Genomic DNA, 57,501 nt, shown 5'->3' on the forward strand with positions numbered 1-57,501 from the left:
GAATACCGGCCTGTCACGCCGGGGGTCGCGGGTTCGAGTCCCGTCCACTCCGCCACTTATTAGAGAAGCCCTGCTAGAAATAGCAGGGCTTTTTTACATTTGAAGAAAAGTGTTTTCTCCTCAATTAATGATGGTATTAAACGCTCTCACTACTTCGATACATATTAGAAAGCCTAGTCTGACGACTAGGCTTTCGTCGTTTCCAGCACCTGAGTTTATTATTCGTCTTCGAGTTTTGTACAAGCGTTTTTCGTTGTACACGAACTCTGATATTTCGACACTTATTATCAAGCTTTGCTCTCTCTAACAGCACTTGATTACGTTAGTTGATATTTGTCGGCTATTTATTCGATGATTAACTTTTCCAGAACGTCTCGAGAGCTCTATTTCCTACTACTTTGAACTGGCTGATAAAAGCTGCCTCGTTTTTAATAACAAGATTTTTTTGGTCGGTAACTCTGCTATATCCCTTCTACTTAATAGATGGATCTACAGGCAGTTACGTGAACTCCCCGGTTATAACGGTTTATAGTTGGAACATTGATGGCTATTTAATTGTTAATTCAGTGTGACTTTAAGTGGGTATCTGTCTGCGGGTAAATATCTTTAAACGCCTTCTCTCAAGGTGATCTCCATTTACTCTTGAGCTTCTAGGTGTCACTTTTCTCTATGACTCATCTCGAACCTCTTATAAGGACTTGTTTATAAGAATGGTAAAACTACGTACAGACACAATTAAAGTTGTTCTCCGTCTGTTTGAGAAGCTCAGTTGAGCAATTTCATGGTTAGTTGGTTTGTTAGCATTGGGTGGGTAAGGGTTTGAGGCGTTTGGTTTATAGCTATTGTAGAAGTTATCTATGGATAAGTAACAGATACAAAAAAGCCGATGCTAGGCATCGGCTTCGTTTGAATCGCTTAGACTTAAGCGGGTTGAACTAGAGCGAGCGCTTTACGAGAAACCTCGTGAGCTGCTTTCGTTAAGTTTTGCTTCTCTAGTGCGTCAGATAGGTATCCGTAATCTGAAACATTTGAACGAAGTGCTAGGGCTTTCTCAAAGTGGCTTTGTGCTTCCGCCCACTTCTGCTCTCTTAAGTAGAACTGAGCCAGCGCGCTGTGTGCTTCTGCATTACTACTGTCTTTACTGATTACACGTTCTAGCATGACCACTACTGGGTGGTGATCGGCTAGGTTCAGCTCTGGAAGCAACATGTAGAGTTCATTTGACCCACTCTTTGCAATGTTCTCTTTGATCACAGTGAAGGCTTCTGAATCAGCTTTACGCGCGATAAGTTGCTTCACAAAGCAGGATACAAGGTGCGAACTTTGTTTCTGTTTTCTTGAAAGCTTGTTCCAATGGCTGATTAAACCTTCGCTACCTTGCTGTTGTGCCACATCATGAAGTAGCCCACATTGTGCTTTCTGTTCTAATTCACGTTGCTCATCAGCTGTTAGAAGTTTGTTCTTAACTAATTTAGGCGTTAACTCTAGTAATGGCTGCCATAACTTCAGTTGCAAGTAAGTGGCTTTTAACAGGCCAAGTACAGCAGTGTTATTAGGGTATGTGCCTTTTAGGGTGGAAAGTGTATCGAATGCAGCTTCGTAGTTTGACTCACTGATTTGCTGTTTAGCTTTTGTTAGCTCAACCGCCAGTAGAGAGTCGTCCTGTTGGCTAGCAAGCTCGATGTACTTATCACGCTCACTCGTATTACCTTGCTCGTGTGCCGCTTGAGAAGCGACTAAATAACAAAGTAGAGGCATGTCGTGATGGTTAGCCCAACGCGTTACTTTCTTCTCAGCGCCTTTCCAGTCACCTTCAAGCAGCTTGATGATGCCTTCATTGGTATAACGACGAGAGCGTTTCAGTTTACGAACACTGAACCAATTCCAAGTTGTCGAGCTTGCGTACATAAGCTTTTTAAATAGGTACTCTAAGCCGAATAGAGCCGCTAGAAGAGCGATGACGAAGATAACCAGTGTTGTCACGCTCATCTCAATGGTCTTATTCGCAATTGAGATCAGAACGTAGCCTTGTTGACCTGAGAACTGAGTACCAACAATTAACCCAGCACCTAGAACGAGAAAAAGAAAAATCCAACGAATCATTATTTTTCCTCCGTGGTCATAACGGTGACTTCACGACGTAGGCGCTCACGTATCACATCTGACAACTCATTTTGAGATTCAAGCTTTACAGGGTATTTCACAGAGATGTTCTGTTCACTTAGCTGTTTAATCGCTTTCTCAAATTCAATCACTGAGTTGTTATCTTGGTTTAGATACGCTTTCGACCACTCGCTAGCGGTATTAAGAGCTGCGCTATAGAGTTCACCTTGTTCTTTGTAGACGGCGCGAATTGCGGTTTCTAATTTTCCTTTGATGTTTTCACGCAGGTAGAAGTGCTGTTCTGGTGATAGTAGAGGGATAACTTCGCCATCACGACTGCGGAATGTGATGAAGTTTTCTGAGAAGTCTTTCATCGACGTCATCAGGTTGTTCTGCCAATCATTAATATCTTGCGATACCGCTTTTTTCTCAACAGCCGCAGCTTCTGGAAGAATCGCATTGGCAAGCGGCAGTGTATCGACTTGCTGTTGGAGACTTGTGATACGTAGAACTAAGCCGTCACGGTCGATCAGAGGAATGGTACGAAGCTTGGTAATGTCATTGGTCATTGATTGACGCAGTGACACTAAGCTCGGGTCATTCAGTGCTGCGATACGTTGATCGGCACTTTCCATTAACTTGGTTGCACTAACGGCATCATGCTCTAGGAACAGTTTACGTCCTGCTAGTTTCACAAGGTAATCGGCTTCGGCAAGTAACCAGTCATTCGGGCGGCGACCTTTCACGTCAGCGACTGCTAACTGCAGGCTTTGAATACTCTTCTGCTGTTGAGACTGTACGACCTGAGTTTTCTCCACCGCGTGTGAGGCTTCTTGGATAGTCTCTTGCTTGATGGTTTGTAGGTCTTTATTTACTGCAGATTGGGTATTTTGCAGTTGAGCTTGAAGAGCGGCGATTTGAGCCGAGTACTCAGCGCTCTTTTGCTGCATTTGAAATGCGATACCACCACTGAAGATAATTGAAATAGCGATCGCAATAGCGCCTAGTTTGACACCGCGCTTACCTTGCTTTTCTGCTTTCTCTATTTGCTCTTTATGCTCAGCTTGAGGCTGCTCATTTTTAGTGGTGTTTGAGGCAGAGGCATCAAGCTTCTGTTCAGGCTGTTTTGTCTCTGTAGAGTCAGCTTTTTCGTTTTCAACAACTACTGGCTGAGTGTCTTGTTTGTTTTCAGGTTCAATATGCTCATTATTTTTTTTGCTTGTCATGCTTATTTCCTGTTTCTAGCTAGGGCCGGAGAGCAGCCAGTAATATTTGGTTCGTAGCACTGTGAGTATTGGTCACGTTCGAAAAGCCGAGTTGTTGTGCTCGTTCTACAATGCGCTGGCTTGGGACAAATAGATGTCTTGTTGAAAGCCAAGCCAAATACTCATCAGGGGTAATTGAGCAGATATACTCCAATTGTTCCTGACTAGTGATGACAACTTTGGACGTTTTTTTGTTTATCCATGTTTGATAGGTATTGTGATCGCTAATAGGAATATATTCTCTACGGTAGGTCTCACAATAAGAGACTTGTGCACCTCGATTGAGTAGAGAATCTCTAATGAGCTCACGCCCACCATTACCACGTAGTATCAAAATGGACTTATTTTCTACGCCATTAAGTTCAGTAAGTTTAAGAAGATGTTCACTATCACTAACTTGAGGGTAGTTTACTTTTTGTTTACAGACTTTGCTTAAAACGTGCGCAGTTTTTTGACCAACGCCAAGATAAAGCGGCGAAGTGGGCCAAATGGATGAGGTTTTCGAAAGGATGTTTTGGGCAGCTGTCACGGCGTGGTGACTGACTGCAATAATGATATCGCTGTTGTTAAGCTGGGTGCTTAAATCCGCAGAGTTTGGATTATCAACGATACGAATCAGCGGATGATGGATTGCTTGAATACCTTCATCCGCTAGTTGTTGGCAAAGCGATTGTCCCTCTGAACCGGGACGAGTCACCAACACTGTCATGATTATTCTTGGTCAGCGTAGAGCTTGGTTAGGATTTCTCTTGCACCATCATCCAGCAATTGATTTGCCAGAGTCACGCCAAGTGCTTCTGCATCTTTGCGAGGGCCTGAGATCTCACCACGAACCATCTTAGAACCGTCAGGTTCACCAACTAATGCACGTAGCCAGATGTTGTCGCCATCTAATAGTGAATAGCTACCGATAGGCACCTGGCAACCACCTTCTAGAGTAAGGTTCATTGCACGCTCGCAAAGTACGCGATCAGCCGTGTCTTTGTGGTTCAGCGGCTCAAGAAGCTTGATTAGACGTTCATCATCTAGACGGCACTCAATACCAACAGCGCCTTGGCCAACAGCAGGTAGAGACTGTTCTGGTTCGATGAAACTACGAATACGCTCTTCTAGCTCTAGGCGCTTAAGGCCTGCAGCAGCCAGCACGATCGCATCGTATTGACCATCATCGAGTTTACCTAGACGAGTACCAACGTTGCCGCGCAGCTCTTTGATGATGAGGTCAGGGCGGTATTCTAACAATTGGCATTGGCGACGCAGGCTACATGTACCTACGACAGCACCTTGTGGGAGTTCGTCGATGTTGTTGTAAGTGTTTGATACGAAAGCGTCACGCGGATCTTCACGCTCACAAATCGTTACCAGACCTAGACCTTCGGGGAAGTCGACAGGTACATCTTTCATTGAGTGAACGGCTAGGTCAGCACGACCTTCTAGCATTGCTACTTCAAGTTCTTTAACGAACAGTCCTTTACCACCCACTTTAGCAAGCGGAGTGTCGAGGATGATGTCACCTTTGGTCACCATAGTTACCAACTCAACCTCTAAACCAGGGTGAGCAGCTTGCAGTGCATCCCTTACAAAGTATGCCTGCCAAAGGGCAAGAGGGCTTTTTCTGGTCGCGATACGGATTGGTGCTGAATTTGTCATGGTGTTTCCGATATAGGTTCTGTAATAGCCTAATCCTACCATTATGAGGCGAGAATTCTTACTGTTTGATCATTCCATACTTTGATAGCTGAGAGATTTTCATGAGTTCACCAAAATAGTGTGATTGGTATCTCATTTGAAACATGGGCTATTATTAGAAATAGTCAATAAAGAGGACACTACGGCGCCGTGAGTTTAACTTTCTGTCATCAAGGAATTGACCAGTATGACGGGTTCCTTTGCTTTACCATTAAGGGTGAAAGTGTTAAATTGATCACGTTTTGTTGCTCCTTTCGTTCAGTAACTAAACAGAACTGCACTTAACCTCAAACCAAGGACTTACCTTGCAGGCTTACACTCAAACTTTGATTCAACGATTAGACAATCTAAATCAGCAGCGCATTGATCGTGCGTTGGCGTTGATGAATGTGCAAGGCCAGCGAGTATTCAACCTTATTCCCGCACTGCTTCACTTCAATCACCCGATGATGCCTGGCTATTATGACCAACAAGTTCCTTTTGGAATTCGTAGCTTCACGCTTAATCAATTCCAAAAGCAATTTGTCTCTGATACCGAATTAACGTTGGGTGGCAAACTCACCGAGACTGATGAACCTGCAATCCTTGGTTTGTACACCATGGGCAGTACTTCTTCTATTGGTCAAAGCACTTCAAGTGATCTTGATATCTGGGTGTGTGTTTCCCCGGATATGGATGGCGCATCTCGCGATAGCCTAACCAACAAGTGTTTGCTGATTACCGATTGGGCTGAAACCTTAGGGGTTGAAGCGAACTTCTTCTTGATGGATGAAGAGCGTTTCCGTTCGAATCATTCAGAAGAGATGACCGGCGATAACTGTGGTTCTTCACAGCATTTATTACTGCTTGATGAGTTCTATCGCTCTGCGGTTCGTTTGGCTGGTCAACGTTTGTTGTGGCAAATCATTCCGCCAGAAATGGAAGAGTGTTACGACGAGTATGTTCAAGGTTTGTGTCAGGATGGCTATCTTGATTGCTCGCAGTGGATCGATTTCGGCAAGCTGAATCGCATTCCCGCTGAAGAGTACTTTGGTTCAAACCTGTGGCAGCTCTATAAGAGTATCGACTCCCCGTATAAATCGGTTTTGAAGGCGATCCTGTTAGAAGCCTATTCATGGGAATACCCAAACACCCAACTGCTGAGTATTGATACCAAGCGTCGCTTCTTCGCGGATGAACCGGATCTGTATGGCATGGATAGCTACTATCTGATGCTTGAAAAGGTAACGCGCTATCTAGAACGCATTAACGACCACACTCGGTTGGACTTGGTGAGACGCTGTTTCTATCTTAAGACCCACGAGAAGTTGTCACGAGATGCGGGCATTGGCTCTGTTGCGTGGCGTCGTGAAGCCTTAACCGAGATGACTAAGTCTTGGAATTGGGGACATGAAACCATTGCTGAGCTCGATAACCGCCGTAACTGGAAGGTTGAGCAGGTTAAAGTGGTGCACCATGCATTACTTGATGCCTTGATGCTGAGCTACCGTAATCTGATTCAATTTGCGCGTCGTAACGACATCACTTCGGCAATCAGCCCACAAGATATCAGTATCTTGGCACGTAAGCTTTATGCCGCGTTTGAGGTATTGCCAGGTAAAGTGACACTACTGAACCCGCAAATCTCTCCGGATCTGCATGAGCCAGATTTGAGCTTTATCGAGGTTCGTCAGGGTCAGTCGAATAAAGCCGGTTGGTACTTGTATAAGCAGCCTCTGGTTGCACACCGAATTCTTGGCCAGCCTTCTCTTGAACACCATGAGTACTTGAGTAAGTTGGTAGCATGGTCGTTTTTTAATGGTTTGATTACTGAGTCGACGCGTTTGCACTCTGTGGTACGTGACGCTCACATTGATATCGATAAGTTCTATCAAATGGTGAGCGACCTGCGTAATACGTTTTCTTTGCGTAAGCGTCGCCCAAGTATGCAAGCACTGGCGAGCCCGTGTGAGATAAGCCAATTGGCAATGTTCATCAACTTTGAAAATGACCCGACGTCTGAATTAAGTGGTCGTGCATTAAAAGTGGATCTTAAGAACGCCGATATCTTCAGCTTTGGTGAAGAAGGTAAGAGCTTAGTCGGCAGTGTTGACTTGGTTTATCGTAACTCTTGGCATGAAGTACGTACGCTTCATTTCCAAGGTGATACGGCAATGCTGGATGCGCTGAAGACGGTACTTGGCAAAATGCACCAAGATGCGCTGCCACCAGAGTCGGTTGATGTGTTCTGTTACAGCAAAAACCTGCGTGGTGTGATGCGTAACATGGTGTATCAACTGCTTGCTGAGTGTATCGATTTACGATTGAAACCGATTGAACCTGAGAAGCGCCGCCGCTTTAAGGCTATTCGTTTAGCGAATAAGATGTTTGGTCTGTTCTTCGAGCGTCGTGGTGTATCGGTACAGATGTTGGAAAACTCGGTTGATTTCTACCGTAGTATCTCAACCAACAAGCTGAAGGGCTCACCTTTATTGATGCTCGACAAAGAGCAAGAGTATCAGCTGCCAGAAGTGGTTGATGGTTTTGCGAGTGAGGGCTTAATTCAGTTCTTTTTCGAAGATACCGACAAGGGCTTCAATATTTATGTATTGGACGAGTCGAATCAAGTTGAGGTGTATCACCAATACAGCGGTGAAAAAGATGAGATGATCGCGAGCGTGAATTCTTTCTACACGTCGGTAAAAGATGAGTCGAAGATGTCGTCTAAGTTGATTAACTTTAATCTACCTCAGTACTACCAAATCGTTCATCCTGAAGAAGGCAATTCCTACGTTGTGCCTTATCGTAACGATGCAACTTTAGCTTCTCGGAGCTCAAAGATAGTTAACATCTAGTCTTACTAAGACTGATTGATATTAAAAAAGGAGTGATTGATTCACTCCTTTTTAGTTTTGCTTACAAATGATTAGACCCAATCGATCTCTTCACCTGCGTGCTTCACGCATTCTTCTTTAACCATCTCAAACAGCTCCATGCCCGTCTTTGAACATGTCCACTTGTCGTCAACTAGCTTGAAGTGAAAGCCACCAGATTTAGACGCTAACCAGATTTCTTTCATTGGTTCTTGGCGGTTAATGATGATTTGGCTGCGGTTCTCAAACTCCAGCGTCATCACGTTACCAGTCACTTCGTAATCAATATCTGCTTCTGATTCATCGATAGCTTCTTCGATGTTTTGCATCTGTATATCGACCAGCTGATGAAATTCAGTCTCGTTCATCCTTTCTATCCTATTGCTTTTCCTGAGTGTGGTGCGATTATAGGGGGCATTGAGTTAATAATCACGATATGCAAAATGAAAAAATTAATTACTGCTCTATTTATGATGTCCGTTATTGGACTTTCTGGTTGTGGTCAAACGGGTCCTTTGTACGATCCTGATGAAGTTCAGCAAACCGAACAATCACAATAAGTGAAAACACGCAGAAATCGTTATTTATAAGGGATAAGAACTTTGGATTACTTCAACTATCAGGAAGATGGCCAGCTTTGGGCTGAGGACGTCGCACTTTCACAACTAGCAGAGCAATATGGTACACCGCTGTATGTATATTCTCGTGCAACATTAGAACGCCACTGGAATGCGTTTGATTCATCGGTTGGTGAGCATCCGCACTTGGTGTGTTATGCCGTTAAAGCTAACTCGAACCTTGGCGTATTGAATACTTTGGCGCGTTTGGGCTCAGGTTTCGATATCGTTTCTGGCGGTGAGCTAGAGCGTGTGGTTGCTGCCGGTGGCGATCCAGCAAAAGTTGTATTCTCTGGTGTCGGCAAAACAGCCGCTGAAATGAAGCGTGCGCTTGAGTTGAACATTAAGTGTTTCAACGTAGAGTCTGAACCAGAACTAGAGCGACTGAATAAAGTAGCTGGTGAGCTTGGTGTTAAAGCGCCGATTTCACTGCGTATCAACCCAGACGTTGATGCCAACACTCACCCTTATATCTCTACTGGTCTGCGTGATAACAAGTTTGGTATTGCTTTCGACCGTGCTCCTGCTGTCTATGAGTTTGCAAAAACACTCGATAACTTGTCTATCCATGGTATTGATTGCCACATTGGTTCTCAGCTAACGGATATCGAACCTTTCATCGATGCAACCGATCGTCTGCTTGCGCTGATCGACCAGCTACGTGCTAACGGTATCAACATCAAACACCTTGATGTCGGTGGCGGCTTGGGTGTGGTTTATCGTGATGAATTACCGCCACAGCCTTCTGACTACGCGAAAGCTTTATTGGCTCGCCTAGACAATCATTCTGATCTAGAGCTGATTTTCGAGCCTGGAAGAGCGATTGCTGCTAACGCTGGTGTATTATTAACGAAAGTCGAGTTCCTCAAGCCAACAGAGCACAAGAACTTTGCCATCATCGATGCAGCAATGAACGACCTAATGCGCCCAGCACTTTACCAAGCTTGGCAGGATATTGTTCCTGTGAGCCCTCGTCAGGGTGAAGCCGTGACTTACGATTTGGTTGGCCCAATTTGTGAGACAGGCGATTTCCTAGGTAAAGATCGTGACCTTGTTCTTGAAGAAGGTGATCTGCTAGCAGTTCGTTCAGCGGGCGCTTATGGCTTCGCGATGTCATCTAACTACAACACTCGTTCGCGTGCGGCTGAAGTGATGGTGGATGGCGATAAAACTCACTTGGTTCGTCAGCGTGAAGAGCTTACGAGTCTGTGGGAACTTGAAAACATTCTTCCGGAGTAATTTTAAGCGTTATGCACTTCCACTTTTCTAAAATGCATGGTTTGGGCAATGATTTCATGGTCGTGGACTGCATTACTCAAAATATTTTCTTTTCTCCAGATTTGATCCGTCGTTTGGCGGATCGTCACACTGGCGTGGGCTTTGATCAGCTACTTGTGGTTGAGGCTCCCTATGATCCAGAAACTGATTTCCATTACCGCATATTTAATGCGGATGGCAGTGAAGTGGAGCAGTGTGGCAATGGTGCACGTTGTTTTGCACGATTCGTTCGCATGAAAGGCTTAACGAATAAGTACAGCATCAACGTCAGCACCAAGAAAGGTAAAATGGTTCTCAAGATTGAAGAGAATGACCTGATCACGGTGAACATGGGTATTCCTGAATTCGAACCCGGTAAGATTCCATTCAAGGCCAAGCAGGCAGAGAAGACGTATATCCTAAGAACGGATGTACACACCTTATTCTGTGGTGCGGTAAGCATGGGTAACCCACATGTGGTGACTGTGGTTGATGACGTCGATACGGCTGATGTGGACACCTTAGGCCCACTACTTGAATCACACGAACGTTTCCCTGAGCGTGTTAATGCTGGCTTTATGCAGGTCGTTAACCGTGAAGAAGTTCGCTTGCGTGTTTACGAGCGCGGTGCGGGTGAAACTCAGGCATGTGGCAGCGGAGCGTGTGGCGCAGTTGCAGTGGGTATCACTCAAGGCTTACTGGCTGAGAATGTGAAGGTTCGTCTACCAGGCGGTGACTTACACATTAGCTGGCAAGGCCCGGGTAAACCTCTGTTTATGACCGGCCCTGCAACGCATGTGTTTGATGGTCAACTTTCTTGCTAATAACAACCCAAAACAAATAGATTCATAAAAATAAAGGATAGGTTTTGTCTTACGTTGAAGCCGACGCACTCACCGCAGAAGTGGTCGCGGAATATTTACGTGATAACCCAGATTTTTTCCAAGACCGAAAAGATTTGGTTGATCGCCTTGCTATCAATAACGTTGAGCAGGGCGCTGTTTCTCTGGTTGAGGTTCAGCTTAAACGCCAGCGTCATCGAATCGAAGAGCTTGAAGAAGAGATCACTGGCTTGATGTCATTGGCGGCAAATAACGATAAAACCTTCTATGAGTTTATGGATCTGCAAGCGCAAGTGCTGAAATGCAGTGACTTTATGCAGGTGATAAAATCCGTTGAACAAAAAGCGTTAGATCTTGGGCTTAAGGCTCATGTTCGAATTCTTTCGCAATCTGGCTTTTATCAGTTGAGTGCTGAGGGTTACTCTAAGTTTTCGCTTAACCATTTCAATGGCAAAGATGCTTATCTTGGGCGCTTGAGAAAAGCCGACAGACACGATTTGTTTGGTGATTATCCAGTTCCAGAGCTAGGCTCTTATGTAGTACTACCGCTTGCTAAGCAGTCTCCATTGGGTTTGCTCGCCTTTTCTAGTGAAGATGGCGGACATTTCCAACCCCATATGGATACGCTCTTTTTACGCCATTTAGCACTTGTTGTCGCTCATTTGGCGGACACCTTACCTTGGCAGATAAATAATGAGCCTAGAGCCCAAAATACCTCTTCCTAACAGCCTGCAAAAGCCACTTTCTCGCTTCTATGAATATCTCAGAAGCGAGAAGGGACTCAGCCTACACACCCAACGTAATTACAAACAACAACTTGAAACCATGGCCGGTCATTTAGTCACGCTCGGGCTAAAGGATTGGGGTCAAGTCGATGCGGCGTGGGTAAGACAACTTGCTAGTAAAGGCATGCGTGAGGGAATGAAGGCGAGCAGCATTGCAACGCGCTTATCTTCACTGCGCAGCTTCTTTGATTTCCTTGTGTTGCGTGGCGAAATGACCGCCAATCCAGCCAAAGGGGTCTCTGCACCTCGCAAACAACGTCCTTTGCCTAAAAACCTCGATGTCGATGAAGTGGGTCAACTGCTTGATGTGAATGAGGACGATCCATTGTCGATTCGTGATCGAGCGATGATGGAGGTGATGTATGGTGCTGGATTACGACTCGCGGAACTGGTCGGCATCAATCTGAAAGATGTGTTGGGTCGACAAGGCGAAATCCGAGTGATTGGTAAAGGCGACAAAGAACGCAAAGCGCCTTTTTCTGGTTTAGCTAAAGAGTGGGTCGATAAATGGCTCAAAGTTCGTGGTGAATTGGCTTCTCCGGGTGAAAGCGCGCTGTTTGTCTCTAAGCTCGGGACTCGTATCTCTCACCGCAGCGTGCAAAAGCGCATGGAAGAGTGGGGTAAGAAGCAATCCGTCGCGAGTCATATTAGCCCGCATAAACTGCGTCACTCCTTTGCAACGCATGTGCTTGAATCGAGCCAGAATCTTCGTGCTGTTCAAGAGTTGCTTGGACATGAAAACATCTCGACGACCCAAGTGTATACCCATTTAGATTTCCAACACTTAGCACAAGCTTATGATCAGGCTCATCCGAGAGCTCGTAAGAAGAATAAAGATTAGATTAAAGGGTTTACTATGCGAATTTATCGAGGGTTAAAGCCCATCAAAGCTATGACCTTTGACTTGGATGACACCCTGTATGACAACTGGCCTGTGATCATGAAGGTTGAGAAAGAGATGGCACAGTGGCTTTATCAAAAGCACCCAATGTCGGCTTCTTTATCGCTTGAAGAGTGGCAGGGCATTAAACAGCAAGTCGCATCTGAAAACCCAGCTTTGAAACATGATGTCACCGTGTGGCGTGAAACTCAGATTAAGAGTGGTTTGCTGCAATTGGGTTACTCTTTGCTGCAAGCAGAACAAGCGGCTCGAGAGGGCATTGAGCATGCCTTATGGCTGCGCAATCAAGTCGACGTTCCTCAAGAAACACATCGAGTGATGACTGAGCTTAGCCAAAGTATTCCTCTGGTTGCGATTACCAATGGCAATGTCGACCCACACAAAATTGGCTTAGGGCAGTATTTTCAATTAATCCTTAAAGCCGGCCCTGATGGCAGAGCAAAACCCTATCCAGATATGTTTGAAAAAGCTCAGCAACACCTAGGTTGTGACGCTGAGAATATTCTTCATGTTGGCGATCACCTCAAAACGGATGTCTATGGAGCCAAGCAAAATGGCTTCCAAGCGTGCTGGTTTAATGACACTGGTTCCAATTTATACCGCTCCCCGAAGGCGAGTGTGCTCCCTGATGTTGAAATAGACCAACTTAGCGATCTTATGCGACTAATTTAATGGCTCGGTAAGCTTATTGTGTCGCATTTATGATAGTGAATTGTTACATTAGTCGCCTATAAAAGCCTGATTAGGCTAGGATAATTGGCGACTACTTTTTATCGATTCATTTCAGTCATAGCAGTGGTTGCGGGTTGTTACTTCACTCGATTTTGAACAAGGGTTGGCATGCAAACATTTACATTTCTCGCAAATACTGAGGCGTTATTTAGAGCTCAATTTGATCAGCGAGAATGGTGTGACAGCAAACAGTACCTTATTCAAATTTTCTCAGCACAATCTTCAGATCTGGCTCGTCAAATCGCGGGTGTTGCCCTCAATCGTTTAAATAATGCGACGCTAATTGGCCAGAGTGCTCGTCATGTTATCTGTGATAATTGCCTTGAAAGTGCATGCACCTTAGTCATCATCAGTGAGTTCAACGAAACCCATCTAACCTCTGCGGTCCAGCCTTTTTCCGGCAATCCAAATCAAGACAGCCAAGACTTAGCTTTTCAGCTGCGCCTTACAGAAGACACCAAAACGGTCATCAGCTTGTGCGATCAGGTTGAAGGGCGTGATTATCCTATTTATAGCGCTTTTGAAAATTTGCCTTACGCCTTGCCGATAGCTGGTGGACTGTGCCATGAGAATGAATTTGGCCGTTGGGTTATGTATAACGAGCAAACCTACCAACACGCCTGTGTTGCTGTGGCTCTGACTAACCCAAGATTGAAGGTTTGGTCGGACGCGTACTCTGAGTGGAACCCGATTGGGATGAAGCTACGAGTCACACACGCAATCGGAAATCGCTTATACGCATTGAACGACAAGCCGGCTATCGAAGTATTCAAACATTACCTTGCGGATGGCAAAGACCTTCCTTTTAGCCAGCTGATGAGCTTTCCGCTTTATCGAGAACTTGGTAGAAAGAAGGGTATTTCGACGCCGCTGCGTATTAATGATGATGGCAGTATCGAGTTTGATAGCCCTTGGCATATCGGTGAAGAGGCGCAGTTTTGTTATAACCACCCCTCGTTGACTGCAGAAAAGGTGCGCCACGGGGCCGAGATGCTAGCCATGCATCAGCCTGAATCGGTGATCATTTATAACTGCGTATCTCGACTTGAATTTATCGACAGTAAACTTGAGCTCAAGCCATTTGAAGGGATAGTGAATACGTGCGGTGCCTACTGCATGGGTGAGCTATACCGTAATGAAGACCGCCAAGAGATACTGCACCACAGCCTGACTTATATCGCTATGCGCGAGTCTGACGAGATTAAAGAGTTTCATTGTGAAGACTTTCAGTGTGGCTCAACCGTCTCGCCATTGCTTAACCTTGTCAGAAATGCAGTCGCAGATCTCGACAGTATGAATACTCAGATGGAAAAGAAACTCCATCAACAAGCGCGTCGCTTAACCGAAAGCTATCGCATTGACTCGCGTACTGGTTTGCCGAACCGTATCGTATTGAAAGAACGCCTCAATACGATTCTGTTTAGTGAACACTTACTCACGTTAAAGCTCACGAATTTCCATCAAGTTAACGAAAAGTACGGCTATCAGGTGGGTGATCAGTTACTGCTTGATCTGTCTAATCACTTTATCGAACGATTGCAGCTTCGTGTCGTGAAAGAGCCTCGCGTGAAGGTAGAGTTATTCAGTATTGGTGTTGGAGAGTGGGCGATTATCTTTAATGCCAGTGTTGGTAGTGCGAAAATAAAAGAAGGGTTTGTTGAGTTCGCAGATGACATCGAACACATAAATTTTGAGCCGTATGGTTTGGCTGATATTGATTACCTGTCAGTTTCTCTGTGTGGAGGCTTTGCTAGTCGTTGTGATTTTTTAACCGACAGCGGTGACCAGATCTTATTGAAAGCGATCGAAGCTCGACGCTATGGAGTACGTAATAATACCCACATCACCAATGCCAAAGACATTCAGGTGAGCGAAGAGGACCGCAAAGAGCAACTCGGTTGGTTGAGCTGTGTCAGTCGTGCGATTCTAGATCAGAACATCATCACCTACTCACAGCCGATTGTCGCATCGGGTACGCACGAAATGATTGGCCAAGAGTGTTTGGTCAGAATCATGGAGTCGGATGGTACCATTGTGCCACCAGGAAAGTTCTTACCGATCATTGCTGACACCCATCTTTACACGCGCCTTAGTCGACACATGATTAAGAGCACTATCGGCTATATGGCGGATAAGCAGAGCTCGTTTTCTATCAATCTATCCCCACAAGATTTGTTGAGCGACAAGACGCTTGAGGTGCTCGAGGCTGCGATCAATGGTATGAACGATCCTACTCGACTTGGTTTAGAGGTTCTCGAGTCTGAACAGATTAAAGATTATGGCCGCATGATTGAGGTGTGTGATCACTTCCGTGCGCTTGGGGCGAGAATTATTGTTGATGACTTTGGCTCTGGTTACTCCAACATCGATGAAATCATTAAGTTAGAGCCGCAGATCATTAAGCTCGACGGTAGCTTGATCCGTAATATCGACAAAGACCAAAAACAAAGAAACATCGCTTCTCAGTTGGTTCGTTTGTGCCAAGTGTTCAATGCCAAAACGGTCGCTGAATTTGTCCATAACCAACAGGTTTGTGAGATAGCAGAGCAAATGGGTGTCGATTATCTGCAGGGTTACTACTTCGGTGAGCCTAAGCGACTGTTTTAGCTGTTAAAGCTTCCCGTATTGTGTAAATACTGGCTATAAAAGTACTGCGCCGCCATGAATGACTGCTTTTTGGCGGAATGAATGATGTCTAACTAAGGTCACATTATTCATAACACGATCGTAAGTATTCCGTGCAAGCCTTATCTATAATAAGCACAATAACAAATCATTAACGTAACGATTAATGTGAATATGCAGTCGACTTCTCTCCTGATACAAGACATTGAGCAAACCCAACGTGAATTGGAAAAGATAGATTTTCATCAACATGAAAGCCTTCTGATTCAGGTGTTTTCGTCTTTCGAGAAAGGTTCTGTTTTGGCTGCCTGCCAAGTGATTCAATCGACATTCCCCAATGCCAAGCTGATTGGTTGCAGTGCTAACCACTACATCAGCCAAGGCGTCATCCTACACCAAGGTCTTTATCTGATTGTTACCCGCTTTGACGCGACGTCTTATTCTTGTGGTGTTGTCGAATATAGCGATCAACCATTACTCGATAGCCACGCTATGTGGCAACAGCTTGAGTGCAATGATAATACTCAAAGCATCATCTGTTTCGCAGACCGTTTGCAGATAAATAACCGAGATCTATTTTCAGCGTTTGAGCAGTCGAGATATTCATTACCGATCTGCGGCGGTGCATCGACCATCACAGATAATGGACGTTGGGTGATGTTAGACGGCATTTGCTATGAAAATGCCTATGTGATGTTGGCACTGCACAGTGTCGAACTCTCCATCGCTAAGGGTTATTACACTGAATGGAATCCGATTGGTCGGACTTTTCGAGTGACAGGTGCTCAAGATAATCGGCTGTTGGAGTTGGATGGGATGCCTGTTCGTGAACTCTATAATCGTTACCTTGCTGATGGCCTCGAAGTACCTTTTGAGCAACTGCATAACTTTCCCTTGATGGTCGGTGACCCGAAAGAGCAAAACATTCATTTACCGCTCAAGGTAACGGAAAGTGGAGAGATAGAATTCAGCGGCCTGTTCCAAGTGGGCGATGAGGTCCGGTTTTGTTATGACCATCCATCATTAACCCTAGAGCAAATACGACTGGGCGTTCAACAGATCGCTTCTCATAGACCAGAACAGTTCTTCATTTACAACTGCACCTCTCGTATCGACTTTATCGATGGTAACCAAGAGGTTGAGGTTTTCCAAAAATTGGCCGACAGCTATGGCGTTTACTGCATGGGAGAACTTTATCAAGAGAATAGCCAACAGCGAATCTTGCACCATAGCCTCACTTACCTTGCGCTTAGAGAAGGAGAGGGTAAGGCGGTATTGCCATTAGAGACACAACCCGCGACCAACATATCCCCTCTGTTTTCATTGATCCGAAATGCACTGCTTGATGTCGATGACATGAACAACAGCATGGCGAGTAAGATTCAGCAGCAAGCCACTGCATTGACGGCAAGCTACCGAATTGATCACCGTACTGGCTTACCCAATCGAAGTGTGTTGCGTGAGAAGCTGTCGAAGATGAGCAGTGACAGCCACTTGTTAGCTTTGAAGGTCACGACCTTTGGTCAGATCAATGAGAAGTATGGCTATCGAGTGGGTGACAAGCTTCTACATGACTTGAGTGAGTACTTTCAAAAGGCGCTGTGGCAGTTCTTTGATGAAGGTTGTCAGCTCTACAGTATCGGTATTGGTGAGTGGGCGGTGGTGTTTGATAGTTGGGCGAGCCAAGAACATATTCACCAGCGATTCTCGGAATTTGCTGATCAAACCGAGCATGTGAATTTTGAGCCTACCGGTTTACCCGATATTGATTACTTGTCGGTGTCTATCTGTGCGGGTATTGCCAGCCGTCGAGATTTCCCGACTACCTCTATTGATGACTTATTGTTGAAGGCGATTGATGCGCGGCGCAGCGCCGTCAGCCAAAACAAACACCTAGTGAGCGCCAAGGCACTCATTCAATTGGAGAAGCATCGCCAAGAGCAACTTGGTTGGCTGTCGTGCGTGAGTCGCGCTGTGCTTAATCAGAATATTGTGGCGTGTTCTCAACCGATTGTTTCGGCGCATAGCCATCAGGTAGAGAGCTACGAGTGCTTGGTTCGAATTGAAGAGGACGGGCAGTTGATTGCGCCGGGTAAGTTCTTGCCAATTATTGAAGGAACCCATCTCTATACACGCCTCAGTCGTCAGATGATAACGCGCACCTTCGATTTTATGAGTCAGCGAACCGATTCGTTCTCAATTAATTTAGCGCCTCAAGATTTCAGCAATGAGAAAACCATTCTTCACCTTGAGCAAGCCATCAAGAAAATCAGTCACCCACAGCGTATTGGCTTAGAGGTGTTAGAGACGGAACAAATTCAGGATTACGGTCGCTTGATTGAGGTGTGTAATCACTTCCGCGATCTTGGTGTGAATATTATTGTTGATGACTTTGGTTCGGGCTATTCGAACATTGATGAGATATTGAAACTGGAACCACAGGTGATCAAGCTTGATGGCAGTTTGATTCGCAATATTGATAAAGATAAAAAGCAGCGCAAGATCGCTCAGCAGCTAGTGAGCTTATGCCAGATTCTGAATGCTAAGACGGTGGCGGAGTTCGTTCATAACGAACAGGTGTGTCGTATTGCTGAAGACATGGGCGTTGATTACCTGCAAGGGTATTATTTTGGTCAACCTCAGCGTTTGTTTTGATGGAGCGACCGTTTCACGTGAAACACTCGTTGATTCAACAACGAAAGTACGATGTAAAAAAGGTGAGCTTATGGCTCACCTTTTTTGTTTTTAGTATCTGTCCCGTCCTGAAATGTGTTTATTGCCTTCGCGCACGCCTGCTTGGTCTATTTGAGGGCGTGGCCACACTTGTCGGCGTGGAAGACTTTTAGATAATGCTGGTAGTAGTCATCAATGAGCTTGGCAGGTTCGCTTTCACCTAAAGATTTGAGTAACTCAATACCCACTTCACAAGTACACAAGTGGCCGCTGTCTTGATTGCGGCGCAAGGTGTATGAGGATTCGCTGGTGATGTCGAGGTGAACTTGCGGAACGGCTTGTAACCACGAGCTCTTATTAAGCATCTTCTTCGCTTCTTGCCATGTGCCATCCAAGATGATGAATAGCGGCTTACGACTCTGGGCTTGGGTCATCACGGCTTGCTGGCACTCGATGCTTTTATCACTTGGGAATAGCAGAAACGGTTGTCGTGTTTCATCGTCAAGTAGCGCGATGAGCTCCGCTGGTGGTGTTTTCCTTTGCCATACCAAGGACTGACACTGCTCAAGGGATTGCTGAAGTAGCTTTCCGGTATTGGTATCGCGCGACAGTTCATTCTCATGAGTGAGCAGTACAAGATCGATTTGGCTTTCGACACTAGGTATCAGGTGACAAATACATTGGTGAGTGAAGCCACAACCAGGGCAAGCTTGTTGGTTACTCATGTTTACAGCTTCACTCCACTTTGTGCGGGTGAGATACCATCAGCAAACAAAACCACGTCGCTGATATCAGCATCATCTGCAACTGGAGCGACACTTGGGTTTAGCGGGTAGCTGACTCCAGAGTATGACAGTGTGTGTTTCGCCGGTGTTGCACCGCCGCCACTGACGTTGAAGATCAGATCCTGCCAGCCATGGTTTTGCGATTTACCTAAGCGTATGTCGCCCTTAACCAGTGTCACTCGGCTATTGAAGCGCCAGTTATCTTGATGGTTTTCGAAAATTAGCAGTGTACAGCCACCAGAACCACACCAATCGAGTTGGGCGAACAGCTCTTCTTTACCGTCGCCGTTGAGGTCGTAGGTTAACCAGCGGTACTTGGTATCGTCAGGTGAGCTGTTGTTGATCTTAAAATACTCGCGGATCGCTTGGTCGACTTTGGGATCAAGTTGATCACTAGAGTTCACCTGTTTTGCGGTTAGATCAACGTTAGCGGTGGTGTTTACTTGCGCTTGCGCACTCTTAGCTTCGAATAGCACCAGACCGCCATTGGCAATCGGATACACCACGTTACCCACTTTCTCTTTTTCAGCGATTAGCTTGCCATTATCGAGTGTGAAGATGCGCTCGGAGATCAAATACTGTTGCTGGTGGCGAGTCATAACCACTTGTACCTGATTTTGGTTCAGTTGCTGCCAGAAACCCTGTTCAACAATAGAAGGGTCTCCATTGCTGTATGAATAAGTTGTGATAGCACTGTGGTCATCGCTGAGTTCAAGGTTGATAGAGAACCCTGAGTTTTGCGTTGAGCTAGCGAAGTAGAGCCCGCTCCAATCCAGTGTTGGATCTTGGTTAGAGACTGTCGCACAACCATTGTAGTCACTGTCATTGAGGTTAAGTTTGGCATGCCATCCATAGATAGAGTCGCTCATGCCGTCGCTGCAGCTCTCTTTCGTAAGGTTGAGTTTGCCTTGTGCTGCTTTACCTTCTAATTGGTAATCACGGCTGCTCGATGTGGTGCGGCTTGATTCAATATCGAGGGTCTGTGGCTGTTCGCCCATCTTAGTATATTTGAGCTGGTCTTTATCGAAGGTTGCTGACCAGAAGGGTTCATTACCAAATACTCGTGTTGAACGCAGTGGTTGGTCGCAGCGCTCTGGGTTCTCTGCGGTTAGGATGTTCACTTGATCAACCACGAAACGGGCTGTGAAGTCTGCATTATAACCCGTTTGGCTCGGCACGGTTAGGTGACCAATCAGCTCGCCATATAAAGCTTGGTAAGGTCTCGTTGAGAGCCCTTGTGCTTCTAGCGCTAACTCTGGAGATAAGTCTAACCAGTATTGTTGTTGGCTGCCGCAAGGCGTGAAGGTTCGACTTTCGTGACCAACCACCACCTGACCACGCATGATGAAGGTTTGTGGTTGAATGCTCAGTGGCTCATCCAAGGTTGCTGGGGGCTGTTCAGGTTGTTGCGGCGTATCAGGTGCCGTAACACAGCCTTGTAGAGCGAACGCGACTAGCCATGTCACTGGGTTTTTCATTACCTTCATGTTATATCTTCCTCGGAGCAACCGTTAATTGGATTTATTATGGCATATTGGTTATTTAAAACAGAACCCGACACCTTCTCTATTCAGACCCTGAGAGTACAAAAAACCTCTTGTTGGGAGGGTGTACGCAACTATCAGGCTCGAAATATGATGCGTGATGACGTCAAGCTTGGAGATTTGGTGATGATATACCACTCATCATGCAAAAAAGTTGGCGTAGCGGGGATCGCTAAAGTAACCAGAGAAGCCTACCCAGACCACTTTCAGTTCGACCCAGAGAGTGATTACTACGATCCTAAGTCTTCACCCGATAACCCGCGCTGGATTATGGTGGATGTCGAGTTTGTGCGAGTGACTGAGCGCTTGATTCCTTTGGCTACGCTTAAAGCCATGCCTGAACTCTCCGAAATGCCATTGGTGAAACGCGGTAATCGCTTATCCATCATGCCGGTTACCGAACAAGAGTGGCAGGCAATCTTAAGCAAAGAAGTGCTAGGTTCTCGATAGCGTTAGAGAGAGCTTTTTACGTAAGGTTCAAAAAAGGCAGCCCGTTGGCTGCCTTTTTATTTATTCCGATATCTTCAACGAGCGAGATTAGAGCAGGTGCTTTTCTAGGTAGTGAGCAACGGCATCGTCTGCGTTACTGCCAATCACTTCATTGTCTGGTAGTGCTTTCATCACTTTCTCATGTGATGTACCCATGATTAGACCTTTACCCGCCATAGCCAGCATTTCAGCGTCGTTCATGCCATCACCAAAGGCAACACAGTTATCCAGTGTCAGGTTTAGTGATTTTGCAACAGCGTCTAGAGCGTGGCCTTTAGAGACTTCAGCGGCCATCACTTCCAGACACCAAGGTGTAGAGAAGGCGATGTTCAGTTTGTCGCCAAAAGCATCTCTTAGCTTTTGTTCAAACGTGACGAGATATTCGTGGTCTTGTTCTGGGTGTGTGAAGAAGACTTTCGCGATGCCTTCGCTTGGTGCGTTTTCAGCTTCAAAGCGCTTGTAGCTAAAGCCAGATTCGCTGTGGAATTTAGCCAACATTTCATCTTCACGGTCTAGTAGCCAATCTTCATTCTGGTACATGTGAATAAAGAGGTTTGGATCTTGGCGAACAATATCAATAACCGGCTGAACGAGTTCCTGAGGTACGTTCTGGCTATACATTAGTTGATCATTCTGGTCATGCACGCGTGCACCGTTTGAAGTGATCATGTACGCCGGAATGCCTGCTATCTGACGAATACCCGCCACATCGACGTGGTGACGACCCGTTGCGAAGATGAAGGTATAACCTTGGTCGTGTAATTTCTTAAGCGTTAGCTTGGTAAAGTCGCTTAGCTGATGGTTGGGAGCCAAAAGCGTACCATCTAAATCAGAAGCAACAATTTTCACGGAATCTTTTAGTGCAGGAATACTCATTTAACCCTCATTGCAAAATGCTTAACCAATATTGACGCTAGCCAGCGCTAGAATCGTTTTAACTACAATATCTCTAGGTAGAAATTGTATGCCAAATTCATGCAAGAAAAGAGGGCAAAGCTCACTTACTTCTCTTCCTCTTTAGCGCTTATTTTTTTGGTAGGTTGCTTAGCCTATTAGCTTTAGGCGAAAAACTGGTTGATCGCATCCAGTGTTTGATTGCGATATTCATCTTGCTCAAACAACACCTCATGCCTAGAACCCTCAACCAACTTAAACTGACAATCAGAGTTGGTTTTCTTCAGCTTAGAGATGAACTTTACTTGAGCACTGTTACTGACAATCTTTTCGTCCCCAGCTTGAATCAATAGCAGAGGGATCTTGATTTGACGAGTTTGTTGAATCGCTTGCTTGGCGGCCATTAACCCTTGCCACACCCAACGCGTGCTTGGTCCACCCACCTGCAAAGATGGAGACTCGTCATATAAGCGACGGAACCACTGATAACGAACCTTGCTGTGGCTTAGTAAGTTGTTTTCAAAAGGCTTCGAATAATATGCTTGCTGGCCCGGCGCGTAAGTCGGCTTGGTATAAAAAGCGGTGAGCACTTGTCCAACGATCATCGCGATAGGTTTCAGGTACCACTCGGTATTGATACCAAACATCGGAGCGCACAGAGTCACCTTATCAAATGGGTGGCCTGGATGAGTTTGTAGGTAGCGGGTGGCTATGGTGCTGCCCATTGAGTGTGCGAGCAGGTAGCGATTGGAATACTTACTGAGATCGAAACTGGCAATGACGTCAGACATGTCAGATGCATAATCATCAAACTCATGAATGTGACCAATGTCAGAGTCTGTTACCATACGTTCAGACTGGCCTTGACCTTGGTGGTCAAATGAATAAACGTCATAGCCTTGTTGATAGAAGTCATAAAAGAGTTCTTGGTATTTTTGGCAGCACTCAATGCGGCCATTTGAAATAACAATCGCCTTGGTATGAGTCTCTGAAGTCAGGCTACACCAGTACAGCTTCTTTTTACCGGATGTTGTTACATACCCATCTTTTCGTTGTTGCCAAAGGGTGGAGATCGGGTGTTTAATCGCTTGCTCGAACTCAGGTTCTTGCGTGTATGAAAACAGGGTGGCACTGTGGTTTTCCATGGGAAATTACCTGAACTGATGCGTGTGAGAGCTTTATCGCTACTAATGTTGTTAGATTAAAGAACTAGTAAGGAAATGCAAATGGATACTCATGTTTGGCTTGCTTATGTCGTTACGGCGATATTGTTTAGTTTGGCTCCGGGCTCAGGTACCGTTAACTCAATCAGCAATGGGCTAAGTTATGGCACCAAGAAGTCACTCGCGTCGATCGCTGGCTTACAGCTCGGTCTTGCATTCCACATTATGCTGGTGGGCGCGGGCATTGGTGCATTAGTGGCTCAATCCGCGTTGGCATTCACCATCATCAAGTGGGTGGGCGTGGTTTACCTTCTTTGGTTGGGTATTCAAAAGTGGCGTGACAACTCTAGCTTAGTGGCTTCACAAGAAAACTCGACGCTATCGAGTGGCAAGCTGCTTAGAAATGCGGTGCTGATTAACCTTACCAACCCAAAATCTATTGTGTTTTTGGTGGCTCTTTTCCCTCAATTTATCGATCCGACACAGCCGCAAGCACCGCAATTATTAGTGTTAGGTGTTACAACGGTATTCATTGATAGCGTTGTTATGTTGGGCTACACCTCATTAGCTTCACAAATGGGACGTTTTATTCGTTCAGATCGCATAATGGGTAAGATAAATAAAATCTTTGGTGGTATGTTCATGGGCTGCGGCGCATTGCTGGCTGCTGCCAAAGCCTAATCAAAGCAATAGAGTTAAAGTTAAACCAATTAGAGTTATCAAGAAATGACCGCTACCTACGTTGCTCGACAACCTATCTTAAACCGTAAGAAGAACACGCTTGGTTATGAGCTGCTGTTTCGTGACGGAGAAAGGAATGCCTATCCAGCGCATATAGAGTCTAATCGAGCAACGTATCGTCTGATCGTTGAGAACTTCTTGTCGGTTGGGCTTAACCCATCGATCCCATCTTCACGCTGCTTTATTAACTTCCCTTACCAAAGCTTGATTCGTCGGTTGCCTTTGAGCTTGCCGAAAGACAAGGTGGTGGTTGAGATCCTTGAAACCTGCCAACCGACCGACGAATTATTAGAAGCCGTTAAAGAGCTTTATCAAGCGGGGTACATGATTGCCCTAGATGACTTTACTTCGACGCCAGAATGGGAACGTTTCCTCAAATACACGCATATTGTTAAGCTCGATATCATGCAGATGGGCTTGGATGAGGCGTGTGATTTGGTCAAAGCACATCAAGGGAAAAAGTTTAGCTTTCTTGCTGAACGAGTCGAAACCGAACAAGAATTCCAGCAAGCCAAAGAGGCGGGCTTTAAGTTCTTCCAAGGCTATTTCTTTAGCAAGCCGGAAATCATCAAGACTAAGTACATTAGCCCAGAGCAAGTGATTGCCATGGAGCTGTTCCAAGAAGTGTGTAAGCCCGATGTCGACTTTCAGCGTGTCGAGAGTATCGTCGCGAAAGATGTCGCCTTGTCTTATAAGCTACTGCGCTTTGTGAACACCATGTCGCCTCGTCTAGAAGTGACCATCTCTTCATTCCGTCAGGCCTTGGTGTACCTAGGGCAAGAAAAACTGAAAATGTTTGTCTCGCTGGCGGTGGCGTCTTACGTCTCGGATAAAAAACCGAAAGAGTTGTATGGCTTGTCTTTGCAGCGAGCACAGTTTTGTCAGCGTATGTCTCGCTATCAGGCATTTGAAGGACATACCGAGCAAGCCTTTATGATTGGTTTGTTCTCGTTGCTGGATGCATTGCTCGACCTATCGTTAGAGAATTTAGTTGAGCAACTGCCTTTGTGTAAAAGTATCAAGGTGGCTCTGCTTCGTAGAGAAGGGCCATATGGTACCTTGCTCGCACTTGAAGAGAGCTTTGAACATGCCGATTGGCAACAGATTGATGAGCACTGCGCTGATTTAGGATTAAGCGTGGATCAGGTCAAAACGGAGCTTACTGAAGCTCGCCGTTGGAGCCATACCGTGACTAACAAGCTCTGATATTTCTTCGTTAAACTTTTATGACAATTGAAACGCACGCCTTGACGTGCGTTTTTTTATAACTAATATATACGCACATCCATATATGAGTATATAGTTATGCTTCCTCACCAATTTTTTAAATTACTGTCTGATGAAACGCGAGTGCGTTGCTTAATGATGATTGTGCGCCAAGAGTGCCTTTCTGTTGGTGAGTTGACTCAGGCATTACAAGAAAGTCAGCCAAAGGTTTCACGCCACCTTGCGCAGTTGCGTTCAAACGGCATTTTGACTGACGTTCGCCAAGGGCAGTGGGTTTTTTACCGTCTGTCAAAAGATTTACCGGGTTGGATGCTAAAGTTAATTGATGACCTTATCGCATCGAACTGTTTGAAAACTGAATACCAGCAGGATATTGAGCGCTTAGAGTCGATGAACTCACGCCCAGTATGTTGCGTTTAAATACATTAAAACTTAATGCCGAAATAGTTGGAGTTGCAGCTAGGCGACAAGTGAACTTATCCCTATGAGCATAGTTGGCTCTATGTAATTAGGGCGGCCGGCGCTCCGGTAAGTGAACGTAGTCAACAACGCTGCGGCTTCAAATATGAAGGCAATTAACTGAGAGAACAGAAAATGACAGTCAAAGTAGGTATTAATGGTTTTGGTCGTATCGGCCGTCTAGCACTTCGCGCAGCATTCGATTGGGATGAGCTAGAATTTGTTCAAATTAACGATGTTGCTGGCGACACAACAACACTGGCCCACCTTCTAGAATTTGATTCAGTTCAAGGTCGCTTTCACCACGAAGTAACTGCAGAAGGCGATGAGATGATCATTAATGGCCAGCGCATCAAGACCACACAAGAGCGCGACATCGATGCGATCGACTGGTCTGGTTGTGATGTGGTTATCGAAGCGACAGGTGTTCACCGTAAGACCTCTTTCCTAAACAAATACCTAGAGCAGGGCGTGAAACGTGTTGTGGTATCGGCGCCAGTGAAAGAAGAAGGCATCGCAAACATCGTTGTTGGTGTGAATGACAATATCTTCGACCCTGCGGTACACAAAATCGTAACGGCAGCGTCTTGTACAACGAACTGTATCGCGCCAGTGGTTAAGGTGATCAACGAGAAGCTTGGTATCGAGAACGCAGCCTTCACCACTATTCACGATTTAACTAACACGCAAACTATTCTTGATGCGCCGCACAAAGACTTACGCCGCGCACGTGCATGTGGCATGAGTCTTATCCCAACAACGACGGGCAGCGCCAAAGCGATTGTTGAGATCTTCCCTGAGCTAGAAAACCGCATCAACGGCCACGCAGTTCGTGTACCGCTAGCGAACGCTTCTCTGACAGACATCATCTTCGAAGTGAAGCAAGACACCACGGCAGAAGAAGTTAACGCGATGCTGAAAGAAGCGTCTCAGAATGAACTAAAAGGTATTCTTGGCTTTGAAGAGCGTCCACTGGTTTCTATCGATTACAAAGGCGACCAACGCTCAACAATCGTGGATGCACTATCAACGATGTTGGTCGGTAAGCGCATGGTTAAGATCTACGCTTGGTACGACAATGAGATGGGTTACGCAACACGTACCGCTGAGCTTGTTCGTACCGTTGGCCTTGCTTAATAAGAATCTGGAGAAGATATAATGATACATCCAACATGGCAACTAGACCTAGAGCAAGGTGCGCTAGTGCTTACTCCGTGCCCAGGCACAAAAGAAGCAACGCTTGATGCATCACTGGCTCAGCTAAAAGAGCAAGGCGTTGAAGCTATCGTGACAGCACTTGATGACCATGAGCTTGCAAGCAAAGACGTGGCGGCACTTGGTGAAAAAACACGTGCGTTAGGTATGCAATGGTTCCAGATCGAAATTGAAGACGACTGTGCACCGGGTGCTGGTTTTGCTGCGAAGTGGCAAGCAGCTAGCCCTGAGCTACATAACATCGTCGATAACGGCGGCAAGGTTGCAATGCATTGTATGGGCGGCTCTGGTCGCACTGGTTTGTTCGCAGCTCACCTACTGTTAGAAAAAGGCTGGGATTTGAGCAAGGTAGTTCAAGAGGTGCAGGCACTGCGTCCAGGTGCCTTCACTAAACCTATCCAGGTTGAATACATTAATGGCGTAGCGAATAGCTAATAGTCATCAGTGTTAGACAGGGAGCTTTTGGTATCTGGAGTGTTGAACTTATCATGATCCAAAAGCTCTTTTTGTTTTGGTTGCAGAGATAGCATTATGTTTTCAAATCTAAGTAAGAGCGTTCGCCAATACATGTTGGTGACCTTCAACTACTGGAACTTCACCATTACTGATGGTGCACTTCGTATGCTGGTGGTTTTGTATTTTTACGACCTTGGCTACAGTTCGTTAGAGATCGCCTCGCTGTTCCTTTTCTATGAATTCTTTGGTGTGGTGACGAACCTAATCGGTGGTTGGTTGGGCGCACGTCTTGGCCTCAATAAGACCATGAACATTGGTTTGGGGATGCAAGTTGTCGCCTTGGGTATGCTCGCGGTGCCAACGGCGATGTTGACTATTCCTTGGGTCATGGTGGCGCAGGCCTTGTCTGGTATCGCTAAAGACCTCAATAAGATGAGCGCCAAGAGCTCAATTAAGACCTTAGTGCCGGATGAACAGCAAGGCGCGCTGTATAAGTGGATTGCAATTCTGACAGGCTCTAAGAATGCCCTGAAAGGTGCAGGCTTCTTTATTGGCGGTTTACTGCTTTCAACGATTGGCTTCCAATATGCAGTGCTTGCGATGGCAGCCGTGTTGGCATTGGTCTTCGTTGGCAGTGTGTTGAGCTTAGAAGCGGACATGGGTAAAGCGAAAACTAAACCTAAGTTCAAACAGATCTTCTCTAAGTCTGAATCCATCAACATCCTATCCGCAGCACGTATGTTCCTGTTTGGCGCTCGTGATGTGTGGTTTGTGATTGCTTTGCCGATTTACCTAGGCAGTGTGTTTGGTTGGGATCACTCATGGGTTGGTGGTTTCTTAGCTGCTTGGACTATCGCTTATGGCTTTGTACAGGGCATAGCGCCGAAGATTACTGGTAAAGCTCAAGGCAAGGTGCCCGATGGGCATGCTGCGCTGTTATGGGCCGGTGCGCTGGCTATCGTGACCGCTGCTATCGCTTATGCAGTACAGATTGGTTGGCAACCAGAGCTCGTTATCGTGGGTGGTTTGATGGTATTTGGTGCCATCTTTGCGGTGAACTCATCACTTCACTCATATTTGATTGTGAGTTATGCGAAAGGTGATGGCGTTTCTCTTGATGTCGGTTTCTACTACATGGCAAACGCGATGGGCCGTTTGATTGGTACGATATTGTCGGGCTTGGTATTCCAAATGGCAGGTTTGTCTGCGTGTCTGTGGGTTTCCTTCGCATTTTTAGCGATAACGACGGTGATCTCTCTGCGTTTACCGAAAGTGCCGCAAATCTCAGCGGCATAAGCTTCAGCCGCATGATTGAGAGCCAAAGTCGCATAAGCTAGCGTCGTATCAGCTAAATTCGCGATAAGCATCTCCTTTAACACTAAGCTGACTTGGTATTTATTCCGGTCAGCTTTTTTATTGCTATAGTAGAATGATTGAATATTAATCAGGCATTTACATGAAGCAGCGAATTCTCTTTTTTGATTTAGCACGATGTGTCGCGGCCGTAGCGGTTATCGCGATTCATGTTTTGGCGCCTTATCGCAATGAATTGGGCACTATTCCTTTCGGTGAATGGCTTACTGCCATTACGGTAAACGGTTTCAGCCGCTGGGCAGTACCTGTGTTCATCTTGATTACTGGTGCACTGATGCTAAGTGATCAGCGCCCGTTTGACGCCAAATACTACCTCAAGCGTCGTCTGGGCAAGGTACTGATACCTTTCATTGTCTGGTCGCTTTTCTATACCTATCTGTCGGGTTGGTCGGCAATGGGTTTTGATGCCGACGTCAGTTGGGATGTGTTGCTTAATAGCTACCATCATTACACCTATTACCACCTTGGTTTCTTCTATTACTTCATCCCGCTCTACTTTGTGATTCCGTTCTTGCAGATCATGGTTAGAAAGTACGGTGATAGATCGGTCTATGCCTTTACAGCGGTATGGTTGTTCACAACGTTATTGTTCTTACTGAAAATCGATGGCCCTTGGAGCCACGAATTGTGGTTGTACACCGGTTACTTACCATTGGGTTACTTGCTGTATAAGATTGTGCCACTTAACAAGATGACAGTTGGCGTGAGTGTTTTACTGGGTGGGCTAGCGTTACTAACCACGGTTTACATGGTCGTTGATGCAAGCTTGGTGGCAGAAGAGTACACGGTAGGGCGCTGGTTATCTTACAAAACGTTGAATACCGTATTAGCCGCGAGCATGGTGTTCATGGTATGCCGTTACTATGGTGAAGGCCTTTCTGAGAAGAGTAACCAAGTGGTTGGCTTTATCAGTAAGCACAGCTTAGGTATTTACCTGCTGCACCCGATTTTCTTGTGGCCGATGAAAGAGTTTGGTTGGTACCAAGGACATCCGGCATGGGTTATTCCATTATGGATTGTGATCAGCGGAGCTGGCGCGTTATGGATGAGCTGGTTGGTGTCTAAGTCAGAGAAAACACGTTGGTTATTGCCTTAGCGGTGATTGCTAAGGCTTTCTGATGGATTACTTAGGGGAGACAGTTGAAGCGGCTGACGTTTAGCGCTTCAACGCAAAGTGTAAGAACTTATCGCCTTGGTAGGTTAAGGTTCCTTTGTCGCCAGGGTTCAGGGCGTGAAAGTAGTGGATGCCGACTTGGAATTCTCGCTTCGGACCTACCACACCACGTTGAACGTAAATCCAGTACTCTTGATCTTCTTGGCCAGGTTCTGCGTCAGGAAGGTCGATGGATTGTTTGTCTAACACAGTGACATTCACTTTCTTCTCTGGCGCATTTTCACCTTGCGAGTGTTTTCGATAGAAACCAATAAATACCCAAGCCGCTAGAGCAGCGAGTGCAAAGATGGCAAAAAAGAGTGAATTAGGCATATAACCTCCATGTAGTCGTGATGGTTATTCTAGTCTTTCAGGCAATAGGGATATGTGTTTAAAGCTGTTATTCGTGAACTGTTGTAAGCCAAGCTGAATATTTTTCGGCAGACATCACATTTAATGGCCAGTTTGGGATAAAGCATTGTTATTTATTGTCTCTTTCTCTCGTAAATAACAGTGATTTTGTATAAGAATAGGGAAATGCTCGACTAGAATTATAGTGTGGAGTGGGAGAGCCAAGATGACCGATATTGAAAAAGTGGTGACAAGAACTCGCAATATAGAGAAATTATTGAGGCTTCAATATCATGCCGAAGGCGAAGGATTGCATGAGCTTGTAACAAGCTGTGAAGAAAGGCTACCGCACGATATGGTGAGCAAGCTGCGCTACATCGCAACGTGTCGTAACAAGGTAGTCAATGAACATGAGGCTAAGTTGGAAGACCAACATAAGTTCATCATGATGTGTAACGACTGTGAGAAGGAGCTGACTCCACGTAGTGGTCGTTTTATCTGGCGAGTTGCGATCTTACTGATGATGGCAATGACTTTAGCTGCCGCAGGTTTCTATTATGCGAACTGGGATGTGCTAACACTGCATCTGTTTTCGAAGTAAAAAAATCGAACAAAAAAAGGGACGCTCATGGCGTCCCTTTTTTATCTGTAACTTGCTTAGTACATCATCGGTAGTGTCATTAGACCTACAACTACCGCGATCATTACAAGTCCTTGTCTTTGCGAAGATGAAATCATAACACTACTCCTAAATTTGGTTGTCTCTCGCTATGTTTTAAAGAATAGCACTACTTATGGCTTTAGATCAAGAATTACTTTCGAAAGCTTTAAAAGTAGTAGAAAACTATGAGTTTTTGGCTTGTTTGGCTGCATTTAACTGTGTTTTATGGTGTGTTCTTATTTTGTTCGTTGTGATTTATGTTTGCTCTAATTTGATTTAACCTATTGTTTTATAATGGTTGTTTTGTGTAATTTATATTGTTAAAGGTTGTTAAACTGCATTAATAAGGGCTGGTGGTGGCTAGGTTGGTTTTGGTTGGTTTTTTAAATTTTCGGCTTGGTTTTTGTGGCGATTTTTACCGGGGGCTTGAAATAACCTGACAAAACTGGGATTTAAAAAAGAAAACTGGCTACTTTGCAAGTCTAGGCTTGGTTGGTGTTTTTATTTTCCTATTAAGCCTGGGTTTGTTTATTTAAGTTATTGTTATTGTTTGCTTTAAATGTGGTTATTTTAATTTTTTAAGTGTGGTATTTGCCGGAATTTGGCCGGTTTTTGTGAGGCTGATAGGTTAGAATTGGCCAAAATTCAAGTATGGTGACTCTAAGGCTAGTTTGAATGGGTTTTGTGATGATTCGTTCTAGTTTTAAACGAATGGCCATTGTCATGGTGGTAATTGTTACGACTTCAATCTAAAGAGACTCTTTTTAGTGGAAGCGTAATCAAGATCCAATTTTGAGGGGCTGAGGCTTTACATCAACACTCGTGTGCCTAGACTGGCGACGATTTAAAGCAATAGGGCAAATGGTATGTGGAGTTGGTTGGCGGTTTCCTTGTCTGGTATCGGAGCAATAGCAGGAACGAAACATGGACATATCGGTCAGGCCTTATCGTATAAGGTTTTTACCTATGTATTATTAGCGACCATTGCTTTAACTCAATCTGTCGTTGCTGATTTTACCTATTGGGTCGTTGCTGGGTTGGCGGTCTCTGCGATCGCAGATGTCTTGCATACTGTTACTCAAAAACGTCCACTGCATTTTGTTTGCTTCTTGCTGGCTCAGCTCTGTTACAGCAAAGCATTTTGGCTACAGCTATCAGGAGAAATGGTCTGGTGGTTGTTCGCGCTGCTGTTGGCGGCTTGTGTCGTTGCTTTCTTCTTGCTTCTGCCTCGTTTAGACAAACTCGTCTTTCCTGTAGTTATCATGGGTATCGTGCTTATTCAGCTTGCATGGGCTTCTGGTGAGCTCTGGTTAATTGATCCTCAACTGTCGCATGCGGTCGGTTTTGCAGGTTGTGTCGTGTTGCTGCTTTCAGCATTGGCGTACGCGCTAAATTTCTATCGTAGCCCAATTAAGGGTGCCTACTTTTGGGTGACGGGCAGTTACTTTCTGGCTCACGCTCTCATTGTTGCTTCCCTTACCATTTAGGGTAGAGCTAACTTAACTCTGAGCTACATCAAGGCAGCTCAGATGAAAGTAGGTACTCTACGTCTAGTTCATTAAACATGAGATAGAGTTATGACTACCGAAATTCATGCACACAACGTTTTAAACCTACTGAGTGAAAAGCCACTGACTCGTGAAGAGTTGACGCAAGAACTCGCTCAAACTTATGGCGCAGAAGCGCGTTTTCATACGTGTAAGCTGAACGGCCTGGATTTAGATGGATTGCTGAAGTTTTTCCTGAAGATGGAAAAGGTCGTGGTTATTGATGACAAGCTTTGCACTAATCGCGAACGTGTGTGTAACCACTGATTCCCAGTGACTTGGTTTTTAGCGCCTTTTGGCCTTTATAGATAAGAAGAGTGGATGCGACGTTTCGGCTTCACTCTTTAAATTCTCTTTTTACTTTTCTTCTTTCTACCTTTCTATTTGCTCTCGCAAAATTCCCTTCTAATTACATAAGTTAATCCTTTTATTACTGCGTTCGAAAATCAATGTTGAGGCTGCTATACTCCGCGCACTTACGCTTTTCGAGACAAACTTATGGAAATTTTATCTGCAGCAACCATGCTGTTTCTTATTATGGATCCGCTTGGCAATCTACCAATCGTGCTCTCTATCCTTAAGCATATTGATCCGAAGCGTCGCCGTATTGTTCTTGTTCGTGAATTGATGTTTGCGCTGGTTATCCTGCTGTTGTTCTTGTTTGCTGGTCAAAGCATCATGAACTTCCTGCACGTGCAGCCTGAAACCTTGAGTATCTCTGGCGGTATTATTCTGTTCATCATCGCGATTAAGATGATTTTCCCAAGTGCGGGTAGTATTACTGGCCTCGCGGCGGGTGAAGAACCGTTTATTGTGCCGATGGCGATCCCAATGATTGCTGGCCCTTCAGTGATTGCGGCATTGATTCTGTTGTCGACACAGCACCCTGACAATATGTTAGAGCTTTCAGGTGCTGTGATGCTGGCTTGGGGTGCTACCTTCTTTATTCTGATGTTTAATGGCTTCTTCCTGCGAGTGCTGGGTGAGAGGGGCCTTAAAGCCATCGAACGCTTGATGGGCTTGTTGTTGGTTATGCTGTCGACTCAAATGTTCCTCGATGGTGTGAAAGGCTACATGGGCTAACATAAATATCATTGCTGAATAAAAAAACGCCGCTCAAATGAGCGGCGTTTTTGTCTTTACTGTTTCTGTCATGATGCTTTCTGTAGCTAAGCGTTTTATATCTGAGCTTAAGCTCGATTACATCATGTGTTTGCGTCGGATATCGAGTAAGGCGAAGACACCGAAAATCAATATTGACCACTTCTCCCAACGTGACATCTCGATCTTATCGCCGAATGCACCGATGAAAATCAGCATCTGCAGGCCGTGCATGAAGAACAAGAACGCTGTCATGATATAAAGCGCAATCGCAGCATTACCCGGGAACGGGTAGAAAATATTTACGATTAAGATAAACCACACAAAGGCGATGGCTGCTTTTGCTAATGGAAGCAAGAACTTCATTCAATAACTCCTATTCTTCAGTGATTCGATTGAACAGTCGGTAGCTTGACTGTCCGGTGGTCTTGTCGCGATGCAATTCCCAGTTCTCTGGCATCGCTTCGAGTTTCAGTTCTTTCTCGGTCTCGACGTAAATGATGGCATTGTCTGCAAGCCAACCATTACTCTCAAGCAGTTGTACTGTTTCTGCCAGTAAGCCTTGACGAAATGGTGGATCAAGGAAAACCATATCGTAAGGAGTGCCTGGTTTCTTAAGGAAAGAGATAGCATCAGTATTCACGACATTAATGTTGTCTGCCTTGAGCTCTTTCGCGTTATCAGAAAGCTGTTTAGCCGCCTTTTGATTCATTTCGAGCAGTGTCACCATTTTTGCTTGGCGAGAAGCTGCTTCAAAACCTAGACCACCAGAACCGGCAAATACATCCAAGCAAGTTGAATGTGGGATATCTTGAGCCACCCAGTTAAAGAGTGTCTCTTTTACTCGGTCAATGGTTGGGCGTAATCCTTCTAAATCATGAACAGGCAGCTTTCTACCTCTCCATGAGCCACTAATAATTCGAACAAAGCCTCCGGATGGCTTTTTTTGTGATGTGTTTTGCTGGCGACGTCTTACCATAGATTTTTTGACCGCTAATAAAGTGATACTATACCGAGCCCAATTTAAGTGGGTTCGTGTATTAAATAAATTTGCAATGACAAAGTGTATCAAGCTAAAAGCAAACTTATCACTGCTTTGTCATTTTTCTTTACTATTCGTTTGTACAAGCTTGTATTGTATAACAATAGCAAAGAGTCGACGTGTATTAAGTCAATACAGCTAATTAGTAGATCTAGGAAACTCCTCTGATGACGGAAAAAAAGAAGCGCGGATTATTATCGTGGCTTGGTTTTGGTGAAGAAGAACAAAGCCCAAAAACTCAGAATGAAGCGAACGTAGAAAGCGTTGAAGATCAAACTGAAGTTGAATCACAAGTTGAGGCTGAACAGGTCACGCCTGAAGCTGAACAAACTAAGCCAATTGAATCTAAATCAGTTGAATCTGACCAAGCGCTTGAAGAGACTCAACAAGAGCAGCAACCTGTCGCAGCAGAAGCAGAAGCAGAAGCAGAAGCAGAAGCAGAAGCAGAAGCAGAAGCAGAAGCAGAACAGGAACAAGTGGCTGCTCCGCAAGCCAAGGTTGAAGAAGTTCAAGAAAAGCCAACAGAAAGCTTCTTTGCTCGCCTCAAGCGCAGCCTAAGCCGCACTAAAGCAAACATCGGTGCGGGTTTCTTTGGTCTGTTCAAAGGCAAGCAAATCGATGAAGACCTGTTTGAAGAGCTAGAAGAGCAACTTCTGATCGCTGACGTGGGTATGAATACCACGGTTAAGATCATTGAAAACCTGACAGAAAAAGCATCTCGCAATGACCTAAAAGATGGTGAAGCGCTTTATGGTCTGCTCAAAGAAGAGATGGCAGACATCTTAAGCCAAGTGGAACAGCCACTGGTTGTTGATACCACTAAAACACCTTACGTTATCTTAATGGTGGGTGTGAACGGTGTAGGTAAGACAACTACGATCGGTAAGCTGGCGAAACAATTCCAAAATGAAGGCAAGAAAGTGATGCTAGCGGCGGGTGATACCTTCCGTGCAGCAGCCGTTGAACAGCTTCAGGTTTGGGGGCAGCGTAACGATGTGCCAGTTATCGCTCAGCACACTGGTGCGGACAGTGCGTCTGTGATCTACGATGCGATTGAAGCTGCGAAAGCGCGTGGCGTTGATGTTGTGATTGCCGATACGGCAGGCCGTTTGCAGAACAAGAGCAACCTGATGGAAGAGCTGCGTAAGATTGTTCGTGTAATGAAGAAGATTGATGACTCTGCACCACACGAAATCATGCTAACGCTCGATGCCGGTACAGGTCAGAATGCTATCAGCCAAGCGAAGCTGTTCAGTGAAGTGGCTCCAGTAACGGGTATTACACTGACTAAGCTAGATGGCACGGCGAAAGGTGGTGTCATTTTCTCAATTGCTGACCAGTTCCAGATTCCAATCCGCTACATTGGTGTGGGTGAAGGTATTGATGATCTGCGTCCATTTGAATCTAAAGACTTCATTGAAGCACTATTTAGCCGCGAAGAGTAACGCGAGTAGCAAAGTGGTTTATCCTTAATCTGCTACCGTTTTTAAATTTGATATTAGTGATCGTAAGAGGAATTTTCGGTGATCAAATTTCAGCAAGTGAGTAAAGCCTACCGAGGTGGAAGACAAGCGCTCCAAAAAGTGGACTTTCACCTGAAACGTGGAGAGATGGCTTTTTTGGGTGGGCACTCTGGGGCTGGTAAAAGTACCTTGCTGAAGCTGATCTGCGCGATAGAGCGTCCAACCGATGGACGTGTCTGGTTCAACGATCACGATATCACTCGTATCCCAGCCAAAGACATTCCTTTCTTACGCCGTAATATTGGAATTGTTTTTCAAGACCACCGCCTGCTGATGGACCGTTCGATTTTCGATAACGTCGCTCTGCCTATGCGTATTGAATCTATTTCTGAAAACGAAATAAAACGCCGAGTCAGTGCTGCGTTGGATAAAACCGGTTTATTAGATAAAGCCCGTTGCTTGCCAAGCCAACTTTCGGGTGGTGAACAACAACGCGTGGGTATTGCTCGCGCCGTGGTTAACCGTCCAACTCTGCTTTTAGCCGATGAGCCCACCGGTAACCTAGACCCTGAATTATCTAACCGTGTATTACGCTTGTTTGAAGAGTTCAACCGCGCAGGTGTGACGATCATCCTAGCGACGCACGATATCGGGTTAGTGAACACTCGCCCTCAGTACCGCCATCTTGAATTAAACCAAGGATTTTTGAGTGAGGTTGAAGATTATGGCCGCGAATAAGCGCATCAAAAAACCTCAATCTAATCGAGCAGCAAACCGCGCTTCAAGCGACGGCTTCTTTGTTGTTCACTGGAAACAAGCCAAGTCATCGTTCTCGCAAATGTGGCAGCGCCCGTTAGGCAACTTGCTGACCCTTGCGGTGATCTCAATGGCGTTGGCGATGCCAGCTTGTTTGTACCTATTAGGTAAAAATGTGGGTGAAGTAGCGCAAGATGTCACTAGCCCGTCACAAATAAGTGCTTATGTAGAGGATGGTATTCCTGAGCCACGAGTAATGGTGCTCAAGGATGAAATCGAAAGTTGGGATCAAGTTGAGCTGGTGGAGTACATTTCTCCGCAGCAAGGGCTTGCAGACCTCAGCCAGTATTCTGGTTTTGAAGACGCCCTAACCATCCTCGACGATTACTCACTGCCAGGTGTTCTGGTGATTACGCCAAGCGTACACAGCGATACCTTAATTAAAGAGCTGGCAGGCACAGTTAAACAACAAGAATTAGTCACCGATGTTCGCCTAGACGAAGATTGGTTAGCGCGATTAGATGCGATCAAAGCATTAGCAGCGGTCATCGTGATTACCTTAACGGTATTGATGTTGGGCGCGGTATTTCTGATTATCGGCAATACACTACGATTTAATGTGTTGGCGCATAAAGAAGAGATTCAAACCATGAAGCTGATTGGTGCGACCGACAGCTACATTCTTCGACCATACCTTTATGCAGGGATGTGGTTTGGCGTTTTAGGTTCGATTAGCGCTTGGGTAATGACGGCATTGATTACCGTATTGCTGAACAGCGCAGTGGATGACTTGGCTCAGCTATACGACAGCCACTTCCGTTTAATTGGTCTGAGTTGGGATGAATCTTTACTGCTTTTGATCGTCGGAACCCTGCTTGGTAGTGTGGCTGCGAAGCTTTCTGCACAGCGTCACCTAAAAGAAATTGAACCAGTCTAGGTGAATAGAGTCATATTTAGACGAAAAATAGGCACTTCTTAACCAGTTTTTGCCTTGTATAGACGAATTGATTATGCATAATTACTTCCCCCTCCTTGAAACCTGTTCATTTTAGGTTCAAGATTGTCGGGTTTTAATAGATGTATTACTCCAGATCAGAGATTGATGAGGAACCGAATGGCAAACCAAGCGTATCAAATGGCTTTAGTCACACAAGATAGTTTAGATAGCTATATCCGCTCAGCGAACAGCTACCCAATGCTGACACCTGAAGAGGAACGTGGACTTGCAGAGCGATTACATTACAAAGGTGAGATCGACGCTGCGAAAGGCTTGATCCTTTCCCACCTACGATTCGTGGTGCACGTTGCAAGGGGCTACTCTGGCTACGGGCTGCCAATGGCTGATCTCGTCCAAGAAGGTAACATCGGCTTGATGAAGGCTGTTAAGCGCTTCAATCCAGAAGTTGGTGTTCGTCTCGTCTCGTTTGCTGTTCACTGGATCAAAGCTGAAATCCATGAATACGTTCTACGTAACTGGCGTATCGTTAAAATTGCGACCACTAAGGCACAGCGTAAACTGTTCTTTAACCTTCGTAAGTCTAAAAAGCGTTTGGGTTGGTTCAATAACGGTGAAGTTGAGACGGTTGCTCGTGAACTGGGTGTTGAGCCTTCAGAAGTTCGTGAGATGGAATCTCGCTTAGCAGCACAAGATGCGACGTTTGAAGCGCCTATGGACGATGACGATGGCGGTTCTGCTTATACTGCTCCAGTTTACTACCTAGAAGACAAAGCGTCAGACGTTGCTGAGACGGTTGAAGCGGCTAACTGGGAGTCACACACCAATAATCGCCTAGGGCTAGCACTAGCAAGCTTAGACGAGCGTAGCCAACACATTGTTCGCTCACGTTGGTTAGACGACAACAAGGCAACACTGCAAGACTTAGCGGATACCTACAGTATCTCTGCTGAGCGTGTTCGCCAGTTAGAAAAGAATGCGATGAAGAAATTGAAACAAGCCGTTGGTGATTTCTAATAGCTTCTAGTTTCTATTAGCTTCTACTTTCTAGTAGAGCTAACAAATAGCTGAATTTTGAAAAGGCCGAGATCGAGAGATCTCGGCCTTTTTGTTTTGGATCGATTTCTCAACTTTTGCGATCGAAATTTGCAAAATGATTTTGTGGATAACTCTGTGAGAAGTTTATTCGTCAGCTGTCTAAAAGCAGGGTGTAGTAAGGCTTTGACGGGGTTTTTCGAGTGGGGATATGTTTCAGTTAACCCACAGTTAGATCAGGATCATTACTACATGTTGTGGATCTATTTTTGAAAAGGCACTTTATTCACGCAATTCACAGATTTATCCACAAATGGTGTAAAAGTGATCGCTGGTGGATAACCTTATTAAGTGGATGTGAATGTTAGCCTTGGGATAGGTTACAATGGCAGCAAAGTAAATCAGTATAAAAAGAGAAAGTCATGGACCAGTTTAAACATATCGATGTTAAAGGCGCTCAAGCCCTTATTGAACAAGGCGAAGCTCGACTTGTCGATATACGTGACCCGCAGTCTTTTGCGGTTGCCCACCCAAAAACAGCCTACCACCTGACTAACGATACGATGGTGTCGTTCATGGATGAGGTGGAGTTCGAACAACCTATCTTAGTGATGTGCTACCACGGCATCAGTAGCCAAGGTGCGGCACAATATTTAGTGAACCAAGGCTTTGAAGAGGTATATAGTGTTGATGGTGGTTTCGAAGCTTGGCATCGTGCTGAACTTCCAGTGATCGCAGGTTAATTACTTTCATCACCTGAACCGCTTCAAGTATCCCTCATAGAATGAATAGGAAGTAACAATGATTAGATTGATGGTGTTAGACAATCCACGTCTTGCTCAAGCATTTATTGATTATATGGCCTCTCGTCAGATCCCTATTCAGATGTCTCCAGAGGGAGAAGGGCGTTTTGCTCTTTGGCTTCTTGATGGCCAATTTCAGGTTGAAACCGAAGCTGAGCTCAATCGTTTTCTGACTGAACCCAATCATAAGCGCTATCAAGCGGCGTCTTGGGACATGGCAGAGACCAGAAAGAGCAACTTCCATTACCACACGCCAAGCTTTATGGGCATGATCAAAGCCAAAGCCGGCCCTGTGACACTAAGCCTGATGTTGGTGTGTGTGGTGATTTTTGCGCTTCAACAGATCGGTTTTGGCCAAGCAATTTTCAATGCCCTGCATTTCCCAGCGGTGGATGGACAGCAATGGCAGCTGTGGCGTTGGTTGAGTCATGCCGTTCTGCATTTCTCTGTTATGCACATCGCATTTAATATTTTGTGGTGGTGGCAGTTAGGTGGAGACATTGAGAAGAAACTAGGCAGCCTCAAGCTACTTCAGATCTTTGCTGTCTCTTCTGCGCTTTCAGGTGCTGGGCAGTATTGGGTTGAAGGGGCGAACTTCGGTGGTTTGTCTGGTGTTGTGTATGCCTTGGTTGGTTACTTATGGGTTGTCGGTGCGAAGGCGCCACAGCTTGGTTTGGGTATCCCAAGACAGATTGTCGGCTTTATGTTGGTGTGGTTGGTACTTGGGTACATGCAGCCATTTATGGCTATCGCCAATACGGCGCATTTAGCTGGCCTAGCCGCTGGTGTGATTATTGGCTTTATCGATGCGATGAAAGCACCAAGCTCGGCAAGAAGTTAACTCATCTCTTATAGTGAGTAGCCAAACGATAGAGACAAAAAAAAGCGGCCAGATGAGCCGCTTTTTTATTGGGATTCGTTCTACATCATTACTGATAAAGGTATTTGGTAAACAGTAAGTCAGCAATCAGGGTTTTACCTGTCTCTGGAAGCAAAATCTTGTTGAGGTGTTCAACTAAGGATTTTCTCAAGTCTTCACGGCCAGATAGCGACTTAATGGTTTCTTCGTTTTGTTTGCCAAGCAATTCAATCACCGCATCACGAATCAGTGGTTGGTGATGCTCAATAGCGGCCAAGTCGTTACTATTTGCCACCATGATGTCGAGGCGAACCTGAATGTAGCCCAGTTTTTTACCTTTAGTGTAAAAATTGGTGGTCAGGTCTGGCTCTAGCGTGAAGTAGGCGAGTTTAGCTGCCGACTCCTCTTCAGCGAAACTTGATGCTGAAAAGAGTAGGGTAATCGCAAGAAATATTTGGGCTACATAACGTTTGTGCATATTTGTGACTTTTCTTTAGTTTATTCGCGATATTCGAAACGCATTAGTCTTGTTACAATGAGCGGTCTAAATCTAAATACGTTTACAATTCGAAGAACGCTTTAATTTTGTTCGAAAGTTGAAGCTTTATTGTACGTGTAAAGTCACCTATTGAATACTAGTATGAATCAGCCAATATCGCTGTATCTTAATTCGTTAATGAATGTAGATTGGCAAAGTACAGAAACATTTGATTTTCCTAATGAAACCACCAAAGAGTGGCTGATGGAGCAAGGCTCTCTTTCCCGCAAGTTGGGGAAGTGCTGTCAGCACCTGTCTGTTGAGTTGCTTCACAATCAAGTTGTAGAACGCTCAATGCTACAACAGGACGAGGAACATCTTTTATCATCGTTTGATTGCTTACTGCGTAAAGTGATTTTAAAAGGTGATGACGAACCGTGGGTGTTAGGTCGAACCTTGATTCCCCGAGTCACATTAGAAGATCATCAGCACTCAGACCTTTCTCAACAAGGTAATGTCCCGCTTGGATTGACCGTTTTCAGTGCTGAGAACGTGGAGCGAGATGCGCTGCAAGTCGGTTGGGTTATTGCAGGCGATGAGCGATTACTCGCGCGCCGTTCTCGATTATGGATGAACCATAAACCGATGCTTGTGGCAGAACTGTTTTTACCAACATCACCCATTTACTCTAAGGAGAGTGTGTAAATGCTTGCCACCAAAGCGAAGGCGTATTGGCAATTAACGCGAATGAATCGCCCGATTGGTACCCTGTTACTCCTTTGGCCGACCTTGTGGTCACTGATTATCGCCGCACAAGGTATGCCTGATTTTGATGTCTTGGTTGTTTTCGTACTCGGCGTGGTGTTGATGCGTTCAGCTGGCTGTGTGATCAATGACTTTGCTGACCGTAAAGTGGATGGTCATGTTAAACGTACCAAGCAGCGTCCATTACCTTCTGGTTTAGTTTCCAGTAAGGAAGCGATTCTGCTCTTTTTAGTGCTAGCCGTGGTTTCATTCTTGCTGGTACTCACCATGAATCCACTGACCATTAAGCTCTCATTTATTGGTGTGGCCCTGGCGTTCATTTACCCTTTCATGAAGCGCTTTACGCATCTTCCACAGTTGTTTCTCGGTTTAGCGTTTAGTTGGGCAATACCAATGGCTTGGGCGGCACAAACCAATGAACTGCCAAGCATTGTGTGGTTTATCTTCGTGATTAATGCGTTGTGGACGATTGCTTACGACACGCAATATGCGATGGTTGACCGAGATGATGACTTGAAGATTGGTATTAAATCGACGGCTATTTTATTTGGTCGCTTCGATAAGCTGATTGTGGGCTCTTTGCAACTCGTCACCCTAGCGATGCTGATTGCGTTAGGCATGCATTACCAACTAGGTGATACCTTCTATTGGGCATTGTTGGTAGCGGGAAGCTTGTTTGTGTATCAACAACATCTAATGCGCCACCGTGATCGAGACCTTTGTTTCCAAGCCTTTCTAAACAACAACTATGTTGGAATGGCAGTGACAGCGGGCTTGTTCATTACTTTCTGGTAAGCATCAGCTTTTCGAGTTAACGAATGCTAAAGAAAAAGGCACCCAATGGGTGCCTTTTTTGATCGCGTTTTGGTCTCGCTATTCTAGAGACTCCAAGCTGATGATTACTCCGCTTGGTGGATACTCTCTTGAATCGTCAAACGTACTTCAGGGTAAAGCATTGAGTAGAGAAGCTTAGCGAATTGCTGAGTCTTTTCTAAATCACAGTTACCATCGTTATCCAGATATTGCTGCTGTTTCAGAGTGGCGAACATCGACGCAAACACGCCTTTATCGAAGAACTCTGGTGCATTGATGCCTTGTAGACGGCCAAGTCGCTGTGCAATGTCTTGGCTCTTCTGTTCAAGATCGGATTTATCCAGATCGGGATTCTCTGCCAACAGGTTCAGAGCAATAGAGTAGCGTTGTAGCGTCTCTGAAATCGTACGACCTAACAGCATCAGTGCTTGGCTGTTTGATTGGTTGATGGTGACTTCGTTATCAGAAACCACAAGCATACCTTGGTTAACCAGCTCTTCAATGATGTTAGAAACCACGCCTTCAAGCTTGTCTTCGTCGTAGCTTAGGAACAGCTCTTTCTTCAAGAACGGGTAGATAGCAGCAACGTTCTCTTGGATCGCGTCAATCGATAAACCGCGCTGACGAATGGTCATCTGTGCAATTAACGATGGCAGAGCAAACAAGTGAATAATGTTGTTTCGGTAGTAGGTCATCAGAATTGACTGGTGACGGTCTAGCGAAATGATGTCGCCCATTGAGTCTGATTCAATCAAGAACTTGTTCAGTGATTCAGCATGTTTGACCAAATCTTCAGCGCTGTCTTTTGGCACAGTGAACGTTGCAGAATATGGAACGTTCTTAAGTAGAGACAGGTAGCAATTGATCTGAGAAACCAAAGAGTCACGAGACAATGCGCGCTGTCTTGAAGCCAATAGTGCCGTTGCACAAAGGGTCAGGGCATTGGTCGCTGCCGCATCGTTAATGTGCGTCATCATTTTGGTCGCCAAGTCATTAACCACCGGATTCATCCATTGTGGTTTGCTGGTGCCCATTGGGTCGATGTCTTTGGTCCACTCAGGTGAGTGTTCGTTCAGATATTGGTTAAGCTGAATCGGCTCACCGAAGTTCACGTAGCCTTTACCAAAGTTACGCAGCTTACGAATGGTGCGAATCACTAGGCTCGCGTTTTCTTTCTCTTTACGCTTACCACGAAGTTCTTTCGCGTAAGTCGCCACTTCCATCACGTGCTCGTAGCCGATGTACACAGGAACCAAAGTCACCGGACGGTTCATACCGCGCAGCATTGCTTGGATTGTCATCGCTAGCATGCCCGTTTTCGCTTGCAGTAGACGACCTGTACGCGAACGACCACCTTCACTGAAGTACTCTACTGAGTAACCTTTAGCGAACAATTCCGCTAGGTATTCACGGAAAATCGTCGAGTACAGCTTGTTGCCTTTGAAGCTACGACGAATAAAGAACGCACCACCATGACGGAAAATAGGACCAGCAGGGAAGAAGTTCAGGTTTATACCTGCAGCGATGTGCGGAGGAACCATGCCTTCATGATAAAGCACATAAGAAAGCAGTAAGTAGTCCATGTGGCTACGGTGACAAGGCACGTAAACAATCTCGTGACCATCTTGAGCCAACTTACGAACCGTTGAAGCGTTACTGATATGCAGGCCTTGGTACAACTTATTCCACAGCCAACCAAGAATCTTCTCACCACGCTTGATCAGCGAGTAAGAGAAGTTCGCAGCAATCTCGTCCATGATGTCTTGAGCTTCTTTGCTCGCTTTCTCGATCGAGATGTTCTTTGCTTGTGCTTCGTCTTCAATCGCTTTCTTGATAGCTTCTGATTTTAATAGGCGATCAAAAAGAGCTTGGCGGCTTGGCAGGTTAGGACCTGATGCAGCAAGCTTTTGGCGAGAGAAGTGAATACGTGCCACGCGCGCCAGTTTGTGCGCGATGGTGTTGTCGGTGCCGTGTGAGTTAGCCATGTAGCGTAGAGAAACCACTGGGCTGAAACGAACCAGACAGTCACGACCTGCTAGCAATACAGCTTTCGATTTCTCTAAGCCGTTCATTGCCTGTAGGTAAGGCTTCTGGTTATTCTCTTTACCAGGTTTGCGTCCCCACAGCACTGTAGCAGGGATAACTTGAACATCGAGTTCAGAGTCGTCAGCGTGCAGTGAAAGCAATTCAGAGAACACTTCAATTGAAGAGCTTGGTACATAATCATCGTCTTGCAGCAGAGTTTTGCGAGAAGAGATGAAAACGTAGCGTTGCAGTGATTTGCCGTTGATTTCAAGCTTGCTCAACGGATCAGGTAGGCCTAATTCAAGTGCATGTTTTTGCAATGTAAGAATGTCTACACTTGAGCGAAACGGTAAGGCGTATACAATCGGTTTGCTCAAATCAATGTTCAAATCCTCAACGGGGTTTGAAGGAATTGATGTGCCCTTTACCAATACGGATAAAGGTAGCTTCATTAATGAACGTGAAAAAGATTGTCCAGAAGACATATAGGTTCACTGCCTCAATAGTTATTTCAATGTGCTGAAGCGTATCTCTATTTCTCTGATAAAAAGGATAAATCCTATGAGTGAAATAGGGATAAGCCTAGGCGTAAATTTAATCGATGCAAGAATACCAGAAACTGGTCTAACCTTTTAATGGAAATAGTCATATTGCCGTTAAGTTTGTGGAAAATCATTCATCGACTGATTGAGTATAGGGTTAAAAATGACCAAAAAATCAAACACCGGATTCAAACGCATCATCAAAGCTGCAGGCTTTTCATGGCAAGGCATTACGAGTTCGTTTAAAAACGAGGCTGCATTTCGACAAGAAGTGTTCATGGCGGCCGTGCTTATTCCGTTGGCATTTTACCTAGATGTAAGCCAAGTTGAACGAATCTTAATGATCTCATCGGTGGTATTGGTGATGGTTGTCGAGCTAATCAATACCGCGATTGAAGCGGTTGTCGACCGAATCGGCAGTGAGCATCATGAGTTATCTGGAATGGCGAAAGATGTCGGTTCGGCAGCGGTTTTCATCTGTTTGGCACTCGCAGGTTATGTGTGGCTAGAGATCTTGTTTTTGTAATTTGCTAAAAATGAACTAAAAACAACCAATTGCTTTGCTTTTGTTCAGTTACTGGATATACTCACAGTCAACTGTATAAAAAGACAGGTGAATCATGAAGCCGTTAACGCCCCGCCAGCAACAAGTCTTTGACCTTATCAAAGGTAAGATCGAGGATTCCGGTATGCCACCGACACGTGCAGAAATCGCGCGTGAACTAGGCTTCCGTTCTGCTAATGCTGCAGAAGAACATTTGAAAGCTCTTGCTCGTAAAGAAGCGATTGAGATTATCCCGGGTGCGTCTCGCGGTATTCGTATTTTGCTTGAAGATGCAGCAAACGAAGAGCAAGGTTTACCATTAATCGGTCAGGTTGCCGCTGGTGAGCCTATCTTGGCTCAAGAGCATGTAGAAATGCATTACCAAGTTGATCCAGGCATGTTTAAACCACAAGCTGACTTCTTACTTCGTGTAAATGGCGAAAGTATGAAAGACATCGGTATTATGGATGGTGATTTATTAGCTGTTCATAAAACACAAGATGTACGCGATGGTCAGGTTGTCGTGGCTCGTGTCGATGATGATGTAACGGTAAAACGCCTAGAACGTAAAGGTTCAACGGTTCTGTTACATGCTGAAAATGAAGAGTTTTCTCCAATCCATGTCGATCTAGAATCTCAACACTTGTCTATTGAAGGACTTGCGGTTGGTATTATTCGCAACACCGACTGGATGTAGTCAGTACAAATAGCTTATTGATATTTATTCTCAATAACTTGTTATTGTAATTGATATTCATTATCATCTTCTTTGTCGAGATACAAGGAAGATGATGATGCCAAACCCAACCAAACCTCAAATGAAGCCGCTTACTCGTAAGCCGCGCTCCTCTGTTCAAAAGGCTTCTTCTGAACAAGGGTCTGCACATCAAGAATTCCAAGTTCCGACGAACCTCGTTCAACACCTTTGGTTTCGTAGTCGCGAAAGCCTAGCCGATGATGGTCTCGTTTATGACCCCATCGCAGCTCAAGCCTGCAAGCGTTGCCAGCTCGCACCTGAATGTCTTACTGGTGAGCTTGACCAACAGCAACTCCTTTATGCGACACTGACTCAACTTTGTGACTCTCAAGTTCAACAATTTTTGTCTCACAACCCGGATGCTTGGATCATCAATGTTGGGGCAGGGCTCGACACCCGTTTCTACCGTTTAGATAATGGACGCTGCCATTGGGTTGAGTTGGATGTGACGGAAAACCTAGTGTGGCGCCAACGCCTGTTCCACAAAAATGAACGCTATCGCTTGGAGTGTGGTTCTGTCGATGACCTAACTTGGTTGGATGAACTTAATATTCCAGAACAAGCCTCGGTGATGGTGGTGTGTGAACATGCTCTGCTCGATTGCAATGAACAGCAGACGGCGAACTTCATTCAGTCTTTGAGCCGCTATTTTACTCATGCACATGCGTGTTTAGTGTTAGCTGGAGATAAAAGCTCAAGTACGTTGGGGCAAAAACTTGGTTCAGGAAAGTATGCGCATGGCCTATCTTCTCCAATAGACAGCGTTCTCAATTGGTTGCCATGGGCACAGTGGGTAAAAGCGTTTTCTCCACTAGACCAACAATGCAACCGTTGGAAATTGTGGCAGCGATTATTGTGTAAGATCTCTCAGGTCAAAAAGCGTTTAACGCCACAGTTAGTGCTCGTGAAATGGTAATCCTAGGTGTTTTGTATTTCGAGTAATTGAGTACATAGCCGGTATAAGTAAAATTCCACAACATAGTGAAAGCCCACTCACTAGGTTAAACTATCGCCTCTAATCTAAGAGGTGATCGTGAAGCTATTTAATCCCCAAACTATTTTTCAAACGCTATCCAATCAGGCGATGCACAAAAAAGTGCTGTTGCTCGCGATCCCGATGGTTCTCTCTAATATTACTGTTCCACTGCTGGGCTTAGTCGATGCGGCGGTTATCGGTCACCTCGAGCACTCTTGGTATTTAGGTGGTGTGGCACTGGGCGGCACAATGATCAGCGTGACCTTTTGGTTGCTCGGTTTCCTGCGTATGTCGACAACAGGGCTAGCCGCACAATCTTATGGTGCGAATGATGGCAAGCAACTTGGTTTAGTCTTCGTGCAAGGTGTGACCATGGCCTTAGGGTTTGCTGGTGTCTTTTTGCTTTTACACAGTCTAGTCGCCGATTTAGTTTTCTCATTGAGTAGCGCCAGTGATCAAGTTAAGCACTATGGTCAGCAATATTTCTCAATCCGTGCCTGGAGTGCACCTGCTGCGCTAACTAACTTTGTGATTCTAGGTTGGCTGCTCGGGACTCAAAATGCCAAAGCGCCAATGTGGATGGTGATCATCACCAATATCACCAATATCGTTTTGGATATCGTTTTTGTTATCGGCTTAGGATGGCAAGTGGAAGGTGCAGCATTGGCATCTGTTATGGCTGATTATGCCGGTCTAACATTTGGCTTGGTTTGTGTTTACCGAATCTGGGCGAAGAAACAGTTACCATCGGCATGGGCTCTGCTTAAGAAAACCAGCCAAGGTTTGAGTCGTTTCGTGAAATTGAATCGCGATATCTTTCTTCGTTCATTGTGTCTACAAGCGACTTTCACTTTCATGACCTTCCAAGGCGCAAGCTTTGGCGATGATGTTGTCGCGGCCAATGCCGTGTTGATGAGTTTCTTAATGATCATCTCTTATGGGATGGATGGCTTTGCCTACGCAATGGAAGCGATGGTAGGTAAAGCGATAGGCGCGAAAGACAAAGATGAACTGAACCAGTCATTGATTGGTACTTTCTTCTGGAGCTTCAATATTTGTTTGGTACTGACCATAGCGTTCGCACTCGCTGGCTCGAGTTTAATCAATATGATCACCACAATCCCAGACGTGAAGAGCCAAGCTGAGGTGTATTTACCGTGGTTAATCGCAATGCCATTGGTGTCTATGTGGTGCTTCTTATTAGATGGTATTTTTGTTGGAGCAACCAAGGGCAAGGATATGCGCAATAGTATGTTTGTTGCGACCTGCAGTTTTTTCGCGATTTTCTACTTAGCATCAGGTTTAGAGAACCATGCACTTTGGCTAGCGATGCTGAGCTTTATGGCAATGCGCGGAATTGGCCTTGGTGTGTTGTTTGTTTCTCAGTGGAAGAAGGGTGAGTTTCTCGCTTAGCTCTGAGGGCTCTTTTTGTGGAGAATAAATGAGGCTGTACAGGTAAAGAGGTATTTAGAACATCATGATCTAATTACTTTCAATACCCTACTATTCAATGTCTTAAATAAAAACAGCAAGCGCATGGCTTGCTGTTTATGTATTTGGCCTATGGGTGGTCAAATACTCCTATTGGTTCTTTATCTAGAATAAGCGGTTGAGCCCGTTGAGTGCTGCAACACGATAAGCTTCCGCCATCGTTGGATAGTTAAAGGTCGTATTCACAAAGTACTCGATGGTATTTGCTTCACCTTTCTGTTCCATAATCGCTTGTCCGATATGGATGATTTCAGCGGCACGCTCACCAAACACGTGGATACCTAAAATCTCTTTGGTTTCGCGATGGAACAGAATCTTTAAGCTACCAATATCTTTACCCGCAATTTGAGCTCGAGCTAGGTGTTTGAATGAAGAACGTCCTACTTCATACGGTACTTTAGCTGCAGTAAGTTCTTGCTCGGTTTTACCAACAGAGCTGATCTCCGGGATGGTGTAGATGCCGGTTGGAATGTCTTCGATAAGGTGGCGCTCAGCTTCACCTTTCACAATTGCCTGAGCCACAAATCGACCTTGGTCATAAGCAGCACTTGCTAGGCTAGGGTAGCCAATCACATCACCGACAGCGTAAACATGGTCAACATTGGTTTGGTAGTTGGTGTTTACTGATACTTGACCACGCGAGTCCGCTTCTAAGCCAACAGCACCAAGGTTAAGTTTATCGGTATTACCCGTTCGGCCATTAGCATACAGCAGGCAATCAGCACGCATCTTTTTACCTGACTCTAAGTGAATGATCACGCCATCATCAGTGCCTTCTATTTTCTCAAAGGTTTCATCGTTGCGAATCACGACGCCGCTGTTCCAGAAGTGGTAAGAAAGCGCATCTGAGGTTTCATTGTCTAGGAATGACAACAGACGGTCACGAGTATTGATAAGATCGGTTTTTACACCCAAACCGCGGAAAATCGATGCGTATTCACAACCAATAACGCCAGCACCATAGATGATGATGTGTTGCGGGTCGTGTTTAAGAGAAAGAATCGAGTCGCTGTCGTAGATACGTTCATGCAAGAAGTCGACGTTATCTGGTTGGTAAGGGCGAGAGCCTGTCGCGATAACAAATTTGTCTGCACTGTAATGTTCTTCAGTGCCATCGCTTTGCATTACCGAGACAGTGTTGGTATCGATAAAACGTGCAGTACCAAATACCAACGTGCACTGGTTGCGGTCGTAGAAGCCTTGACGTAATCGAGTCTGCTTGTCGATAACTGATTTGGCATGACCCAAAATGTTGGAAAACGTTGAGTGAATGCTTTTGTTGTTCTGACAAAACAGCGGATTACTGTTGAATTCGATAATACGACTTACGGCATGACGCAGTGCTTTTGAAGGAATGGTTCCCCAGTGAGTACAACCACCACCAACGCTGCTCTCTTTTTCAATGATTGCAACGTTCAACCCGGCTTTGGTTAATCCCATCGCTGCCCCTTCTCCTCCGGGGCCACTACCAATTACGATTACATCAAAGTGGTTGGAGTGCGGCATAGATATCTTCCTTGTTATATTTGATTAACATTGCTTTAGCGAGATTTTAACTGATTCTGTTCTCGGGTACATGAAAAGGGCATCAGAGAGTCGGTGGGATCACGCAGTGTTATCGAAAAAATAATATTTGGTATGTCGTATGTCTCCAAATGACAGTGTGGATATTGAAATTTTTTCTTCGAACGTATTTACTTCGGTACGTGAACAAAGAGGTATGTTTAGTGTCTTATATAACCAGAGTGCCTTATATAAATAAGCGATTCGCGTTATATTGAACAGAGTATTAGACATGCCTGTTTAGGCTGTAAAAGAAGAAATTGATAAAGTATGAAACCAATGGGCATTCGCGCACAGCAAAAAGAAAAAACTCGTCGCAGCTTAATCGATGCAGCATTTAGCCAACTCAGCGCCGATCGTAGTTTTTCCAATCTAAGCTTGAGAGAAGTCGCTCGTGAGGCTGGAATAGCACCGACTTCCTTTTATCGTCACTTCAAAGACATGGATGAGCTTGGCTTAACCATGGTTGATGAAGGTGGCTTACTGTTGCGCCAGTTAATGCGTCAAGCTAGACAACGCATAGTAAAAGAAGGCAGTGTGATTCGCACATCGGTTGAAACCTTTATGGAATTCATTGAAAGCAGCCCTAACGTATTCAGACTGTTATTGCGAGAGCGCTCAGGAACTTCATTTGAGTTTCGTGCAGCGGTAGCTCGTGAGATACAGCACTTCTCTGCTGAGTTAACCGAATATTTGATAACGACTGGCATGACAAGGGACGAAGCTTTCACTCAAGCGGAAGCCTCGGTCATCTTAGTCTTCAACTCAGGGGCAGAAGCATTAGATTTAGATCGACGTCAGCGAGATGAATTGGCTGAACGCTTGATCATGCAATTGCGAATGATGGCCAAAGGAGCTTTTTGGTATCGTAAAGAACGTGAACGTAACCGATTAAAAGGCGGGATTGAATAATGTCGAATGAAAATAATACTGTAAACCGTGGTTCTGAAAGAAAGACACTCGTACTTGCTGTTGTAGCCGGTGTGTGTGGTGATGCATTGTTATCTTGGGTAACAATGAGTGAAGTGGGCTTCTCTATTTTCCCGCTTATCGCTTTAGTTTTGGCTGTACAAGCGCTTTACCAAGAATATCTAACTAACCCAGTATCTGAAGATATCCCACTAGTCGGTCTAGCTTGTTTCTTTGTGGGTGCATTTGGCCACTCGGCTTTCGTGAAAGCACAACACCCTGATGCAGGTTCAAACTTCTTTGCGATTATAGTCGCGATGCTGCTTTTAGCCTGGGTAGGTAAGAAGCTAGGTTTTATCGGTAAAACCGCTTAAACCAATCTACAAAGAAAAAAAACGAGCCAATTGGCTCGTTTTTTTGTATCTGCTGTTTGTCTTAGGCCGAGAAAGCGAGATTTATGCTTTGCGCTCTAAGAACACACCCGCTTCCATGTGGTGGGTGTAAGGGAACTGGTCAAATAGAGCAAAACGAGTGATATCGTGTGTTTCGCTTAGAATGTCTAGGTTCTCTTTCAATGTTTCAGGGTTACAAGAGATGTACATGATGCGCTCGTAGCCTTGAACCATCTTACAAGTATCAACATCCATACCTGAACGCGGTGGATCAACAAAGATAGTGTTGCAGTTGTAGCTCTTAAGATCGATGTTCGCTTGCTGTAGACGACGGAACTCACGCTTACCTTCCATTGCTACGGTAAAATCTTCTGCAGACATGCGGATGATCTGAACATTTTCAATGTTGTTCGCCGCGATGTTGTATTGCGCAGATTCTACTGACGGCTTCGCCAGTTCTGTTGCCAGTACACGCTCGAAGTTTTGTGCCAGTGCTAATGAGAAGTTACCGTTACCACAGTAAAGCTCAAGCAAGTCGCCTTTGCTGTCTTGAGTACAGTCGACAGCCCATTCCAACATTTTCTCTGCTACTTTGCCGTTTGGTTGAGTAAAGCTGTTCTCTACTTGCTGGTAGATGTAGCTATCACCATTCACGTCTAGCTTTTCAATGACGTAATCGCGGTCCAGTACGATTTTCATTTTACGCGCACGACCAATCAGGTTTAGGTTAAAACCTTCATCGTTCAATTGCTGCTTCAGTGCTTTAGCATCTTGAATCCACTGTTCACCTAATTGACGGTGGTAAAGCAGTGACACCAAAATCTCGCCGCTTAATGTAGAAAGGAAATCTACTTGGAATAGCTTGTGGCGTAGAGAGTGGTTGTCCTTCATTGCATCTGTTAATAGAGGCATTAGGTCATTGATAAGACGGCTAGCTGCAGGGAACTGGTCTACGCGGTATTTTTCTTTAGTCTCTTGATTGAACATGACGTAATACATATCGTCACCTTCATGCCACACGCGGAACTCAGCACGCATGCGGTAGTGTTGTTCTGGAGATTCATACACTTCCAGTTCAGGCACATCATATTCTGAGAACATTTCTGTAAGACGCTCTGTCTTTTCTGCCAGTTGTTCTTGGTAGCGTTGCGGGTTTACATCTAAATTCGCCATTGTTATGCCTTTTGCTGTCGTGCTTTTAAATCAAGAGCGCAGATTTTATTCAATCACAGGCGCTTGTCCAGTGTTGAGAGCCATTCAATGTAAATCGACCATGAAAACTATAGCTTATAACAATCTTAGACTAGACAAATGATTCAGAGGTCAATACTATCTTCGGCAAGCTGGTGTCATTTAGATGTATAGATGGCTGAAGAGGGAATCTGGTGTAAATCCAGAACTGACGCGCAGCGGTAAAAGAGAACGAGTATTCATAAGACACTGCAAATAGCTTTTTGTGGGAAGTCGAATATTAGGTAACCATAAGGGTTGTGCTCTTGAGTCCGAATACCTGCCAGCGGCCAAACCATAAGATGTGGTTTGGTAGGACTTTACGCGATTTAGGATCACAACATGAACAAATCCCTTTTAGCGGTTGCTGTAGCATCGCTGCTTTCACCTATCTCCAATTTACACGCCCAACAAGCATCTGCCGACGAAACCATGGTGGTGACGGCTAACCGTTTTGAGCAGCAAGTGAGCGACACTATTGCTCCTGTTGAAGTTATAACAAAACAAGAAATAGATGCTATTCAAGCGACTTCATTATCTGAGGTGTTACGCCGATTACCAGGGGTTCAAGTAACGAATCAAGGTGGCCTTGCTCAAGGGCAGGAGTTATATATACGTGGTCGCTCGACTAAAAATACTCTCATATTAGTAAATGGCATCCGAATTGGTAGTGCGACGTTAGGGTACGCCAATTTAGCCTCAATTCCGTTGAATGGTGTAGAGAGAGTTGAAGTTTTGAGAGGTGCTCGTGCAGCAGTATATGGTTCTGATGCTGTTAGTGGTGTGGTCAATATCATAACTACGCGCAGTGCTGATAATACCGCTACCGTTAAAGCGGGAGTGGGTAGTTTTGGTCTATATGATGTAAACGTATCAGGGTCAGTTGCTAACGATAATGGTTGGATGAATGTGGCAGCAACACATCAGCAGAGTGAAGGTTATAATGTCCAACCTACAAGCACTAATCCTATAGATGCTGATAAAGATGGCCACAGTACTCAATACCTAACTATCGATGGCGGCTTTTATGTCTCATCAAACTTGACCTTGAAAGCGAATGGTTATTATCAAAAGCACGACGTAGAGTTTGATAACCCATGGGGAGGAGTTGACGAAACTGACAGCGAGTTGTACGCGTTGGGTCTAGTGGGAGATTACAAGCGTGATTCCCTAAATAGTGTAATAACACTTGGAAGCAACCAAGATGAAGCTGAATCTTCAGGGCAAGGGACAACACCGAGTGCTATAACAACTAATCGTAATTCTGTGTCTTGGAATAATCAGTACAAATTAAGTGATAGCGCAGCGGTTACTGGTGGTTTCGATTGGTATCGAGATAAGGTGAAAAATGACTCTACATCAATGACTAAAGATAGTCGTGATAATACCGCACTTTATGCTGGTGGTGATGTATCTATGGGCAAATTGTCTGCGGAAGCGAATCTGCGTTGGGATGATAACAGTTCATTTGGAAACTTTACGACGTATCAATTAGGTGCAGGGTACAAGATTACTGAGTTTATTCGTCTAGTGGGTATGTATGGTACTGCATTTAAAGCTCCGACATTTAATGAGCTGTATTGGCCTTTAGAGTGTAGTTCATGGGGATGCTACTCAGGCAACCCAAATCTACAGCCGGAAGAATCAAAAACAGCAGAAGTAGCGCTGGAAGGTAGCTTTGACGTTCTTGAATTGCGAATCGCTGCACACAAGAGTGATGTAGAGAAGATGATTACAAGTAATGGTCTTACTCAAGTGAATATAGGCGAAGCAGAAATCAAAGGGTACGAAGTTGTCGGCTCTTTTTATACTGGACCATTATATCACTCAGCATCGTACGATTATCTTGATACCGAAGACAAATCTACAGGTAACGAACTTGCTCGTAGAGCGAAGCATAGTGGCAAATGGAACACTACTTATGAGTTGAGCAACTGGAGATTCGATTTGAGTTACCTATATCAAGGTAAGCGTTATGATGATCTAGGTAATACGACTGAGCTTGATGCGTACTCCTTATTTGATTTTGCAACGTCTTACCACTTTGATAATGATGTGACCGTTGCAGGTAAAGTTGCTAACTTATTTGATGAAGAGTATGAAACAGCTAAAGGTTATAAAACGCCTGAGCGTAACTATTACGTAAGTGTAGCTTACCAATTCTAATTATCACTTAACCGCCTTCGGGCGGTTTTTTCTTATTGGGTATATCAATGAAAAAGAAAGTCGTCATAAGTTGGTCGTCAGGCAAAGACTCTACATTAACCCTAGAACGTCTACTTGAAAGCACCGAGTATGAAGTTGTTGCTCTCTATACGACCTATGTTGGAGATGAGGTTCCCTTCCAAGTCACGCCAATCGAGGTTGTTGGAATGCAGGCGCAATTAGTCGGTTTGCCATTAATCACGATTGAGCTGCCGGAAGTCTTCCCAAGTAATGAGATCTATCAAAGTACGATTGTTACGGCGCTTAAAGGATCGGGTTTATCTATTGATGCTGTGGCATTCGGCGATATGTTTTGCAATGGTATTGCTGATTACCGAAGAAGTTATATAGAACCTGCGGGTTGGGAGTGTGTATTTCCTCTACTGGGAGAGAGTAGCCAAGCGCTGGCTCAAGAAATCGTAGATAGAGGAATCGAAACCTTTCTCGTCACAGTCGATAGCGATGCATTAGACATGGCCTATTGCGGGAAAGAATACACGCCTGAGCTAATTGACAGTTTGCCAAGTCACGTCGACCCATGTGGTGAAGATGGTGAGTTTCATACCTTAGTAACGTCAGCGCCATGCTTTAAAGGAAAGCTTAAGATAGAGCTAGAAAATGTAGAGCAGGGTGAGCGCTTTGTGCATCAACGCTATCGAGCTTGCATTATATAGAGTGATGATTGGCGAAAACTAAGTGAAGGGGTATCATTGCTGCGGAACTTCTTACAGGTAATGGTTGTGTCGGAAAGCATACAAAAAAACATATTGGTCTTTGATTCTGGTGTTGGCGGTCTCTCTGTATATAAAGAGATAAGCCAGTTACTACCCAATCACAACTATATCTATGTATTCGATAACGAGGCTTACCCATATGGTGAGCTCGATCAGCAAGTCCTCATTCAGCGAGTCCAAAATATCGTCGCCAGTTTTGTGGCGAGTCACGCTATTGATATTGTGGTGATAGCTTGTAATACGGCCAGTACTATAGTCCTGCCTACACTTCGCGCTAATAACCTTATCCCTATTGTCGGTGTTGTCCCGGCAATCAAACCTGCCTCGTTACTGGCAAATAAAGCGGTTGGCCTTATTGCGACTCCCGCGACGATTACTCGTGAATACACACACGAGCTCATCAAAAACTTCTCGAGTAATAAAAGAGTAGAGCTGTTGGGTTCTACTCGGCTGGTGGATATGGCCGAAGATAAACTCAGAGGTGAGGAGGTTAGCCTTGAAGAGTTACAGCAAATCCTTCAACCGATGATCAACACAATTGATGTAGCCGTATTAGGGTGTACGCATTTCCCACTGATCAAATCAGAGATTCAACAAGTACTAGGTGAAAGTGTAGTGCTGATAGATTCTGGTAAAGCGATAGCTAAACGGGTTCAAGATTTGTTGGGTTTGGAAAGCATCAATAAAGAAGGGGGAGTGCGTGAGGTTTTTTGTAGTGCACTTCCTAAAAAAGAAAGTGCACTAAATAGTATGTTAAAGCAGTTAGGGTTTAGCTCAGTTCAGATTCGTCCGCTTCAGGATGTTTAGGATCATTTGCAACACGTACTTTTAAAGTGCGTTGCATGTAATCTTTATCGTTAAGTGCAGAGATTGCATGATTCACATCATTACTTGCCATAACAACAAATCCAAAGCCTCTTCTTTTACCAGTACGTTTGTCTTTCATTAAACGTACTGCAAATACTTCACCATGCTCTGAGAATAATTCACGTACATGTGATTCGTTCGCTTTGTATGGAAGGTTACCCACATAAAGTGTTTTGGTTGAAGCCTTAGGTTCTGAATCTGATTTTGAGTCGGTGCTTGAAAAGTTAACAACAAAAGCGGAAGCCAAGACACCAAGGATAAAGGTAATTGCAGGCGATATATCTACCTGAGAGAAAACAATGCCGCCTAATACAGCCAGTGCGACAATTAACAACATCGATTTTTTTGAGTTCATATCGGAATACTACATATTAATAAACGAAATAGACGCATCTACCATTAACAAAATAGACACATGAATCTTACGTTCATGGCTTCCATTTTTCCAATGTATTGCTGTGATACGTCTCAAATGTTTAGTTTTTATTCGAAAAATGCGGATCTGGTGGCTTTTTAGGCGAACAAAACTTTTATTTCAAAAAGCCCTTGTGCTCCATCTCAATCTCTCTATAATGCCGCCTCACCGACACGGAGTGAGACGAAAGTCACACAGCGAAATCGGTAGAGAAAAAGAGTTTGAAAATAACCCTTGACTCTCAAAGTGGTGCAGGTATAGTACGCACCCCTAGCGACTGAGATGTGAATCACAAAACGCTAGCGCTCTTTAACAATTTAAACCTATCAATCTGTGTGGGCACTCGTTGATGAATATCAAAACGTTTTATCGTTAGATAAA

Annotated in this window: 55 protein-coding genes and 1 riboswitch; of the genes, 38 read left to right on the forward strand and 17 right to left on the reverse strand. The window is 45.0% G+C overall.

What is annotated here, in order from left to right; all coding sequences use genetic code 11:
• Window positions 1–921: 921 nt before the first annotated feature.
• Genes MSG34_RS23215 through hemC form a run of 4 tightly spaced genes read right to left on the reverse strand, consistent with a single transcriptional unit; the run spans window position 922 to window position 5,018 of the window.
• Window positions 922–2,103 (reverse strand): heme biosynthesis HemY N-terminal domain-containing protein, encoded by a 1,182-nt coding sequence (locus tag MSG34_RS23215; protein WP_248339523.1) that lies wholly within the window; start codon window positions 2,101–2,103, stop codon window positions 922–924.
• On the reverse strand, window positions 2,103–3,329 hold the full coding sequence (locus tag MSG34_RS23220) for a uroporphyrinogen-III C-methyltransferase (protein ID WP_248339524.1): 1,227 nt from the start codon (window positions 3,327–3,329) through the stop codon (window positions 2,103–2,105). Before MSG34_RS23220 ends, MSG34_RS23215 begins: the two co-directional genes overlap by 1 nt.
• Window positions 3,330–3,348: 19 nt before the next feature.
• Complete coding sequence (locus MSG34_RS23225) at window positions 3,349–4,077, reverse strand: uroporphyrinogen-III synthase (protein WP_248339525.1); 729 nt, start codon at window positions 4,075–4,077, stop codon at window positions 3,349–3,351.
• A 2-nt stretch (window positions 4,078–4,079) separates the two neighbouring features.
• Window positions 4,080–5,018: a hydroxymethylbilane synthase gene (gene hemC / locus MSG34_RS23230; RefSeq protein WP_048610790.1), complete on the reverse strand. Its 939-nt coding sequence runs from the start codon at window positions 5,016–5,018 to the stop codon at window positions 4,080–4,082.
• A 344-nt stretch (window positions 5,019–5,362) separates the two neighbouring features.
• Here hemC and MSG34_RS23235 point away from each other — a divergent pair, with 344 nt between their 5' ends.
• Window positions 5,363–7,891: a class I adenylate cyclase gene (locus tag MSG34_RS23235; protein ID WP_248339526.1), complete on the forward strand. Its 2,529-nt coding sequence runs from the start codon at window positions 5,363–5,365 to the stop codon at window positions 7,889–7,891.
• Between the two features lie 71 nt (window positions 7,892–7,962).
• Here the strand turns inward: MSG34_RS23235 and cyaY are convergent, their stop codons facing one another.
• A complete protein-coding gene (gene cyaY / locus MSG34_RS23240; RefSeq protein ID WP_048658898.1) occupies window positions 7,963–8,277 on the reverse strand; it encodes an iron donor protein CyaY in 315 nt (104 codons plus the stop codon).
• On the opposite strand from cyaY, the gene MSG34_RS23245 reads away from it, so the two are divergent.
• The 8 genes from MSG34_RS23245 (at window position 8,257) to MSG34_RS23280 (ending at window position 18,323) form a co-directional block, all read left to right on the forward strand.
• A complete protein-coding gene (locus tag MSG34_RS23245; protein WP_017061011.1) occupies window positions 8,257–8,469 on the forward strand; it encodes a lipoprotein in 213 nt (70 codons plus the stop codon). The genes cyaY and MSG34_RS23245 overlap by 21 nt on opposite strands.
• 42 nt (window positions 8,470–8,511) lie before the next feature.
• Window positions 8,512–9,765, forward strand: coding sequence for a diaminopimelate decarboxylase (gene lysA / locus MSG34_RS23250; protein WP_017061012.1), 1,254 nt, complete (start codon window positions 8,512–8,514; stop codon window positions 9,763–9,765).
• Window positions 9,766–9,776: 11 nt separating this feature from the next.
• Window positions 9,777–10,607 (forward strand): diaminopimelate epimerase, encoded by an 831-nt coding sequence (dapF, locus tag MSG34_RS23255; RefSeq protein WP_050634945.1) that lies wholly within the window; start codon window positions 9,777–9,779, stop codon window positions 10,605–10,607.
• A 44-nt stretch (window positions 10,608–10,651) separates the two neighbouring features.
• On the forward strand, window positions 10,652–11,350 hold the full coding sequence (locus MSG34_RS23260) for a DUF484 family protein (protein WP_248339528.1): 699 nt from the start codon (window positions 10,652–10,654) through the stop codon (window positions 11,348–11,350).
• Complete coding sequence (xerC, locus tag MSG34_RS23265; RefSeq protein WP_019825207.1) at window positions 11,319–12,251, forward strand: tyrosine recombinase XerC; 933 nt, start codon at window positions 11,319–11,321, stop codon at window positions 12,249–12,251. The genes MSG34_RS23260 and xerC overlap by 32 nt, the downstream gene beginning before the upstream one ends.
• A 15-nt stretch (window positions 12,252–12,266) precedes the next feature.
• The gene (yigB, locus tag MSG34_RS23270; RefSeq protein WP_248339531.1) at window positions 12,267–12,983 is read left to right on the forward strand and encodes a 5-amino-6-(5-phospho-D-ribitylamino)uracil phosphatase YigB; all 717 of its coding nucleotides are present in this window, start codon (window positions 12,267–12,269) and stop codon (window positions 12,981–12,983) included.
• Between the two features lie 168 nt (window positions 12,984–13,151).
• On the forward strand, window positions 13,152–15,650 hold the full coding sequence (locus MSG34_RS23275) for an EAL domain-containing protein (RefSeq protein ID WP_248339533.1): 2,499 nt from the start codon (window positions 13,152–13,154) through the stop codon (window positions 15,648–15,650).
• A 192-nt stretch (window positions 15,651–15,842) separates the two neighbouring features.
• Entirely contained in the window at window positions 15,843–18,323 is a 2,481-nt protein-coding gene (locus tag MSG34_RS23280) for an EAL domain-containing protein (protein WP_248339535.1), read from the forward strand.
• 146 nt (window positions 18,324–18,469) lie between these two features.
• Here the strand turns inward: MSG34_RS23280 and MSG34_RS23285 are convergent, their stop codons facing one another.
• Together MSG34_RS23285 and MSG34_RS23290 are read right to left on the reverse strand one after the other, a co-directional pair.
• Window positions 18,470–19,066: a DTW domain-containing protein gene (locus MSG34_RS23285; protein WP_248339537.1), complete on the reverse strand. Its 597-nt coding sequence runs from the start codon at window positions 19,064–19,066 to the stop codon at window positions 18,470–18,472.
• 2 nt (window positions 19,067–19,068) lie between these two features.
• Window positions 19,069–20,613: a hypothetical protein gene (locus MSG34_RS23290; protein WP_248339539.1), complete on the reverse strand. Its 1,545-nt coding sequence runs from the start codon at window positions 20,611–20,613 to the stop codon at window positions 19,069–19,071.
• Window positions 20,614–20,652: 39 nt separating this feature from the next.
• On the opposite strand from MSG34_RS23290, the gene MSG34_RS23295 reads away from it, so the two are divergent.
• Window positions 20,653–21,120 carry an EVE domain-containing protein gene (locus MSG34_RS23295; protein ID WP_017633148.1) on the forward strand — a complete coding sequence of 156 codons (468 nt, stop codon included), beginning with the start codon at window positions 20,653–20,655 and terminating at the stop codon, window positions 21,118–21,120.
• Between the two features lie 87 nt (window positions 21,121–21,207).
• On the opposite strand, the gene MSG34_RS23300 is transcribed toward MSG34_RS23295, so the two are convergent.
• Together MSG34_RS23300 and MSG34_RS23305 are read right to left on the reverse strand one after the other, a co-directional pair.
• Window positions 21,208–22,035: a Cof-type HAD-IIB family hydrolase gene (locus tag MSG34_RS23300; protein ID WP_017061022.1), complete on the reverse strand. Its 828-nt coding sequence runs from the start codon at window positions 22,033–22,035 to the stop codon at window positions 21,208–21,210.
• 182 nt (window positions 22,036–22,217) lie between these two features.
• The gene (locus MSG34_RS23305; RefSeq protein ID WP_248339541.1) at window positions 22,218–23,198 is read right to left on the reverse strand and encodes an alpha/beta fold hydrolase; all 981 of its coding nucleotides are present in this window, start codon (window positions 23,196–23,198) and stop codon (window positions 22,218–22,220) included.
• 81 nt (window positions 23,199–23,279) lie between these two features.
• On the opposite strand from MSG34_RS23305, the gene rhtB reads away from it, so the two are divergent.
• The 7 genes from rhtB to MSG34_RS23340 all read left to right on the forward strand — a co-directional run bounded on the left by rhtB (window position 23,280) and on the right by MSG34_RS23340 (window position 29,784).
• A complete protein-coding gene (gene rhtB, locus MSG34_RS23310; RefSeq protein WP_048610767.1) occupies window positions 23,280–23,897 on the forward strand; it encodes a homoserine/homoserine lactone efflux protein in 618 nt (205 codons plus the stop codon).
• A gap of 45 nt (window positions 23,898–23,942) precedes the next feature.
• Window positions 23,943–25,163: an EAL and HDOD domain-containing protein gene (locus MSG34_RS23315; RefSeq protein WP_050622211.1), complete on the forward strand. Its 1,221-nt coding sequence runs from the start codon at window positions 23,943–23,945 to the stop codon at window positions 25,161–25,163.
• A 99-nt stretch (window positions 25,164–25,262) separates the two neighbouring features.
• Window positions 25,263–25,604 carry a metalloregulator ArsR/SmtB family transcription factor gene (locus MSG34_RS23320; protein ID WP_048610763.1) on the forward strand — a complete coding sequence of 114 codons (342 nt, stop codon included), beginning with the start codon at window positions 25,263–25,265 and terminating at the stop codon, window positions 25,602–25,604.
• A gap of 174 nt (window positions 25,605–25,778) precedes the next feature.
• Window positions 25,779–26,780 carry an ArsJ-associated glyceraldehyde-3-phosphate dehydrogenase gene (locus tag MSG34_RS23325; protein ID WP_017061027.1) on the forward strand — a complete coding sequence of 334 codons (1,002 nt, stop codon included), beginning with the start codon at window positions 25,779–25,781 and terminating at the stop codon, window positions 26,778–26,780.
• Between the two features lie 21 nt (window positions 26,781–26,801).
• A complete protein-coding gene (locus tag MSG34_RS23330; protein ID WP_017061028.1) occupies window positions 26,802–27,293 on the forward strand; it encodes a cyclin-dependent kinase inhibitor 3 family protein in 492 nt (163 codons plus the stop codon).
• A gap of 96 nt (window positions 27,294–27,389) precedes the next feature.
• A complete protein-coding gene (gene arsJ, locus MSG34_RS23335) occupies window positions 27,390–28,610 on the forward strand; it encodes an organoarsenical effux MFS transporter ArsJ (RefSeq protein ID WP_248339543.1) in 1,221 nt (406 codons plus the stop codon).
• 160 nt (window positions 28,611–28,770) lie between these two features.
• Window positions 28,771–29,784: an acyltransferase gene (locus MSG34_RS23340; protein WP_017061031.1), complete on the forward strand. Its 1,014-nt coding sequence runs from the start codon at window positions 28,771–28,773 to the stop codon at window positions 29,782–29,784.
• A gap of 60 nt (window positions 29,785–29,844) precedes the next feature.
• On the opposite strand, the gene MSG34_RS23345 is transcribed toward MSG34_RS23340, so the two are convergent.
• Entirely contained in the window at window positions 29,845–30,174 is a 330-nt protein-coding gene (locus MSG34_RS23345) for a DUF2500 domain-containing protein (protein WP_017061032.1), read from the reverse strand.
• A gap of 244 nt (window positions 30,175–30,418) precedes the next feature.
• On the opposite strand from MSG34_RS23345, the gene MSG34_RS23350 reads away from it, so the two are divergent.
• The 4 genes from MSG34_RS23350 (at window position 30,419) to MSG34_RS23365 (ending at window position 33,483) form a co-directional block, all read left to right on the forward strand.
• The gene (locus MSG34_RS23350) at window positions 30,419–30,793 is read left to right on the forward strand and encodes a hypothetical protein (protein WP_004736595.1); all 375 of its coding nucleotides are present in this window, start codon (window positions 30,419–30,421) and stop codon (window positions 30,791–30,793) included.
• A gap of 926 nt (window positions 30,794–31,719) precedes the next feature.
• Complete coding sequence (locus tag MSG34_RS23355; protein WP_248339546.1) at window positions 31,720–32,340, forward strand: lysoplasmalogenase; 621 nt, start codon at window positions 31,720–31,722, stop codon at window positions 32,338–32,340.
• Window positions 32,341–32,430: 90 nt separating this feature from the next.
• Window positions 32,431–32,667, forward strand: coding sequence for a YecH family metal-binding protein (locus MSG34_RS23360; protein ID WP_017061034.1), 237 nt, complete (start codon window positions 32,431–32,433; stop codon window positions 32,665–32,667).
• A 231-nt stretch (window positions 32,668–32,898) separates the two neighbouring features.
• Window positions 32,899–33,483: a YhgN family NAAT transporter gene (locus tag MSG34_RS23365; RefSeq protein WP_017063768.1), complete on the forward strand. Its 585-nt coding sequence runs from the start codon at window positions 32,899–32,901 to the stop codon at window positions 33,481–33,483.
• A 117-nt stretch (window positions 33,484–33,600) separates the two neighbouring features.
• Here the strand turns inward: MSG34_RS23365 and MSG34_RS23370 are convergent, their stop codons facing one another.
• Both MSG34_RS23370 and rsmD read right to left on the reverse strand, forming a co-directional pair.
• The gene (locus MSG34_RS23370) at window positions 33,601–33,867 is read right to left on the reverse strand and encodes a DUF1145 domain-containing protein (protein WP_016784000.1); all 267 of its coding nucleotides are present in this window, start codon (window positions 33,865–33,867) and stop codon (window positions 33,601–33,603) included.
• 10 nt (window positions 33,868–33,877) lie between these two features.
• A complete protein-coding gene (gene rsmD, locus MSG34_RS23375; protein WP_017066764.1) occupies window positions 33,878–34,480 on the reverse strand; it encodes a 16S rRNA (guanine(966)-N(2))-methyltransferase RsmD in 603 nt (200 codons plus the stop codon).
• Window positions 34,481–34,710: 230 nt separating this feature from the next.
• Between rsmD and ftsY the strand changes: the two genes are divergently transcribed.
• The 6 genes from ftsY (at window position 34,711) to glpG (ending at window position 40,396) form a co-directional block, all read left to right on the forward strand.
• Window positions 34,711–35,988, forward strand: a complete 1,278-nt coding sequence (ftsY, locus tag MSG34_RS23380; RefSeq protein ID WP_248339547.1) for a signal recognition particle-docking protein FtsY — start codon at window positions 34,711–34,713, stop codon at window positions 35,986–35,988.
• Between the two features lie 78 nt (window positions 35,989–36,066).
• A complete protein-coding gene (gene ftsE, locus MSG34_RS23385; protein WP_004736585.1) occupies window positions 36,067–36,744 on the forward strand; it encodes a cell division ATP-binding protein FtsE in 678 nt (225 codons plus the stop codon).
• Window positions 36,731–37,699: a permease-like cell division protein FtsX gene (gene ftsX, locus MSG34_RS23390; protein WP_017061038.1), complete on the forward strand. Its 969-nt coding sequence runs from the start codon at window positions 36,731–36,733 to the stop codon at window positions 37,697–37,699. Before ftsE ends, ftsX begins: the two co-directional genes overlap by 14 nt.
• A 177-nt stretch (window positions 37,700–37,876) precedes the next feature.
• Window positions 37,877–38,734: an RNA polymerase sigma factor RpoH gene (gene rpoH / locus MSG34_RS23395; RefSeq protein WP_017055518.1), complete on the forward strand. Its 858-nt coding sequence runs from the start codon at window positions 37,877–37,879 to the stop codon at window positions 38,732–38,734.
• A 440-nt stretch (window positions 38,735–39,174) separates the two neighbouring features.
• Complete coding sequence (glpE, locus tag MSG34_RS23400) at window positions 39,175–39,495, forward strand: thiosulfate sulfurtransferase GlpE (RefSeq protein ID WP_017061039.1); 321 nt, start codon at window positions 39,175–39,177, stop codon at window positions 39,493–39,495.
• 58 nt (window positions 39,496–39,553) lie between these two features.
• Window positions 39,554–40,396: a rhomboid family intramembrane serine protease GlpG gene (glpG, locus tag MSG34_RS23405; RefSeq protein ID WP_248339548.1), complete on the forward strand. Its 843-nt coding sequence runs from the start codon at window positions 39,554–39,556 to the stop codon at window positions 40,394–40,396.
• Window positions 40,397–40,484: 88 nt separating this feature from the next.
• Here glpG and MSG34_RS23410 read toward each other — a convergent pair whose 3' ends face one another.
• On the reverse strand, window positions 40,485–40,892 hold the full coding sequence (locus MSG34_RS23410) for a flagellar basal body-associated protein FliL (RefSeq protein ID WP_048610748.1): 408 nt from the start codon (window positions 40,890–40,892) through the stop codon (window positions 40,485–40,487).
• Window positions 40,893–41,054: 162 nt separating this feature from the next.
• Between MSG34_RS23410 and MSG34_RS23415 the strand changes: the two genes are divergently transcribed.
• Together MSG34_RS23415 and ubiA are read left to right on the forward strand one after the other, a co-directional pair.
• Window positions 41,055–41,597 (forward strand): chorismate lyase, encoded by a 543-nt coding sequence (locus MSG34_RS23415; RefSeq protein ID WP_164091128.1) that lies wholly within the window; start codon window positions 41,055–41,057, stop codon window positions 41,595–41,597.
• On the forward strand, window positions 41,598–42,452 hold the full coding sequence (gene ubiA / locus MSG34_RS23420; protein ID WP_248339549.1) for a 4-hydroxybenzoate octaprenyltransferase: 855 nt from the start codon (window positions 41,598–41,600) through the stop codon (window positions 42,450–42,452).
• A 104-nt stretch (window positions 42,453–42,556) separates the two neighbouring features.
• Here ubiA and plsB read toward each other — a convergent pair whose 3' ends face one another.
• Window positions 42,557–44,980 carry a glycerol-3-phosphate 1-O-acyltransferase PlsB gene (plsB, locus tag MSG34_RS23425; RefSeq protein WP_248339550.1) on the reverse strand — a complete coding sequence of 808 codons (2,424 nt, stop codon included), beginning with the start codon at window positions 44,978–44,980 and terminating at the stop codon, window positions 42,557–42,559.
• Window positions 44,981–45,200: 220 nt separating this feature from the next.
• Here plsB and MSG34_RS23430 point away from each other — a divergent pair, with 220 nt between their 5' ends.
• The 4 genes from MSG34_RS23430 to dinF all read left to right on the forward strand — a co-directional run bounded on the left by MSG34_RS23430 (window position 45,201) and on the right by dinF (window position 48,727).
• Entirely contained in the window at window positions 45,201–45,563 is a 363-nt protein-coding gene (locus MSG34_RS23430) for a diacylglycerol kinase (protein WP_048615036.1), read from the forward strand.
• Between the two features lie 94 nt (window positions 45,564–45,657).
• Window positions 45,658–46,278 (forward strand): transcriptional repressor LexA, encoded by a 621-nt coding sequence (lexA, locus tag MSG34_RS23435; RefSeq protein WP_019820514.1) that lies wholly within the window; start codon window positions 45,658–45,660, stop codon window positions 46,276–46,278.
• A gap of 97 nt (window positions 46,279–46,375) precedes the next feature.
• Window positions 46,376–47,254, forward strand: coding sequence for a class I SAM-dependent methyltransferase (locus tag MSG34_RS23440; protein ID WP_048610739.1), 879 nt, complete (start codon window positions 46,376–46,378; stop codon window positions 47,252–47,254).
• A 117-nt stretch (window positions 47,255–47,371) separates the two neighbouring features.
• Window positions 47,372–48,727 carry an MATE family efflux transporter DinF gene (gene dinF, locus MSG34_RS23445; RefSeq protein WP_248339551.1) on the forward strand — a complete coding sequence of 452 codons (1,356 nt, stop codon included), beginning with the start codon at window positions 47,372–47,374 and terminating at the stop codon, window positions 48,725–48,727.
• Between the two features lie 183 nt (window positions 48,728–48,910).
• Here the strand turns inward: dinF and sthA are convergent, their stop codons facing one another.
• Window positions 48,911–50,311, reverse strand: coding sequence for a Si-specific NAD(P)(+) transhydrogenase (sthA, locus tag MSG34_RS23450; protein WP_017061048.1), 1,401 nt, complete (start codon window positions 50,309–50,311; stop codon window positions 48,911–48,913).
• A gap of 327 nt (window positions 50,312–50,638) precedes the next feature.
• On the opposite strand from sthA, the gene fabR reads away from it, so the two are divergent.
• Together fabR and MSG34_RS23460 are read left to right on the forward strand one after the other, a co-directional pair.
• Window positions 50,639–51,280: an HTH-type transcriptional repressor FabR gene (gene fabR / locus MSG34_RS23455; RefSeq protein WP_010438693.1), complete on the forward strand. Its 642-nt coding sequence runs from the start codon at window positions 50,639–50,641 to the stop codon at window positions 51,278–51,280.
• A complete protein-coding gene (locus MSG34_RS23460; RefSeq protein WP_004736696.1) occupies window positions 51,280–51,651 on the forward strand; it encodes a YijD family membrane protein in 372 nt (123 codons plus the stop codon). Before fabR ends, MSG34_RS23460 begins: the two co-directional genes overlap by 1 nt.
• Window positions 51,652–51,732: 81 nt before the next feature.
• On the opposite strand, the gene trmA is transcribed toward MSG34_RS23460, so the two are convergent.
• Window positions 51,733–52,842 (reverse strand): tRNA (uridine(54)-C5)-methyltransferase TrmA, encoded by a 1,110-nt coding sequence (gene trmA / locus MSG34_RS23465; protein ID WP_017061050.1) that lies wholly within the window; start codon window positions 52,840–52,842, stop codon window positions 51,733–51,735.
• A gap of 154 nt (window positions 52,843–52,996) precedes the next feature.
• Window positions 52,997–53,202: riboswitch (cobalamin riboswitch) on the forward strand.
• A 39-nt stretch (window positions 53,203–53,241) separates the two neighbouring features.
• Here trmA and MSG34_RS23470 point away from each other — a divergent pair.
• Genes MSG34_RS23470 through murI form a run of 3 tightly spaced genes read left to right on the forward strand, consistent with a single transcriptional unit; the run spans window position 53,242 to window position 56,645 of the window.
• Window positions 53,242–55,065: a TonB-dependent receptor gene (locus MSG34_RS23470; protein WP_248339552.1), complete on the forward strand. Its 1,824-nt coding sequence runs from the start codon at window positions 53,242–53,244 to the stop codon at window positions 55,063–55,065.
• Window positions 55,066–55,112: 47 nt separating this feature from the next.
• Entirely contained in the window at window positions 55,113–55,778 is a 666-nt protein-coding gene (locus MSG34_RS23475) for an adenine nucleotide alpha hydrolase (protein ID WP_248339553.1), read from the forward strand.
• Window positions 55,779–55,838: 60 nt separating this feature from the next.
• Entirely contained in the window at window positions 55,839–56,645 is an 807-nt protein-coding gene (gene murI / locus MSG34_RS23480) for a glutamate racemase (protein WP_248339556.1), read from the forward strand.
• Here murI and MSG34_RS23485 read toward each other — a convergent pair.
• Window positions 56,608–57,060 carry an RNA-binding protein gene (locus MSG34_RS23485; RefSeq protein WP_017061054.1) on the reverse strand — a complete coding sequence of 151 codons (453 nt, stop codon included), beginning with the start codon at window positions 57,058–57,060 and terminating at the stop codon, window positions 56,608–56,610. The two genes, murI and MSG34_RS23485, sit on opposite strands and share 38 nt — an antisense overlap.
• Window positions 57,061–57,501: the final 441 nt, after the last annotated feature.

Origin of the sequence: Vibrio sp. 1CM2L, from assembly GCF_023161695.1 — a bacterium.
Taxonomy (GTDB): Bacteria; Pseudomonadota; Gammaproteobacteria; order Enterobacterales; family Vibrionaceae; genus Vibrio; species Vibrio coralliirubri.

Bases quoted from the DNA above. Each gene is read 5' to 3' on its own strand.
- MSG34_RS23215 (WP_248339523.1), bottom strand. From the start codon at position 2,103: ATGATTCGTTGGATTTTTCTTTTTCTCGTTCTAGGTGCTGGGTTAATT.
- MSG34_RS23220 (WP_248339524.1), bottom strand. From the start codon at position 3,329: ATGACAAGCAAAAAAAATAATGAGCATATTGAACCTGAAAACAAACAA.
- MSG34_RS23225 (WP_248339525.1), bottom strand. From the start codon at position 4,077: ATGACAGTGTTGGTGACTCGTCCCGGTTCAGAGGGACAATCGCTTTGC.
- hemC (WP_048610790.1), bottom strand. From the start codon at position 5,018: ATGACAAATTCAGCACCAATCCGTATCGCGACCAGAAAAAGCCCTCTT.
- MSG34_RS23245 (WP_017061011.1), top strand. From the start codon at position 8,257: ATGAAATTCAGTCTCGTTCATCCTTTCTATCCTATTGCTTTTCCTGAG.
- cyaY (WP_048658898.1), bottom strand. From the start codon at position 8,277: ATGAACGAGACTGAATTTCATCAGCTGGTCGATATACAGATGCAAAAC.
- dapF (WP_050634945.1), top strand. From the start codon at position 9,777: ATGCACTTCCACTTTTCTAAAATGCATGGTTTGGGCAATGATTTCATG.
- xerC (WP_019825207.1), top strand. From the start codon at position 11,319: ATGAGCCTAGAGCCCAAAATACCTCTTCCTAACAGCCTGCAAAAGCCA.
- yigB (WP_248339531.1), top strand. From the start codon at position 12,267: ATGCGAATTTATCGAGGGTTAAAGCCCATCAAAGCTATGACCTTTGAC.
- MSG34_RS23275 (WP_248339533.1), top strand. From the start codon at position 13,152: ATGCAAACATTTACATTTCTCGCAAATACTGAGGCGTTATTTAGAGCT.
- MSG34_RS23280 (WP_248339535.1), top strand. From the start codon at position 15,843: ATGCAGTCGACTTCTCTCCTGATACAAGACATTGAGCAAACCCAACGT.
- MSG34_RS23285 (WP_248339537.1), bottom strand. From the start codon at position 19,066: ATGAGTAACCAACAAGCTTGCCCTGGTTGTGGCTTCACTCACCAATGT.
- MSG34_RS23290 (WP_248339539.1), bottom strand. From the start codon at position 20,613: ATGAAGGTAATGAAAAACCCAGTGACATGGCTAGTCGCGTTCGCTCTA.
- MSG34_RS23295 (WP_017633148.1), top strand. From the start codon at position 20,653: ATGGCATATTGGTTATTTAAAACAGAACCCGACACCTTCTCTATTCAG.
- MSG34_RS23300 (WP_017061022.1), bottom strand. From the start codon at position 22,035: ATGAGTATTCCTGCACTAAAAGATTCCGTGAAAATTGTTGCTTCTGAT.
- MSG34_RS23305 (WP_248339541.1), bottom strand. From the start codon at position 23,198: ATGGAAAACCACAGTGCCACCCTGTTTTCATACACGCAAGAACCTGAG.
- rhtB (WP_048610767.1), top strand. From the start codon at position 23,280: ATGGATACTCATGTTTGGCTTGCTTATGTCGTTACGGCGATATTGTTT.
- MSG34_RS23315 (WP_050622211.1), top strand. From the start codon at position 23,943: ATGACCGCTACCTACGTTGCTCGACAACCTATCTTAAACCGTAAGAAG.
- MSG34_RS23320 (WP_048610763.1), top strand. From the start codon at position 25,263: ATGCTTCCTCACCAATTTTTTAAATTACTGTCTGATGAAACGCGAGTG.
- MSG34_RS23325 (WP_017061027.1), top strand. From the start codon at position 25,779: ATGACAGTCAAAGTAGGTATTAATGGTTTTGGTCGTATCGGCCGTCTA.
- MSG34_RS23330 (WP_017061028.1), top strand. From the start codon at position 26,802: ATGATACATCCAACATGGCAACTAGACCTAGAGCAAGGTGCGCTAGTG.
- arsJ (WP_248339543.1), top strand. From the start codon at position 27,390: ATGTTTTCAAATCTAAGTAAGAGCGTTCGCCAATACATGTTGGTGACC.
- MSG34_RS23340 (WP_017061031.1), top strand. From the start codon at position 28,771: ATGAAGCAGCGAATTCTCTTTTTTGATTTAGCACGATGTGTCGCGGCC.
- MSG34_RS23345 (WP_017061032.1), bottom strand. From the start codon at position 30,174: ATGCCTAATTCACTCTTTTTTGCCATCTTTGCACTCGCTGCTCTAGCG.
- MSG34_RS23350 (WP_004736595.1), top strand. From the start codon at position 30,419: ATGACCGATATTGAAAAAGTGGTGACAAGAACTCGCAATATAGAGAAA.
- MSG34_RS23355 (WP_248339546.1), top strand. From the start codon at position 31,720: ATGTGGAGTTGGTTGGCGGTTTCCTTGTCTGGTATCGGAGCAATAGCA.
- MSG34_RS23360 (WP_017061034.1), top strand. From the start codon at position 32,431: ATGACTACCGAAATTCATGCACACAACGTTTTAAACCTACTGAGTGAA.
- MSG34_RS23365 (WP_017063768.1), top strand. From the start codon at position 32,899: ATGGAAATTTTATCTGCAGCAACCATGCTGTTTCTTATTATGGATCCG.
- MSG34_RS23370 (WP_016784000.1), bottom strand. From the start codon at position 33,867: ATGAAGTTCTTGCTTCCATTAGCAAAAGCAGCCATCGCCTTTGTGTGG.
- rsmD (WP_017066764.1), bottom strand. From the start codon at position 34,480: ATGGTAAGACGTCGCCAGCAAAACACATCACAAAAAAAGCCATCCGGA.
- ftsY (WP_248339547.1), top strand. From the start codon at position 34,711: ATGACGGAAAAAAAGAAGCGCGGATTATTATCGTGGCTTGGTTTTGGT.
- ftsX (WP_017061038.1), top strand. From the start codon at position 36,731: ATGGCCGCGAATAAGCGCATCAAAAAACCTCAATCTAATCGAGCAGCA.
- rpoH (WP_017055518.1), top strand. From the start codon at position 37,877: ATGGCAAACCAAGCGTATCAAATGGCTTTAGTCACACAAGATAGTTTA.
- glpE (WP_017061039.1), top strand. From the start codon at position 39,175: ATGGACCAGTTTAAACATATCGATGTTAAAGGCGCTCAAGCCCTTATT.
- glpG (WP_248339548.1), top strand. From the start codon at position 39,554: ATGATTAGATTGATGGTGTTAGACAATCCACGTCTTGCTCAAGCATTT.
- MSG34_RS23410 (WP_048610748.1), bottom strand. From the start codon at position 40,892: ATGCACAAACGTTATGTAGCCCAAATATTTCTTGCGATTACCCTACTC.
- MSG34_RS23415 (WP_164091128.1), top strand. From the start codon at position 41,055: ATGAATCAGCCAATATCGCTGTATCTTAATTCGTTAATGAATGTAGAT.
- ubiA (WP_248339549.1), top strand. From the start codon at position 41,598: ATGCTTGCCACCAAAGCGAAGGCGTATTGGCAATTAACGCGAATGAAT.
- plsB (WP_248339550.1), bottom strand. From the start codon at position 44,980: ATGTCTTCTGGACAATCTTTTTCACGTTCATTAATGAAGCTACCTTTA.
- MSG34_RS23430 (WP_048615036.1), top strand. From the start codon at position 45,201: ATGACCAAAAAATCAAACACCGGATTCAAACGCATCATCAAAGCTGCA.
- lexA (WP_019820514.1), top strand. From the start codon at position 45,658: ATGAAGCCGTTAACGCCCCGCCAGCAACAAGTCTTTGACCTTATCAAA.
- MSG34_RS23440 (WP_048610739.1), top strand. From the start codon at position 46,376: ATGCCAAACCCAACCAAACCTCAAATGAAGCCGCTTACTCGTAAGCCG.
- sthA (WP_017061048.1), bottom strand. From the start codon at position 50,311: ATGCCGCACTCCAACCACTTTGATGTAATCGTAATTGGTAGTGGCCCC.
- fabR (WP_010438693.1), top strand. From the start codon at position 50,639: ATGAAACCAATGGGCATTCGCGCACAGCAAAAAGAAAAAACTCGTCGC.
- MSG34_RS23460 (WP_004736696.1), top strand. From the start codon at position 51,280: ATGTCGAATGAAAATAATACTGTAAACCGTGGTTCTGAAAGAAAGACA.
- trmA (WP_017061050.1), bottom strand. From the start codon at position 52,842: ATGGCGAATTTAGATGTAAACCCGCAACGCTACCAAGAACAACTGGCA.
- MSG34_RS23470 (WP_248339552.1), top strand. From the start codon at position 53,242: ATGAACAAATCCCTTTTAGCGGTTGCTGTAGCATCGCTGCTTTCACCT.
- MSG34_RS23475 (WP_248339553.1), top strand. From the start codon at position 55,113: ATGAAAAAGAAAGTCGTCATAAGTTGGTCGTCAGGCAAAGACTCTACA.
- murI (WP_248339556.1), top strand. From the start codon at position 55,839: ATGGTTGTGTCGGAAAGCATACAAAAAAACATATTGGTCTTTGATTCT.
- MSG34_RS23485 (WP_017061054.1), bottom strand. From the start codon at position 57,060: ATGAACTCAAAAAAATCGATGTTGTTAATTGTCGCACTGGCTGTATTA.